Origin of the sequence: Amycolatopsis sp. NPDC049159 (assembly GCF_040648295.1) — a bacterium.
GTDB lineage: Bacteria > Actinomycetota > Actinomycetes > Mycobacteriales > Pseudonocardiaceae > Amycolatopsis > Amycolatopsis pretoriensis_A.
Map to the genome: position 1 here is coordinate 1 of NZ_JBEZDL010000031.1, position 57671 is coordinate 57671.

7 protein-coding genes (1 of these 7 running past the window's edge) are annotated in these 57671 nt (G+C 74.9%); 3 read left to right on the forward strand and 4 right to left on the reverse strand.

Annotated elements, in window-relative coordinates:
* Positions 1-3061: type I polyketide synthase (locus tag AB0B33_RS41115; protein ID WP_360782184.1), on the reverse strand; the 3061-nt coding region annotated here is incomplete at its 3' end.
* A 213-nt stretch (positions 3062-3274) separates the two neighbouring features.
* Between AB0B33_RS41115 and AB0B33_RS41120 the strand changes: the two genes are divergently transcribed.
* Genes AB0B33_RS41120 through AB0B33_RS41130 form a run of 3 tightly spaced genes read left to right on the forward strand, consistent with a single transcriptional unit; the run spans position 3275 to position 6397 of the window.
* Positions 3275-4672 (forward strand): glycosyltransferase, encoded by a 1398-nt coding sequence (locus AB0B33_RS41120; protein ID WP_360782186.1) that lies wholly within the window; start codon positions 3275-3277, stop codon positions 4670-4672.
* Positions 4669-5640: an ATP-binding cassette domain-containing protein gene (locus AB0B33_RS41125; protein WP_360782188.1), complete on the forward strand. Its 972-nt coding sequence runs from the start codon at positions 4669-4671 to the stop codon at positions 5638-5640. Before AB0B33_RS41120 ends, AB0B33_RS41125 begins: the two co-directional genes overlap by 4 nt.
* Positions 5630-6397 (forward strand): ABC transporter permease, encoded by a 768-nt coding sequence (locus AB0B33_RS41130; RefSeq protein WP_247024808.1) that lies wholly within the window; start codon positions 5630-5632, stop codon positions 6395-6397. Before AB0B33_RS41125 ends, AB0B33_RS41130 begins: the two co-directional genes overlap by 11 nt.
* Before the next feature lie 373 nt (positions 6398-6770).
* Here AB0B33_RS41130 and AB0B33_RS41135 read toward each other — a convergent pair whose 3' ends face one another.
* The 3 genes in view from AB0B33_RS41135 to AB0B33_RS41145 are tightly spaced (at most 26 nt apart) and all read right to left on the reverse strand, a layout consistent with a single transcriptional unit that may run on beyond the window.
* Positions 6771-16238, reverse strand: a complete 9468-nt coding sequence (locus tag AB0B33_RS41135) for an SDR family NAD(P)-dependent oxidoreductase (RefSeq protein ID WP_360782190.1) — start codon at positions 16236-16238, stop codon at positions 6771-6773.
* Positions 16239-16245: 7 nt separating this feature from the next.
* On the reverse strand, positions 16246-41394 hold the full coding sequence (locus AB0B33_RS41140; protein ID WP_360782192.1) for a type I polyketide synthase: 25149 nt from the start codon (positions 41392-41394) through the stop codon (positions 16246-16248).
* Between the two features lie 26 nt (positions 41395-41420).
* Positions 41421-57671, reverse strand: partial view of a type I polyketide synthase gene (locus AB0B33_RS41145; protein WP_360782194.1) — the 3' portion only. The gene runs 10416 nt beyond the window's last position; 16251 of the gene's 26667 nt are visible here — the last part of the coding sequence; its start codon lies off the right edge, out of view; the stop codon is at positions 41421-41423.

The following is a 57671-nucleotide window of genomic DNA, read 5'->3' on the forward strand; positions in this document are numbered from 1 at the left end:
GGGTTACCCACCCGCCCACCCCCCCCCCCCCGCCTGTGGGGTGGCGCGCCCCCCCCCCCCGGCCCCCCGAACTTTCACGTGAAAGTGCGGCCCCCTGGTGCGCACTTTCACGTGAAAGTGCGGCGTTCGCGGAGTGCACGTCGACCGGGCGGCGGCCGTCGGTGTCCGGGGGGCCGACGCGGACCTGCAGCGCGACGACGTCCTTCGGGGCCAGGGCGAGCGGTGCGGTGAGGGTGAACTCGGCGAGCTCCGGGCAGCCGAGGTTGCGGGCCGCGCGCAGGGCGAGTTCGAGGAATCCCGTGCCGGGGAACGAGGTCCGGCCGGCGAGCCACGGCTGGGTGGCCGGGGACACGGTGCCGGTGAGCACGGTCTCGGTGCTCGCGGCGACGTCGAGGGCGGCGCCGAGCAGCGGGTGCCGCACCGGGGTGAGGCCGAGGCCGGCCGCGTCGCCGGTGCGCGGGGTGAGCGTGGGCCAGTAGCGCTCGCGCTGGAAGGCGTAGGTGGGCAGGTCGACCGGACGGGCACCGGGGTGCACGGCCGCCCAGTCGACGGTGCCACCAGCGACGTGCAGTGCGGCGAGCCCGGCGATCAGGGCGGCGGCCTCGTCCTGGTCCTTGCGCGCGAGGGGGATCGCGCCCGTGATCAGTCCGGAAAGGACGGCCGACGGGCCCAGCTCGGCGAACCGCGTCACGCCGGACTCGGTGAGCCGGGTGACCGCGTCGCCGAAGCGGACGGTGTCGCGGACCTGCCGGACCCAGTACTCCGGATCGGTGACGTCCCCGCCCGCGATCACCGGGATCCGCGGCGCGGCGAAGGAAAGTTTCGCGACCACCGCGCGGAAGTCGTCGAGCATCGGGTCCATCAGGCGCGAGTGGAACGCGTGGGACACCTTGAGCCGCCGGGCGCCGGGGAATCGCGCCGCGACGGCGGTGACGGCGTCTTCGGGGCCGGAAAGCACCACCGACTCCGGGCCGTTCACGGCGGCGATGTCGACGTCGCCGGCGTCGATGTCCGTTTCGGACGCCCGGACCGAGATCATCGCGCCGCCTTCGGGCAGCGCGCCCATCAGCTTCGCGCGGGCGGAGACGAGGGTGCAGGCGTCGTCGAGCGAGAGCACCCCGGCGACGTGCGCGGCCGCGATCTCCCCAACCGAGTGCCCGGCCAGGAACGCCGGGTGCGCACCCCACGATTCCAGCAGCCGGAACAGGGCGACTTCGTAGGCGAACAACGCGGGCTGGGCGTGCTCGGTCCGATCGAGACGGTCGTCGGTGACCACGCCCAGGCGCCCGGCGATGTCCGCGAACGCCTCGGCGAAGACCGGGTACACCTCGGCGAGCCGCGTGCCCATCCCGATCCGCTGCGCGCCTTGGCCGGAGAAGAGGAACGCGGTCTCGCCGCGCGACGCGGTCCCGGTGGTCACGTTCGCGGCGGCGCCCTGCTCGAGCCAGGAACGCAGCCCGTCGCGCAGGGCCGCGGTGTCCGGCCCGGTGACCGCGAGGCGGTGTTCGAAGGCCGTGCGGGTGACCGCTGTCGACCAGGCGACGTCGGCCGCGCCGGCGTCGTCGGTGGTGGCGGCCAGCAGTGCTTCGGCCTGGGCGCGCAGCGCGGGTTCCGAACGGGCGGAGACGAACCACGGCACCGGCCCGGCGGCGCGCGGCCCGCGTCCGGCAGGCTCGGGTTCGGGGGCCTGCTCGATGATCGTGTGCGCGTTGGTGCCGCTGACCCCGAACGACGACACGGCGGCGCGACGCGGGCGGCCGGTCTCCGGCCAGGCTGCCGCTTCGGTCACCGGCCGGACGGCGCCGGCTTGCCAGTCCACTTCGGACGAAAGCCGGTCGGCGTGCAGGGTGCGCGGTACCTCGCCGTGCTGGATGGCCAGGACGGCCTTGATGATCCCGGCGACGCCGGCCGCGGCCTGCGTGTGCCCGAAGTTCGACTTGACCGAGCCGATCAGCAGGTCGTGCTCGCGGTCGCGGCCGTAGGTGGCCAGCAGGGCCTGCGCTTCGATCGGGTCGCCCAGCCGGGTGCCGGTGCCGTGCGCCTCGACGACGTCGATGTCCTCGGCGGACAGACCGGACGCGGCGAGCGCGGCGTGGATCACCCGCTGCTGCGAGGGTCCGTGGGGGACGGTCAGGCCGCTGCTGGCGCCGTCGGAGTTCACCGCCGTACCGCGGAGGAGGGCGAGGACGGGGTGGCCGTGGCGGCGGGCGTCGGAAAGCCTTTCCAGGACGAGGATCCCGGCGCCTTCGGCCCAGCCGACACCGTCCGCGCCGTCAGCGAACGCCTTGCAGCGCCCGTCCGGCGCGAGGCCGCCCTGCTTGCTGAACTCGGCGAACGCCTCGGGGGTCGCCATGACCGTGACACCGCCGGCGAGCGCGAGGGAGCACTCGCCGGAGCGCAGGGCCTGCGTGGCCCAGTGCGCGGCGACCAAAGAGGACGAACACGCGGTGTCGACGGTGGCCGACGGGCCCTCGAAGCCGAAGGAGTAGGCGATGCGGCCGGAGAGCACGGCCGCGGTGGTGCCGGTGCCGGCGTGGCCTTCGACGGTCTCGCCGGACGCGGCGAGGAGCTTGCCGTAGCTCTGGCCGTTGGTGCCGACGAACACGCCGGTGCGGCTGCCGCGCAGGCTCGCGGGCACGATCCGGGCGCGTTCGAGGGCTTCCCAGCTCACTTCGAGCAGGAGCCGCTGCTGCGGGTCCATCGCGAGGGCCTCGCGCGGCGAGACGCGGAAGAAGCCGGCGTCGAACCGGTCCGCGCCGTCGACGAAGCCGCCGCGCCACGCGTCGACGTCCCCGAGGCTGATCGTGCTGCGGTCCACGCCGGCCAGCAGCGCGGACCACCCGCGGTCGGCGGGCAGCGGCCCGATCGCGTCGGTGCCGCCGTCGAGCAGGTCCCACAGCTGGTCCGGCGTCGCGACCCCGCCGGGGAACCGGCACCCGATCCCGACGACGGCCACCGGCTCCACGGCGGCGGCTTCCATCTCCCGCACGCGCTGACGCGACCGGTGCAGGTCGGCGGTGACGCGCTTGAGGTAGTCACGCAGCTGGCTCTCGCTGGCCATCCTCGCCTCTCGGTGTCGTCCGGCCGGGACTCGCGGCACCGCGGGTCCGGTTTCCGCATCGGCCGAGTCAACCGCGTCCGGCGCCCGCAAACCCTTAGTCTTCGCACCCGCCCGCCGGCCCCCGGAACTCCCGCGGAATGTAGGTGATTCACGGAAAAGCCGTTGTTACGGTCGCGGCGGCCGTGTGCTCCCGCCGAGGAAAGGTGCTTCTCCATGAGCCGAGAACGGCGTCCGATCCTGTTCGTCAGCTCACCCGACAGCGGGCTGGTCAACTCCCTGCTCGTGCTGGCGGCGGAACTGTCCCGGCGCGGGGTCCCCGACGTCTACTTCGCCACCTTCGACAACCGCCGCGCCGAGGTCGAGGCCATCGGGGCCGACGGCTCCGGCAGCCGGATCGCATTCCGGTCGCTCGGGGCGCCGATCCCGGAGCTGTCCTCCGGGGAGTGGGACGACGAGACCTACCACGCGGTCACCCAGAAGTCCCGCTGGAAGGCGCACAAAGCGCTGATGCGCCACACTTTCGACACCCGCTTCCGCGACCAGGCCTACCGCGCGCTCACCGAGATCGTGCGCGAGGTCGAGCCGGCCGCGATGGTGATCGACTCGCTGCTGCACGCCGGGTTCGAGCTGGCCGTGACGCAGCAGATCCCGCACGTCGTGAGCGTGCCCTTCTCGGTGAGCAACCATCTGACGAAGCTGCCGCCGGGCTTCCCCGTCCCGCACTCCGGGCTGCCGCTGGAAATGACCGCCGGGCAGCGCCTGGCGAACGCGTGGTTCGGGTTCCGCCGCAAGGCGCTGTACTTCACCGATTCCCTGCTGCGCAAGCGGGTCGTCGAGTACGTCAAGTCCAACAAGGAGCTCGGCGTCTCGCGGCTCGCCGCCAAGTACACGTCCCGGATCGACGAAGCCGCGCTCGTGCTGGTCTACTCGCTCGCCGAACTCGAGTACCCGGTCGACATCCCGGCGCACTTCCGGATGCTCGGCGCGATCGTGCCGCCGCTGCCGGAACTGCCGGACGAGCAGGACGTCAAGGGCTGGCTCGACCGGCACGAATCGGTCGTCTACATCGGCTTCGGCACCGTCGTGCGGATGAGCGAGGCCGAGATCAAGGGCCTGGTCGAGGTCGCGCGGCGCCTGGAGGGCAAGCACGCCGTGCTCTGGCGGCTGCCGGCCCAGTCGTGGCACCTGCTGCCGCCGTCCGACGAACTGCCGTCGAACCTGCGGGCCGAGAAGTGGCTGCCCTCGCAGCTCGACGTCCTCGCCCACCCGCACGTGCGCGCGCACTTCACCCACGGCGGCGGCAACGGCTACATCGAGAGCCTCTACTTCGGCAAGCCGCTGCTGCTGCGCCCGCTGTTCGTCGACGGCTACGACCAGGCCGTCCGCGCGCGGGACACCGGCGTCGGCCTCGTCGTCGAGTCCTCGCACGGCATCGACGTCGACGACGTCGCCGCGAAGCTGACCGAGGTCCTGGAGAACCCGTCCTTCACCCGGCGGGCGCGGGAAATGGGACGGCTGCAGCACGAGCCGGGCCGCGGGCGCGAGGGTGCCGTCGACGCGGTGCTCGCGCTGGCCGCCGGGACGCCGGCCGCGACCGAGCCGGCCCGGTGATCGAGGCCGCGGGCCTGGCCCGCACCTTCACCGCCGACGGCCGGGAGGTCGCCGCGGTCCGCGGGGTCGACCTGCGGGTCGAGGCCGGTGAGATCGTCGCCTTCCTCGGCCCGAACGGCGCCGGCAAGACCACGACCATGCGCATGCTCACGACATTGCTGCGCCCGACCGCCGGGACCGCCCGGATCGCCGGCGCCGACCTGCTCACCGAGCAGAAGCGCGTGCGGCGGCACATCGGGTACGTCGCCCAGGGCGGCGGCACGGTCGACGAGCGCAAGGTCCGCGAAGAGCTCATGCTGCAGGCCCGGCTCTACGGGCTCAACAAGACCGACGCCGCCGAGCGCGTCCGCGAGGTCTCGGGGCAGCTCGGCCTGACCGGCCTGGAAGACCGGCTGACGTCGGCGATGTCGGGCGGCCAGCGGCGGCGGCTCGACCTGGCGCTGGGCATGGTGCACCTGCCGGTGGTGCTGTTCCTCGACGAGCCGACCACCGGCCTCGACCCGCAGAGCCGCGCCCACCTGTGGAGCCACATCCGGCGGCTGCGCGACGAGCAGGGCGTGACGGTGTTCCTCTCGACGCACTACCTCGACGAGGCCGACGCGCTGGCCGACCGGATCCAGGTGATCGACGACGGCGTGATCGTCGCCGAGGACACCCCGGAGGCGCTCAAGTCCCGCCTGCTCGGCGACGGCGTCGAGGTGACGGTGCCGCCGGAACGCGCGGACCACGCGGAACTGCTGCTCGGCGGCCTGCCCGGGATCCGCGGCCTGCGCCGCGAGGACGCGACCCTGCGGTTCCAGGTCGCGCAGAGCGAAGAGGTGCTCTCGCCGCTGGTGCGGGCCCTCGACCAGCACGACATCCCGCTGGTGGCGCTGCGCGTCCAGCGCCCGACGCTCGACGACGTGTTCTTCGCCCTGACCGGCCGGGGCCTGCGCGAGCCCGTCAAGGAGGCGACCGATGCTGCGTGAAGCGATCCTGGTGTACCGCAGCGAAATCGCGGTGCTGCTGCGCAACAAGCCGTACCTGGTGATGGGCATGATCCAGCCGGTGCTGTACCTGGTGCTGTGCGGGCCGCTGCTGGCGGTGCTGGTCAGCAAGACACCGGGCGTCGCGGCCCAGACGTCCTGGGTGGACCTGACCCCGGCGCTGATCATCCAGATCGCGGCGACCAACGGCGTCTACTGCGGCTTCGTCCTGCTGTCGGGCATCAAGGCGGGCGCGGTCGACCGGCTGCGCGTGACCCCGGTGAGCCGCACGGCGCTGAGCCTCGGCCAGGCCCTGCCGTCGGTGACGCTGTCGCTGCTGCAGGGTGTGATCATCCTGCTGCTGGCGAGCCTGGTGTTCGGCGTGGCGGTGAGCGCGGTGGGCGTGGTGCTGGTGCTGGTGATCACGGCGCTGACGGCGTTGACGATCGCGTGCTGCGCGAACGCGATCGTGCTGAAGCTGCGCAACGAGGACACGTTCTCGTCGATCGTCAACATCGTGATCCTGCCGCTGACGCTGCTGTCGGGCATCCTGCTGCCGATCACCCCGGACCGCGCCCCGATGTGGCTGTACGTGCTGTCGCGGTTCAACCCGCTGGCGTACGTGGTGGACATCAGCCGGGCGAGCTTCCGGGAGACACTGCCGGTGGTGCCGACCCTGGTGGGCGCGGTGGTGATCATCGGGCTGACCGCGCTGGCGGTGCGGTGGAACTCGCGCACCTTCCAGGCCGTGGCTGCCTGATCCGGCTCTGCCGACCGGGCCGGGGATTGCTTCCCCGGCCCGGTTTTTTCGTGCCCGGCCGGGGTTCAGTGCACGCCACCGAGCGAGGTCGCGGATGACACCTCTGGCACGACCGACCGCCGGCGGACGTCATGAAGCGGTGGCGATCATCGGACTGACCGCGCTGACGGTGCGGTGGAACTCGCGCACCTTCCAGGCCGTGGCTGCCTGATCCGGCTCTGCCGACCGGGCCGGGGGATCCCATCCCCCGGCCCGGTTTTTCGTGCCCGGCCGGGGTTCAGCGCGCGCCACCGGTGGACGTCATGAAAGGGTCGTTCACGTCGTCTGGTGACGTGAACGACCCTTTCATGGCTTTACAGGGCCGGCAGCGCCCTCAGTCCGCGCCCAGCTCCGAGTCGATCAGGCGGAACAGCTCCCCGTCACTCGCCGAGTCCAGGGACTCCAGGAACTCGGTGTCCCCGCCGAGCCGGTCCAGCAGCGAACGCAAGCGGGTCGTCACGAAACCCACCGTCTCCGGGGTCAGCGACGGGTCCCCCACCAGCGCCTCGAAGCTGCTCAGCGACGACAGCACCTGCGCGGACGCGTCCACCGGCTCCGGGCTCAGCAGCGACAGCAGGTGCGTGCTCAGCACCCGCGGGTTCGGGTGGTCGAACAGGACCGTCGCCGGCAGCGTCAGGCCCGTCGCGTAACCGAGGCGGTTGCGCAGCTCCACCACCGTCAGGGAATCGAAGCCGATCTCCGTGAAGCCCGTGTCCGGGTCGATCGCCGCCGGGGAGCCGTGGCCCAGGACGCTCGCCGCCAGCTCGCGGACCAGGGTCAGCAGCTCGCGGGACTGCGCGTCCGGGGCCAGCTCGCCGAGCCGGGGCACGAACGAACGGACGCCGTCGGCGTCGATGCGGGCCGTGCGGCGGGTCTTCGGGACCAGGTCGCCCAGGACCGGCGGGACGATGTGGCCGCGCAGCACCGCCAGGTCGAGGCCCACCGGGACCACCATCGCGGCCGGGGAAGCGACCGCCGTGTCGAACAGCGCCAGTCCCTCCTCCGGGGTGAAGCGGCGCATGCCGGACTTCGCCAGGCGCTGGGCATCGACGTCGGCGAGCGTGCCCGCCATGCCGTCCGCCTGCGCCCACGGGCCCCACGCCAGCGACACCGCCGGCAGGCCCTCCGCCCGCCTCGACGCCGCCAAGGCGTCCAGGAACGAGTTCGCCGCCGCGTAGTTGCCCTGGCCGACGCCGCCGAGCAGGCCGCTCGCCGACGAGTACAGGACGAACGCCCTCAGGTCGAGGCCGCGGGTCAGCTCGTGCAGGTGCCAGGCGCCGTCCACCTTGGGGCGCAGCACCTTCTTCAGCCGCGCTCGCGTCAGCGACCCCACGACGCCGTCGTCGAGGACGCCCGCCGCGTGCACCACCGCGGTCAGCGGGTGGCCTTCGGGGACGCCGGAGAGCAGGTCGGCGACGTCTTCGCGGTCGGCGGTGTCGCACGCCGCGACGCGGACGTCCGCGCCCAGGCCCTTCAGCTCGTTCACCAGGTCCGCGGCGCCCGCGGAGCCGAGGCCCCGCCGGCCGGCCAGCAGCAGGTGCCGGACGCCGTGGTGGGTCACCAGGTGCCGGGCCAGCAGCCGGCCCAGCCCGCCCGTGCCGCCGGTGACGAGCACCGTGCCGTCCGGGTCGCCGAAGCCGGGCTCCGGCCGGTCCGCCGCCGGGGCCCGGACCAGCCGGGCGCGGTGCGGGACGCCGTCGCGCACCGAGACCTGAGGTTCGCCGGAAGCCAGTGCCGCGTCGGCCGCGTCCCCGTCGACCAGCACGAACCGGCCCGGGTTCTCCGACTGCGCCGCCCGGACCAGGCCCTGCACGGCCGCGGCCGCCGGACCGCCACCGGTGCGGAACACCACCTGGACGTCGTCGGCGGCGAGGAAGAACTGCAGCTGGTCCAGCACCTGCGCGGTCGCGCGGTGGGTCGCGGCGACCGGGTCGCCGCTCGTGTCCACTCCGACGACGGCCACGCCGTCGTCCTTCGCCGCGGCCACCAGCCCGGCCAGGTCGGTCGCGTCCTCGCCCAGCACGACGAGCCGCCGTCCCGACGGCGAAACCTCCGGCAGCGGCGTCCACTCGAGGTGGAACAGCGAGTCGTGCCCCTGCGCCGTCGCGACGGCGGCTTCCCCGAACGACACGGCTGCCGCGGACGCGATCGGCGCCCCGGCCGGGTCGGTCAGGGTGAGCGCGATCGTGTCGCCGTCCCGGCGGAGGTGGACGCGCGCGGCCGCCGCGCCGCCGGCGTGGAGCGCGAACCGCGTCCAGCCGGTCGCCGGGCGGAGCGGGACGTCCAGCAGGGTCACCGCCTGCAGGGCCGCGTCGAGCAGCGCCGGGTGCAGGCCGAACGCGGCCGCGTCGTCCTGGCGGGAGGCCGGCAGCGCCACCTCCGCGAAGACGTCGTCACCCGAGCGCCACGCCGACCGCAGGCCCCGGAAGGCCGCGCCGACCTCGGCGAAGTCCTCGTAGAAGCCGTCGAGTTCGATCTCCACGCCCGCGGGCGGCCACGCCGGGTCGACCGCGGGTTCGGGCGCGCCGGGGGCGAGCCGGCCGGCCGCGGTCCGCGTCCAGGGGTGCTCCCCCGCGCCTTCGGGCCGGGTCCAGACGGTCACCTCGCGCGTCCCCGCGGTCCCTTCCGGGCCGACGACGACCTGCGCGTGCACGCCGCCGACCGGCGGCAGCGTCAGCGGGACCTCGACGGTCAGCTCCTCGACGAGGTCGCAGCCGACCTCGTCGCCCGCGCGCACGGCCAGTTCGACGAACCCGGCCTCGGGGAACACGATCACGCCGTCCACGGTGTGGTCGGCCAGCCACGGCTGCAGCTGCGGCGAGAGCGCTCCGGTGAACAGGAACCCGCCCGACTCCGGCAGCGCCACACCGGCGCCGAGCAGCGGGTGCTCGGCGGAGTGCAGGCCGGACAGGCGCAGGTCGCCGTTCGCGCCGTGGAAGCCCTCGGGCCAGTAGCGGTCCGGGGCGAACGGGTACGTCGGCAGCGCGACGGGGCGCCCGCCGCCGAAGAACTTCGCCCAGTCGACGCGCACCCGCGCGTGGTGCAGGCGGGTGAGCGCGGTGACCAGCGTCCGGGGCTCGGCACGCACGGCCGCGACGGTCTCCCCGCCGGTGAGGCTTTCGGCCGCCATCGCGGCGGCGACGCCGTCCGGGCCGACGTCGAGGAACGTCGTGACGCCCGCGCCGGCCAAGGTCGTCACGGCGTCGGCGAACCGCACAGCCTCCCGCGCCTGCCGCACCCAGTACTCCGGCGAGGTGAAGTCGGCGTCGCCGGTGACGGTCGAGACGATCGGGATCGACGGCGCCGCGAGTTCGAGCCCGGCCACCACCCGGCCGAACTCGGCCAGCGCGGGTTCGATGAGCGGCGAGTGGAAGGCGTGCGAGACGGCGAGCCGGCGGGTCTTGGCGAAGTGCTCCCCCACCGCGAGCACGGCGGCTTCGGTGCCGGACACGACGATCGAGCGCGGGCCGTTGACGGCGGCGATCACGACGTCGTCGCCGAGCAGCGGGACGACCTCTTCCTCGCTCGCCAGCACGGAAAGCATCGCGCCACCCGGCGGGAGCGCCTGCATGAGCCGGCCGCGCGCGGCGACCAGCCGGCACGCGCCGGCGAGGCTGAAGACCCCGGCGACGTGCGCGGCCGCGATCTCGCCGACCGAGTGCCCGGCCAGCTGGTCCGGGGTGATCCCCCACGATTCCAGGAGCCGGAACAGCGCGACTTCGAACGCGAAGATCGCCGCCTGCGCGTACTGCGTCTGGTTGAGCAGCTCGGCGTCGTCGCCGTGCACGACCTCGCGCAGCGGGCGGTCGAGTTCGACGTCGAGGTGCGCGAGGACGGCGTCGAGCGCGTCGGCGAACACCGGGTAGGTGGCCGCCAGCTCGCGGCCCATGCCGAGGCGCTGGCTGCCCTGCCCGGCGAACAGGATCGCGAGCTTGCCCTCCGGCGCGGCCAGGGTCGGGCCCTCGAGCGCGCGCAGCCCGGCGAGCAGCTCGTCCCGGTCGGTGGCGACGACCGCGGCCCGGTGGTCGAAGTGCGTGCGGGTCGTGGCCAGCGCGGCGGCGAGGTCGGTCAGCTCCGGTTCCGTGGCGAGGAAATCGGCGATCCGCGCGGCCTGGGCGGCGAGCCGCTCGGGGGTGCGGGCGGAGAGGAGCACCGGCACCGGGCCGGTCACCGCGGCCGGGAGCACCTCGGTGTCACCGGCCTGTTCGAGGATCACGTGCGCGTTGGTGCCGCTGACCCCGAACGACGACACGGCACCGCGGCGGGCGCGGCCGGTCTCGGGCCAGGCGCGTTGCTCGGTCAGCAGCGAGATCGACCCTGCCGTCCAGTCCACTTGGGACGTCGGCTCGTCGAGGTGCAGCGTCTTCGGCAGCACGCCGCGGCGGATCGCCTCGATCATCTTGATCACACCCGCGACGCCCGCGGCGGACTGGGCGTGCCCGAGGTTCGACTTGATCGAGCCCAGCAGCAGGGGCTCGTCGCGGTCGCGGCCGTAGGTGGCGAGGAGTGCCTGGGCTTCGATGGGGTCGCCGAGGGACGTCCCCGTGCCGTGCGCCTCGACCGCGTCGACGTCCGATGTGGACAGTCCGGCGCCGGCGAGTGCCTGGCGGATCACGCGTTGCTGCGAGGGGCCGTTGGGGGCGGTGAGGCCGTTGGACGCGCCGTCGGAGTTGACGGCGGTGCCGCGCAGCACTGCTAGGGGGGTGTGGCCGTTGCGGCGGGCGTCGGACAGGCGCTCCAGCAGGAGCAGGCCGGTGCCCTCGGCCCAGCCGGTGCCGCCCGCGGACTCGGCGAACGACCGGCAGCGCCCGTCGGCGGCGAGGCCGCCCTGGTAGCTGAACTCGACGAACGCGCTCGGCGTCGCCATCACCGTCACGCCGCCCGCGATGGCTAGCGAGCATTCGCCCGACGCCAGCGCCCGCGCGGCCATGTGCAGCGCGACCAGCGACGACGAGCACGCGGTGTCGACGGTGACCGAGGGGCCTTCCAGCCCGAACAGGTAGGAGATCCGGCCGGACAGGACGCTGGTGGCGGCGCCGGTGAGCAGGTGCCCGGCGAGTTCCGGCGGCGGCGAATAGCCGTTGCCGGACCCGCCGACGTAGACGCCGGTGGTGCTGCCGCGCAGGCCTTCGGGGTCGACGCCGGCGCGTTCGAACAGCTCCCACGCCACTTCCAGGAGCTGGCGCTGCTGAGGGTCCATCGCGAGGGCCTCGCGCGGGGAGATGCCGAAGAACCCGGCGTCGAAGTTCGCGACGCCGTCGACGAAACCGCCCTCGTGGACGTAGGACGCGCCGCCCTGCAGGCCCAGCAGGTCCCAGCCGCGGTCGCCGGGGAACTCCGTGATCGCGTCGGTGCCGTCGGCGACCAGGCGCCACAGGTCCTCGGGCGAGCGGACGCCGCCCGGGTAGCGGCAGCTCATGCCGACCACGACGATCGGGTCGCCGTCGACCACGCCGGCCGCGACCGGGGCCGCGGCCTGGTCGTCGTCGCCGAGCAGTTCGGCGGCCAGGAGCCGGGCGACGGCGTCCGGGCGCGGGTGGTCGAAGACCAGGGTGGACGGCAGGGTGAGGCCGGTGGCCGCGTTGATCCGGTTGCGCAGTTCGACCGAGGTGAGCGAGTCGAAACCCAGTTCCTTGAACGGGCGGCGGGGCTCGACCGCGGCCGCGCCGGCGTAGCCGAGCAGGCCGGCGACCTGCTCGCGCACGAGGTCCAGCAGCAGCGTCTCGCGCTCCCTCGGGTCGATCTCGCGCAAGCGGGCCGGCAGACCCGACGCCGCCGTGACGTCACCCGGACCGGCGTCGGCGAGCGCGCGGACTTCGGGCAGCTCGTCGAGCAGTGTCCCGTCGCGTCGCGAAGTGAGCGCCGGGACGAACCGGTCCCACCGGACGTCGGCGAGCACGACGGCGGTGTCGTCGTGGGCGACGGCCTGGCCGAGCGCGAGCAGCGCTTGCTCGACCGGCAGCGGCGGAAGACCGCGGGCGCGCAGGAACCCGGCCGTCTCCTCGTCTTCGGCGACGCCGGTGTCCGCCCAGGCGCTCCACGCGACGGCGGTCGCCACCTGGCCGCGGTCGCGGCGGTGCCGGGCGAGGGCTTCGAGGCCGGTGTCGACGGCGGCGCGGTCACGCTGGCCTTCGGCGCCCCACACCGCGCTCACCGACGTGAACAGCACGAAAGCTTCGAGGTCGGTGCCTGCGAGGGCTTCGTCGAGCTGGACGGCGGTGGTCCACGCGCCGGGGTCGCCGGTCATCCCGGCGGTGTGCAGGACGGCGGTGAGCTGCCGGTCCGCGGGCACCGCGGTCACGACGCGGGCACCGCAGCCGGTGACCCACTCGGCCACCCGCGCGCCGAAGCCTTCCTCGGCGCCGGTGACCAGCACCGTGCCGTGCGGGCGCCACGGTTCGGCGGCGCCCCCGGCCGCGGCGTGCACGAGCCGGCGGCCGAAGAGCCCGGACGCGCGCACGGCGACCTGGTCTTCCACGCCGCCGAGGGCGGCGGCGAACCGGGCCACGGCCCGCTCGTCGAGGGTTTCGGGCAGGTCGATCAGGCCGCCCCAGGCCCGCGGGTACTCCAGCGCGAGCACCCGCCCGGCACCCCACAGCGCGGCGCGGGCGGGGTCGGCGGGCGGGTCCGAGCGGCCTACGGACACCGCGCCGCGGGTGACCGCCCACAGCGGGACCACCGGGTCGGCTTCGGCGAGGAATTCGACGAGTGCGGCGGTCTTCGCGAACGTCGTCCCGTCGAGTTCCAGGAAGGAAACGACCCCCGCGTACTCTCCGAGTCCCGCACGCAGGACCTCGACCGGGTCGGCGTCCGGTGCCACCACGAGCCGGTCGGCGTCGAAGGGCAGGTCGAAGTCTTCGGGCACCAGCGCGAGCCAACGTCCGGTCGCGGCTGTCCTGGCGGACAACGGCTTCCACGTGACGCGGTAGCGCCAGCCGTCCACAGCGGACTGTTCACCGCGGCGGCGGCGCCACGAAGACAGCGCGGGCAGCACGCGGGTGAGCGCGTCCTCTTCGACGTCGAGGGTGCTGCTGAGCGACGCGAAGTCGGCGTCGTCGACCGCGGTCCAGAACTCGGCCTCCGCCGGGTCCGCGGTGGCCACCGGAGCGGGTTCGGGCCAGTAGTTCTCGTGCTGGAAGGCGTACGTCGGCAGCGGGACGACCTTCGCGCCCTCGGCCAGGAAGCTCGCCCAGTCCGGGCTGACGCCGCGGACGTGCGCCTTCGCCACCGAGGTCAGGAACCGGTCGAGGCCGCCGTCGGTGCGGCGCAGCGTGCCGGTGACGACCGCGCGGGCGCCCGCGTCCTCGGCGATCTCCTGCAGCGGGACGTTGAGCACCGGGTGCGAGCTGATTTCCAGAAAAGCCTGGTACTGCAGGGAAAGCAGCTCGCGGATGGCCTCCTCGAACCGGACGCGCTGCCGCAGGTTGCGGTACCAGTAACCGGCGTCCAGCCGGGTCGTGTCGAGCCACTCACCGTCCACTGTGGAGAAGAACGGGATCTCCGACGGCCGCGGCTTCAGCCCGGCCAGCGCGGTCGCCAGCTCGCCGGAGATCAGCTCGACGTGCGCGGAGTGCGAGGCGTAGTCGACGTCGATGCGACGGGCCCGCAAGCCGGCTTCGGCCAGCTCGGCGAGGAACTCCTCCCCCGCCGCCGGGTCACCGGCGACGACGACGGACGACGGGCTGTTGGCCACGGCGACCGACAGCTTGCCCTCGAACCGGGCGAGGCGGGCTTCGACGTCGGCGGCGGGGACCGACACCGACAGCATCATCCCGGCGCCGGCGAGCCGGCGGGCGATGGCCTGGCTGCGCAGGGCGACGACCCGCGCGGCGTCGGCGAGGTCGAGCGCGCCGGACACGCAGGCCGCGGCGATCTCGCCCTGGGAGTGGCCGACGACGGCGTCCGGGGTGATCCCGTGGGCCTGCCACAGCGCGGCGAGGGCGACCATCACGGCGAACGACGCGGGCTGCACGACGTCGACGCGGTCCAGCGGGGCCGTCCCGCGCAGGACATCGGTCAGCGACCAGTCGAGGTACGGGGACAACGCGGCTTCGCATTCGGCGATGCGGGCGGCGAACACCGGCGACTCGTCGAGCAGCCGGGCGCCCATGCCCGCCCACTGCGCGCCCTGGCCGGGGAAGACGAACACGACCCGGCCGTCGACGTCGGCGACGCCGGTGGTCACCGCCGGGCCGGGCGTGCCCGCGGCCAGCGCGGCGAGGTCGTCGCGCGGGTCCTCGGCGACGATGACGGCCCGGTGTTCGAGGGCGGCCCGCGACTTCGCCAAGGACCACGCCAGGTCCGCGGAAGTGATCTCCTCGGCGTCGAGGTGCTCACGCAGGCGGGCGGCCTGCGCGGCGAGCGCGGCTTCGGTGCGCCCGGCCACGACGAACGCGCGGACACCGGGTCGCGCCTCGGTTTCGTTCTGCTCGACCGGTTCCGGCTGTTCGAGGATCACGTGGGCGTTGGTGCCGCTGATCCCGAACGAAGACACCGCGGCCCGGCGGACGCGCTCGACTGCGGGCCAGGGCGTGTGCTCGGTGACGACCTCGACCGCGCCCGCCGTCCAGTCCACGTGGGACGACGGCTCGTCGAGGTGCACCGACTTGGGCACGACGCCGTGGCGCATGGCCTGGACCATCTTGATCACGCCCGCGACCCCCGCGGCCGCCTGGGTGTGCCCGATGTTGGACTTGACCGACCCCAGCAGCAGCGGCGTCGTGCGGCCCTTGCCGTAGGTCGCCAGGAGGCTCTGCGCCTCGATCGGGTCGCCGAGGGGCGTGCCGGTGCCGTGGCCCTCGACGACGTCCACATCGGACACCGTGAGCCCGGAACCCGTGAGCGCCTGCCGGATCACCCGCTGCTGCGATGGCCCGTTGGGGGCGGTGAGGCCGTTGGACGCGCCGTCCTGGTTGACCGCCGAACCCCGCAGCACGGCGAGGACTTCGTGGCCGTTGCGGCGCGCGTCCGACAGCCGCTCCAGCAGGACGAGGCCGACGCCTTCGGCCCAGCCGACGCCGTCGGCGGACTCCGCGTAGGACTTGCACCGCCCGTCGCGGGCGAGGCCGCCCTGCGCCGAGAAGTCCACAAAGGACCCCGGGGTGGCCATGATCGTGACACCGCCGGCGATCGCCAGCTCGCAGTCGCCGGCCCGCAGCGCCTGCGCGGCCCAGTGCATCGCCACCAGCGACGACGAGCACGCCGTGTCGACGGTGACCGCCGGGCCTTCCAGCCCGAGGGTGTAGGAGACGCGGCCGGAAAGCACGCTGCCCGCGGTGCCGACGCCGAGGAAGCCCAGCGCCTCTTCGGGGAACTGCGCGCCTTGGCCGTAGTCGTGGTACATCACGCCGGCGAACACGCCCGTCTTGCTGCCGCGCAGCGAAAGCGGGTCGAGCCCGGCGCGTTCGATCACCTCCCAGGAGACCTCGAGGAGGTGGCGCTGCTGCGGGTCCATGGCCAGCGCCTCGCGCGGGGAGATGCCGAAGAGGCCAGGATCGAAGCGGCCCGCGTGGTCGAGAAAACCGCCTTCACGAACGTACGAACGTCCTCTTTCATCGCCGAACAGACCTCCCAGGTCCCAGCCCCGGTCTTCGGGGAACGCTCCGATGCCGTCACCGCCGTCGAGCACGAGGTCCCACAGCCCCTCGGGCGAGGTGACCCCGCCCGGGTAGCGGCAGGCCATCGACACGATCGCCACGGGTTCCGGTTCCGCCGTTTCGAGCTCCTCGACGCGTTTGCGCGTCTTGGCGAGGTCGGCGGTGACCCACTTCAGGTACTCGACGAGCTTCTTGTCCTCGGTCATGGCGGCCTCAGCCCTCCCGCTCGAGTCCGGACCCGTCGCCGAGCCGGCCCAGTTCGTGGTCGATGAAGGCGAACACCTCGTCCGTGCTGGCCGCGTCGAGCCGCTCGGAGACGTCTTCGCCGGCGGGCTCCGCGTCGGCGATCTTCGCCAGGAGCCGGCGCAGCCGGGCCGCGACGTCCGCCTCGGCGAACTCGCCCGCCGTGCCCGCGGCGACCAGCTCTTCGAGCCGGTCGAGCTCCGCCGGCAGCGAAGCCGCGGCGGCCGGGGCCGGGGCCAGCTCGGCCCGCAGGTGCGCGGCGAGCCCGGCCGGGGTCGGGTAGTCGAAGACGACGGTCGCCGACAGGGTCAGCCCGGTCGCGGCGGTGAGCCGGTTGCGGAATTCGACCGCGGTCAGCGAGTCGAAGCCCAGTTCGCGGAATTCCAGCCCGGCCCCGACCTGCTCGGCCGGGTGGCCGAGCACCGCCGAAACCTGGGTCCGCACCAGGGAAAGCAGCGTCCGTTCCTGCTCGCTCTCCCGCATCGAGGCCAGCTGCCCGCGCAGGTCGGCCGCGGCGGCCCGGTCCGGACCGGCGGCCGCGCTGCGGCGGCCGGGCCGGCCCACCGGGCGCAGCAGCCACGGCAGCTCGCCGCGCGTGCGCAGGGTCGGGAGGTCGACGCGCACCGGGACGACGTGCGCGAGGTCGCCGGCCACCGCGCGGTCGAACAGCTCGGTGCCCTGCTCGGCGCCCAGGGGCGGCATCCCGCCGCGGACCATCCGCTCGCGGTCGGCGTCGGTCAGGTCGCCGGTCATGCCGGTGTCCCAGGCACCCCACGCGAGCGACAGCCCGGCCAGCCCGCGGCCGCGGCGATGCGCGGCGAGGGCGTCGAGGAACGCGTTCGCGGCCGCGTAGTTGGCCTGCCCCGGCGTGCCGATGGTGCCGGCCACCGAGGAGAACACCACGAACCCGGCGACGTCCCCGGCGAGTTCGTGCAGGTGCCAGGCCGCGTCGAGCTTCGGCGCGAACACCTTCGCCAGCCGTTCCGGGGACTGCGACGCGAGCACGCCGTCGTCGACGACGCCCGCGGTGTGCACGACGGCGGTCAGGTCGGGCACCCCGGCGAGCACCGCGGCGAGCGCGTCCCGGTCGCCGACGTCGCAGGCCACCACCCGCACGTCGGCACCGGCCAGCTCCGCGACCAGTTCACCGGCCCCGTCGGCCGCCGGCCCCCTCCTGCTGAGCAGCAGCAACTTCCGCGCCCCCCGAGCCACGAGGTGCCGGGCGAAGACCCGCCCCAGCCCACCGGTCCCCCCGGTGATCAGGACGGTCCCCTCCGGGTCCCAGCCCGCACTTTCACGTGAAAGTGCGGGGCCCAGGTCGGCACTTTCACGTGAAAGTGCGGCTCGGGTGAGGCGGGCGACGCTCAGGGTGCCGTCGCGCAGGAGGAGCTGCGGTTCGCCGGTGGCCAGTGCCGCGCGGATCGTGTCGCCGTCGGGCTCGTCGGCGTCCAGCAGGACGAACCGGCCGGGTTCCTCGGACTGCGCCGAGCGCACCAGGCCCCAGACCGCGGCCGCGGCGACGTCGTCCCCGGCGACCGCGCCGCGGGTGACGAACACCAGCCGCGGTGCCGGGCTTTGCAGGTATTCCAGGACTTCCGCGGTGAGCGCGTGGGCCGAAGCCGCCGCGTCGGGCCCGCCGGTGACCGGGATGGCGAGGACGTCGGCGCCGGCCGCCAGCGCGGTCGCGAAGTCCGGGTGGGCCTCGACGCCGAGCGCGGTGGCGAGGTCGGTCCCGACGGCCGCCCAGGTTTCGGTGCCCGGCTCGGGAAGCGGGACCGGCGTCCAGCGCAGCTCGAACAACGCGTCGGCCTCGGCGGGGGCCTCGGCCGCGCGGAGGGTGACGCCGGTCGCGGTCAGGACCGGCTTCCCGGCGTCGTCGGCCAGCGCCAGGGACACGGAGTCACCGCCCGCGGGGGTGATCCGGGCGCGGGCGCGGGTCGCGCCGGACGCGTGCAGGGTGACGCCGGTCCAGGCGAACGGCAGCCCGGCCGGGGCGCCCTCGCCGAAGCCGATGGCCTGCAGGGCCGCGTCGAGCAACGCCGGGTGCAGCCCGAACCGGCCGGCATCCAGGCTTTCGGGCAGGGCCAGTTCGGCGTAGACCTCGGCACCGGAGCGCCAGACGCGGTGCAGGCCCCGGAACGCGGGCCCGTAGGCGAACCCAGCTTCGGCCGCCTGGGCGTAGAAGTCCGTGAGGTCGGCCTCGACGGCCCCGGCCGGCGGCCACGTGCCGGGCACCGCCTCGGCGGGCACGGCGCGCGGGACCAGCGTGCCGGTCGCGTGCCGGGTCCAGTCTTCGTCGGCCCGCGAGGAGATCGTCAGCTCGCGGCGGCCGCCTTCGCCGGGCTCGCCCACGGCCAGCTGCAGCACGACGGCGCCGTCCGGGTCGAGCACGAGGGGCACGGCCAGGGTCAGGTCTTCGACCGCCGCGCAGCCGACCTCGTCGGCCGCGCGGACCGCGAGTTCGAGGAAAGCCGCGCCGGGGAACAGGATCGTGCCGCCGACGACGTGGTCGCGCAGCCACGGCTGGGTCGCCGCGGACAGCCGTCCCGAGAAGACCACGCCCGGCGAGTCGGCCAGTGCGAGGGTCGCGCCGAGCAGCGGGTGCCCGGCCGGGGTGAGGCCGAGGCCGGTGGCGTCGCCGCCGGCGGCCGGCAGCGGCCAGAACCACTCGTGCTGGAAGGCGTACGTCGGCAGCGCCACCCGCCGGGCCTTCGGGAAGCGGGCGGCCCAGTCGACGGCGACCCCGGCGACGTGCAGCCGCGCGAGGGCCTCGGCGACCGCGGCGGCTTCGTCGCGGTCCTTGCGCTGCACCGGGATCACGTGCGCGGCCGGCTCGTCGACGACGGCGGTGAGCGTGGCGTCCGGGCCCAGCTCGGCGAACACCGTGACGCCGGCCTCGGTGAGCCGCTCGATCGCGTCGCCGAAGCGGACGGTGTCGCGGATCTGGCTGACCCAGTACGCCGGAGAAGTCACGTCGCCCGCCGACACGACCGGCACCCGAGGCTCGGCGAAGTCCAGTTTCGCGACGACGTCGCCGAACTCGGCGAGCATCGGTTCCATCAGCACGGAGTGGAAGGCGTGCGAGACGCGCAGGCGCCGGTGCTTGGCGAACTTCGCCGCGACCGCGACGACGGCGTCCTCGTGTCCGGAAAGGACGACCGAGCCGCGGCTGTTCACGGCGGCGACGTCGACGCCTTCGCCGACGAACGGGAGAACGTCCTCTTCGGACGCCCGCACCGCGACCATCACCCCGCCGGTCGGCAGCGCGCCCATCAGCCGGGCCCGTGCCGAAACGAGCGCGCACGCGTCCGGCAGGGACAGCACGCCGGCCACGTGGGCGGCGGCGATCTCGCCGACCGAGTGCCCGGTGACGAAGTCGGGGTGCACGCCCCAGGACTCCAGGAGCCGGAACAGCGCGACCTCGAAGGCGAACAGCGCGGGCTGCGCGAACTCCGTGCGGTCGATGCGGGTCTCGTCGTCGAGGGCGGCCCGCACGTCCGGGTCGAGCAGCGCCAGCACCTCGTCGAACGCGGCCGCGAACACCGGGTGTGCGACGTACAGGCCGCGTCCCATGTGGATTCGCTGCGAACCCTGGCCGGAGAAGAGGAACGCGACCGGCGGGGCGACGAGCGCCTCGCCCTGCACGGCGGCGTCCCCGGCGGCGATGGCCCGCAGCCCGGCGACGACCTCGGTGAGTTCGCTGCCGACGACCGCGGCGCGGTGCGTGAACGCCGCCCGGGTCACCGCGGCCGAGAACGCCAGGTCGCTCATCGGGTTGTCGGTCGCTTCCCAGTGTTCGGCCAGGCGGGCGGCCTGGGCACGCAGAGCTTCGGGCGTGCGGCCGGAGACCACGACCGGCACCGGACCGGCGTCCGCCGTGGTCGCCCGGGGTGCGGGCTGCTCGGCCGGCTGCTCGAGGATGACGTGGGCGTTGGTGCCGCTGATCCCGAACGACGACACCGCCGAGCGGCGGACGCGGTCCACCTCGGGCCACGCCGTGGTGTCGGGGACCAGGTCGACCGCGCCCTCGGACCAGTCCACATGGGACGACGGTTCGGCCGAGTAGCGCGACTTCGGGACGACGCCGTGCCGCATGGCCTGGACCATCTTGATCACGCCCGCGACGCCGGCGGCGGCCTGGGTGTGGCCGATGTTGGCCTTCACCGAACCCAGCAGCAGCGGCGTTTCGCGGTCCCGGCCGTAGGTGGCCAGCAGGCTCTGCGCCTCGATCGGGTCGCCGAGCGGGGTGCCGGTGCCGTGGCCTTCGACTACGTCCACATCGGACGTCGTGAGCCCGGAGACCGTCAGCGCCTGGCGGATCACGCGTTGCTGCGAAGGGCCGTTGGGGGCGGTGAGGCCGTTGGACGCGCCGTCCTGGTTGACCGCCGAACCGCGCACCACCGCGAGGACTTCGTGGCCGTTGCGGCGGGCATCCGACAGCCGCTCCAGCAGGACCACGCCGACGCCTTCGGCCCAGCCGACACCGTCGGCGGAGTCGGAGAACGACTTGCACCGGCCGTCCTGCGCCAGGCCGCCCTGAGCCGAGAAATCGACAAAGGCACCCGGCGTCGCCATCACCGTGACACCGCCGGCGATCGCGAGTTCGCAGTCCCCGGCCCGCAGGGCCTGGGCCGCCCAGTGCATCGCGACCAGCGACGACGAACACGCCGTGTCGATGGTGACCGCCGGGCCTTCGAGACCGAGCGCGTAGGCGACGCGCCCGGACATGACGCTGCCCGCGGTGCCGATGCCGAGGAAGCCGAGGGCCTCCTCCGGGAACTGCACGCCCTGGCCGTAGTCGTGGTACATCACGCCGGCGAACACGCCGGTTTTGCTGCCGCGCAGGGAAAGCGGGTCGACGCCGGCGCGTTCGATGACCTCCCACGACGTTTCCAGCAGCAGCCGCTGCTGCGGGTCCATCGCGAGGGCCTCGCGCGGCGAGATGCCGAACAGGCCGGGGTCGAACATCCCGGCCTCGCCGAGGAAACCGCCTTCGCGGACGTACGAGCGGCCGCGGTCGGCGCCGAAGAGCCCGGCGAGGTCCCAGCCGCGGTCGGCCGGGAAGGGCCCGACGCCGTCGCCGCCGTCGAGGACCAGCTGCCACAGCTGCTCGGGCGAGGTGACCCCGCCCGGGTAGCGGCAGGCCATCGACACGATGGCGATCGGGTCGTCGGCGACCAGCGCCTTGACCGTGGTGCGGGCGACCGGGACGTCCTCGCCGGCCAGTTCGCCGCGCAGGAAGCCGGCCAGCACGACCGGGGTCGGGTGGTCGAACACCAGGGTCGCCGGCAGCCGCAGGCCGGTCGCGGTGGCGAGCTGGTTGCGGAACTCGACGGCGGTGAGCGAGTCGAAGCCGAGGCCGCGGAACTCGCGCTCGACGTCGACGCTCGCGGCGTCGAACCCGAGCACGGCGGCGACCTGGGTGCGGATGACCTCCAGCAGGGCCTTGCGCTGTTCGCTCTCGCGGAGGCCGGACAGCCGCTCGCGCAGGGCGTTCGCGGCCGGAGTCGCCCGGCCCGCACCGCGACGGCTGCGGCGGCCGACCGGGCGCAGCAGCCACGGCGGTTCGGCCAGGCCGCGCAGCCGCGGCAGGTCGATCAGCACCGGCACGAGCGCGGGTTCGGTGAGCGCGACGGCCCGGTCGAAGAGCGCGCAGCCCTGCTCGACCGGCAGCGGCGGCATGCCCGCGCGGACCATCCGCTCGCGGTCGGCGTCGGTGAGGGTGCCGACCATGCCGGTCTCCCACGCGCCCCACGCCAGCGACGTCGCGGCGAGCCCGCGGGCGTGCCGGTGCGCGGCGAGCGCGTCGAGGAAGGCGTTGGCGGCGGCGTAGTTCGCCTGCCCCGGCGAGCCGATCGTGCCGGCGACCGAGGAGAACAGGACGAACGCGTCGACGTCGCCGGCCAGCTCGTGCAGGTTCCAGGCGGCGTCGGCCTTCGGGCGCAGCACGGTCTCGAGGCGGCCGGGATCGAGGGAGCCGAGGACGCCGTCGTCGAGGACCCCGGCGGCGTGCAGGATCGCGGTCAGCGGGCGGTCGGCCGGGATGCTTTCCAGCAGGTTCTCCGCGGCGGCGCGGTCGGCGAGGTCGCAGGCGGCGATGGTGACTTCGGTGCCGTGCGCGGCGAGTTCGGCGACCAGTTCGACGACCCCGTCGGCTTCCCCGCCACGACGGCTGGCGAGCAGGACGTGCTTGACGCCGTACTCGGCGGCCAGGTGCCGGGCGAAGACGCGGCCGAGCCCACCGGTGCCCCCGGTGATCAGGACGGTCCCTTCCGGGTCCCAGCCCGCACTTTCACGTGAAAGTGCGGGGCCCAGGTCGGCACTTTCACGTGAAAGTGCGGCTCGGGTCAGGCGGGCGGCCCGGGCGGTGCCGTCGCGCAGCAGCAGTTGCGGTTCGCCGGTCGCGATCGCGGCGGGCAGTCCGGCCAGGGAGGCGTCGTCGACGTCGGCGAGCACGAACCGGCCCGGGTTCTCGGTCTGCGCGGAGCGGACCAGGCCCCAGACGGCGGACGCGGCGAGGTCTTCCCCGGCGACGGCGCCCTCGGTGACGAAGACGATCCGGGTGCTCTCGTTCGGGGTCTGCAGGATGGCGAGGACGTCGGCGGTGACCCGGCGGACGTCGGCGAGCACGTCGGTGCCGCCGTGCACTCCGACCAGCAGTACGTCCGGCTCCGCGGCCAGCGCCGTGGCGACGTCCGGGTACTCCGTGCCCAGCTCCGCGAGCCGGCCGCCCAGTACCGCGTAGCTTCCCTCGGGTTCGGCACCGGGCAACGGCAGCCAGTCGACGCGGAACAGCGACTCGGGCCCGGACTCGACCGGCGTCGCCGCGCGCAGGGTCAGCGCGTCCACCGACAGCACCGGCGCACCGGTCTCGTCCGCGAGGTCGAGGGTGACCGAGTCGTCGCCGGCCCGCGCGATCCGCGCCCGGACCCGGCGCGCGCCCGTGGCGTGCAGTTCCGCGCCCGCCCACGAGAACGGGAGCCCGCCCGGCACTGAATCAGCGAAAGAGATCGCGTGCAGCACCGAGTCGAGCAGGGCCGGGTGCAGGCCGTAGTCCTCGTGGTCGTCGCCCGGCAGCTCGGCTTCGGCGAAGACTTCGCCGTCACGCAGCCACACCCGGCGCAGGCCGCGGAACTGGGGCCCGTAGGCGAACCCGGCCTCGGCGAAGTTCTCGTAGAACCCGTCCAAGTCCACTTCGGACGCTCCGGCGGGCGGCCACTCCCCCGCGTCGAAGCCGGCCGGGAGCGTGCCCGGGGCCAGGACGCCGGTGCCGTGGCGGATCCACTCGGCGTCGGCGCGCGAGGACACGCTGACCTCGCGGCGGCCGTCCGCGTCCGGGGTGCCGGCCACGACCTGCACGAGCGTCGCGGCGGACAGCACCAGCGGCGCCGCCACCGTGAAGTCCTCCACGCGGCCGCAGCCGACGTGGTCGCCGGCGCGCACCACCAGTTCGAGGAACCCGGCGCCGGGGAACAGGACCTGGCCGCCGATGACGTGCTCGTCGACCCACGACGGCGAGAGCCGGCCGGAGAAGACGACCTCGCCGGAGCCGGCCAGCTCGGTGACCGCGCCGAGCAGCGGGTGCCCGGCCGCGGTGATGCCGAGCTGCCCCGGGCCCGGGATGAGCCGCGGCCAGTAGCGCTGCCGCTGGAACGCGTACGTCGGGAGCGGGACGCGCCGGGCGCCGGTGCCGTCGAAGAGCGCGGTCCAGTCCACCGGCACGCCGTTGACGTGCAACGCGGCCAGCGTGGTGACGGCGGTCGTCTCCTCGTCGCGCCCGGCACGCAGCACCGGGGCGAGGACTTCGCCGTCGACGAGCGCGGTGAGCACGGCGTCCGGGCCCAGTTCGGCGAACGCCGTGACACCGGCCTCGAGCAGGCGCGCGGTCGTGTCGGCGAAGCGGACGGTGTCGCGGACCTGCCGCACCCAGTACTCCGGCGAGGTGAAGTCGCCGATGACCGGGATTTCCGGTGCGGCGAAAGCCAACCCGGCGACGACCGCGCGGAAGTCGTCGAGCATCGGGTCCATCGCCGCCGAGTGGAAGGCGTGCGACACAGCGAGCCGCTTGGTCTGCTCGAAGCCCGCCGCCGCGGCCAGCACGGCGTCTTCGGCGCCGGAGAGCACGACCGACGACGGCCCGTTCACCGCGGCGAGCGAGACGCCGCCGGTCAGCAGCGGCCGGACCTCGTCCTCGGTGGCGCGGACGGCGACCATCGCGCCGCCGGACGGGAGCGCCTGCATGAGCCGGGCGCGGGCCGCGACGAGCGTGCACGCGTCGGCCAGCGACAGCACCCCGGCGGCGTGGGCCGCGGCGATCTCGCCGACCGAGTGCCCGGCGAGGAACGCGGGCCGCACGCCCCACGAGCGCACCAGCCGGAACAGCGCGACTTCGAGCGCGAAGAGCGCGGGCTGGGCCCAGCCGGTCTCGTCGAGCAGCGCGGGGTCGTCGCCGAAGACCACTTCGCGCAGCGGACGCGGCAAGGCGGTGTCGAGGTGCGCGCAGACCGCGTCGAAGGCGTCGGCGAAGACGCCGAACCGTTCGTAGAGCCCGCGGCCCATGCCGAGCCGCTGCGCACCCTGGCCGGTGAACAGGAACGCGACCGTCCGCTCCCGCGCGATCCCGCGGGCGACCGGCGTGCCGTCGACCAGCACGGCCCGGTGTTCGAACGCCGAGCGCGTGGTGGCGAGCGAGAACCCGGCGTCGAGCGGGTCGAGGTCGCGGGGCAGGGCGGCGAGCTGCGCGTCGAGGGCGGCTTCGGACCGGCCGGCGACCGGCCACGGCACCACGCCCGGCGTGACCTCCCGCCGCGGTTCGACGGGAGCGGCGGCCGGGGCCTGCTCGATGATCACGTGCGCGTTGGTGCCGGACAGGCCGAACGACGAGACGCCGGCCCGGCGCGGGTGCCCGTTCTCACGCCACTCGACGGGCTCGGTGAGCAGCTCGACCCCGCCCGAAGTCCAGTCGACGTGGGTGGAGGGCTCGGTGACGTGCAGGGACGCCGGGATCCGTTCCCGTTGCAGGGCCAGGATCATCTTGATGACGCCGGCGACGCCCGCCGCGGCCTGGGTGTGGCCGAGGTTGGACTTCACCGACCCCAGCAGCAGCGGCCGTTCACGTTCTTGACCGTACGCGGCCAGCAGCGCCTGCGCCTCGATCGGGTCGCCGAGGGTCGTGCCGGTGCCGTGGCCCTCGACGACGTCCACATCGGACGGACGCAGTCCCGCACTGGCCAGGGCCTGCCGGATCACGCGCTGCTGCGAGGGGCCGTTGGGCGCGGTGAGGCCGTTGGACGCGCCGTCGGAGTTGATCGCCGAACCGGCGACCACCGCGAGGACGTCGTGGCCGTGCCGGCGTGCGTCGGACAGCCGCTCGACGACGAGCACGCCCACGCCTTCGGACCAGCTCGTGCCGTCGGCCGAGTCGGAGTACGCCTTGCACAGCCCGTCCGGCGCGAGGCCGTTCTGGCGGCTGAAGCCGACGAAGCTGACCGGGGTGGCCATGACCGTGACGCCGCCGGCGAGCGCGAGGTCGCACTCCCCCGCGCGCAGGGCCTGCGCCGCGAGGTGCAGCGCGACCAGCGAAGACGAGCACGCCGTGTCGATGGTCATCGCCGGGCCTTCGAGCCCGAGCACGTAGGACAGGCGGCCGGACACGACGCTGGCCGCGACGCCGGTGCCCGCGTGAGCCTCGACGTCGGTGGCGGAGCGGACGATCACGCCGGCGTAGTCCTGGCCGTTGGTGCCGACGAAGACGCCGGTGCGGCTGCCGCGCAGGCCGGTCGGGTCGATGCCGGTGCGCTCCACGGCCTCCCACGACGTCTCCAGCAGCACGCGCTGCTGCGGGTCCATCGCCAGTGCTTCGCGCGGGGAGATGCCGAAGAACTCGGGGTCGAAGTCGGCGGCGTCGGGCAGGAACCCGCCGCGGTCGACGTAGCTGCTGCCGCGCCCCTCGCCCGCCAGCGCGGACATGTCCCAGCCGCGGTCGGCGGGGAACCCGGTGATCGCGTCGCGGCCTTCCGACAGCAGCGTCCACAGGTCCTCGGGGGTGCGGACGCCGCCGGGGAAGCGGCAGCTCATGCCGACCACGACGATCGGGTCGTCGGTGGCGTTCGCCGGGCCCGCCACGGCGGTCGCCGGGACGTCGCCGCCGAGCACTTCGACGAGGAGGAATTCGGCCAGGGCAGCGGGGTTCGGGTGGTCGAACACCAGGGTCGCGGGCAGGCTCAGCCCGGTCACGGCGTCGAGCCGGTTGCGCAGCTCGATCGCGGTGAGCGAGTCGAACCCGAGGTCCGAAAACGCCCGGGTGGCGCCGATTTCCGCGGTTCCGCCGTGCCCGAGCACGGTGGCGACGTGCTCGCGGACCAGGTCCAGCAGCACGCTCGCACGTTCGGCCGCGGGGGCCGCGAGCAGGCGCGTGGCCAGTGCTCCCCCGGTGGCCGGTTCGGTGGCCAGGTCGGCGAGGACCCGGCGGACGACCGGCAGGTCGGCCAGCAGCGGGCTGCGGCGGATGCTCAGCAGCGACCGCAGGACGTCGGCGTTCTGGATGTCGGCGACGACGAGCTGCGCGGCCGGGCCGCCCGCGTCGGCGAGCACGGTGACGGCGAGGTCGGGGTCCAGGCCACCGCCGAGTCCGGCGGCCATGCCGTCACCGGCCCAGGCGCCCCACGCGATCGAGGTCGCGGCCTGCCCGCGGGCGCGCCGGGCTTCGGCGAGCGCGTCGAGCACGGCGTTGGCCGCGGCGTAGTTGGCCTGGCCGGGGTTGCCGACGGCGCCGGCGACGGAGGAGAACAGGATGAACGCGTCGAGGTCGCCGGTCAGCTCGTCGAGCAGCAGCGCGGAGTCGACCTTCGCGCTGAACACGGCGTCGAAGCGGTCCGGGGTGAGACCGCCGAGGACGCAGTCGTCGAGGACCCCGGCGGCGTGCACGACGGCGTCGGGCCGGTGAGCTTCGAGGAGTTCGGTGAGCTGCGCGCGGTCCGCGACGTCGCAGCGGACGACGACGACCCGCTCGTCGGGACCGGGTTCGCCGCCGGAGCGGCTGGCCAGCACGACCCGCTCGGCGCCCTGGCCGAGCAGCCACTTCGTGACGTGGCGGCCGAGCGCGCCGGTGCCGCCGGTGACGAGGACGGTGCCGCGCGGCTGCCACGGCGTGGCCGCGGCGGTCGCCGGGACGAGGCGGCGGCCGTAGACACCCGAGGCGCGGACGGCGATCTGGTCGTCGTCGCCGTCGAGGGCCCCGGCGAATCTGGCGAGGAGCCGGGCGTCGAGGTCGGCCGGGAGGTCGGCGAGACCACCCCAGCGGCGCGGGTACTCCAGCGCGGCGACGCGGCCGAGACCCCAGATGGCCGCCTGGGCGGGCGCGGTGACCGGATCGGCCGGGCCGGTGGACACCGCGCCGCGGGTGACGCACCACAGCGCCGTGTCGGCACCGAGGTCGTCCAGGGCCTGGATGAGCGCGGTGGTCTCGGCGAGCCCGAGCAGCGAGACGACCGTCGGGGCGACGTGCGGGCGCAGGAGGCCGGCCAGCTCTTCCCGGTCCACAGTGGACACGGTCAGCGAAGTACCCAGGGCGGCCGCGACCTCGCGGACCCACGGGTCGTCCGTGGGCGGGACGAGGACCAGCCGGTCACCCGCCGTCGCGGTCGAAGCGGGCAAGGGGCGCCATTCGACGCGGTAGCGCCAGCCGTCCACAACGGACTGGCGCTGCCGTCGCGCGCGCAGGGCCGACAGGGCGGGGACGACCGACTCCAGCGCCGGGGCGTCGACCTGGAGGTCCGCCGCCAGCGACGCGAGGTCGCCGTTCTCCACCACCGACCAGAAGGAGTCGTCCGCCGCGGCGCGCGCGGCGGGTTCCGGCCAGTAGCGGCGGTGCTGGAAGGCGTAGGTGGGCAGGTCCGTGGCCCGGGCGCCGGTGCCGGCGAACCAGGCGGCCCAGTCGATCCGGGTGCCGATCCGGTACAGCGTGGCCACCGCGGCGGCCACGGCGGCGCGGTCGCCGCGGTCGCGGCGCAGCACCGGGACGACCGCCGCACCCGCGACGTCGACCAGCGCGGTGAGCACGGCGTCCGGCCCGACCTCGACGAACGCCGTCACGCCACGCTCGGTGAGCCCGGCGACGGCGTCGGCGAACCGGACGGTGCCGCGGACGTGCCCGACCCAGTACTCCGGGTCGGTGACGTCCCCGGCGGAGACGACCGGGATCTCCGGCTCGGCGAACGTCAGCCCGGCGACGACCGCGCGGAAGTCGTCGAGCATCGGGTCCATCAGGTGTGAGTGGAACGCGTGGCTGACGGCGAGCCGCTTGGTCTTCTCGAACCGCGCCGCCACTTCCAGCACCGCGTCTTCGGCGCCGGAAAGCACGACCGAACGCGGCCCGTTCACCGCGGCAAGGTCGACCTCGCCGGTCAGCAGGGGGCGGACGTCCGCTTCGGAGGCTTCGACGGCGACCATCGCGCCCCCGGGCGCAAGCGTTTGCATCAGGCGGCCGCGGGCGGACACCAACGTGCACGCGTCTTCCAGGGACAGCACCCCGGCGACGTGCGCGGCCGCGATCTCGCCGACGGAGTGCCCGGCGACGAAGTCCGGCCGCACGTCCCACGACGCCAGCAGCCGCACCAGGGCGACCTCGATCGCGAACAGCGCGGGCTGCGCGTGCCCGGTCTGGGCCAGTGCGTCGGCGTCCGTGCCCCAGATGACGTCCCGGAGTCCGGGGTCGAAGAAGGCGAGCACCTCGTCTAGGGCGGCGGAGAAGACCGGGTAGGCCTCGGCCAGTTCGCGGCCCATGCCGAGCCGCTGCGCGCCCTGCCCGGTGAAGAGGAACGCCGGCACCGGCGGGCGGCCGGTCTCGGTGGCGCCGGTCAGTGCCCGCAGCTCGCGGACCGCGGCTTCCGGTTCGGTGGCGACGATCGCGGCCCGGTGCGCGAAGCTCGCGCGGGTCGTGGCCGCGGCGAAGGCGACGTCGAGCAGTTCACCGGACGTCTCGAGCCGCTCGGCGAGGCGGGCGGCCTGGTCCCGCAGCGCGTCGGCGGTCCGGCCGGAGACGACGAGCGGCACCGGGATCGCGGCCGGCTCCTCGCGCGGGGTTTCCGGGCGCGCTTCGGGCGCTTCGAGGATGACGTGGGCGTTGGTCCCGCTGATCCCGAACGACGAAACCCCCGCGCGGCGGGCCCGGCCCACCGACGGCCAGGGAACGGCCTCGGCGACGACCTCGACCGCACCGGCTTCCCAGTCCACATGGGACGACGGCTCGCCGACGTGCAGCGACTTCGGCACGACCCCGTGCCGCATCGCCTCGATCACCTTGATCATCCCGGCGACGCCGGCGGCGGCCTGCGTGTGCCCGATGTTGGACTTGATCGACCCGAGCAGCAACGGCGTGCCGCGGTCCTGCCCGTAGGTCGCCAGCAGCGCCTGGGCTTCGATCGGGTCGCCCAGGGTGGTGCCGGTGCCGTGCGCTTCGACGACGTCGACGTCCGAAGTGGACAGACCGGCGCTGGCGAGTGCGGCGCGGATGACGCGCTGCTGCGACGGCCCGTTGGGCGCGGTGAGCCCGTTCGAGGCGCCGTCCTGGTTGACCGCGGAACCCCGCACCACGGCGAGGATCCGGTGCCCGTGGCGCAGTGCGTCGGACTGCCGCTCGACGACCAGCAGGCCCGCGCCTTCGGACCAGCCGGTGCCGTCGGCGTCGTCGGAGAACGCCTTGCAGCGGCCGTCGGGGGCGAGGCCGCTCTGGCCGCTGAACCCGATGAACCCGCCCGGCGTCGCCATCACGGTCACGCCGCCGGCGAGGGCGAGATCGCACTCCCCCGACCGCAGCGACTGCGCGGCCAGGTGCAGCGCCACCAGCGACGACGAGCACGCGGTGTCGATGGTCATGGCCGGGCCCTCCAGGCCCAGCACGTACGACAGCCGGCCGGAGGCGACGCTCGCGGCCAGGCCGGTGCCGGTCTGCCCGCGCAGGTCGGCGTCGGTGGTCATGAGCAGGTCGGAGTAGGTCTGGCCGTTCGTGCCGACGAACACGCCGGTGCGCGAACCCCGCAGGCGCGACGCGTCCAGCCCGGCGCGTTCGAACGCCTCCCACGACACCTCGAGGAGCAACCGCTGCTGCGGGTCCATCGCGACGGCCTCACGCGGCGAGATCCCGAAGAACGCGGCGTCGAATTCGGCGGCGTCGTAGAGGAATCCGCCCGCCTGGGTGTCGCTGGCGGCCAGCGCCGCGGCGTCCCAGCCGCGGTCGGCCGGGAAGCCCGAGACGGCGTCCCCGCCCGAGGCGACCAGGTCCCACAGCCCGTCGGGACCGGTGACGCCACCCGGGAAGCGGCACGCCATGCCGACGACCACGACCGGGTCGTCGGACACCGGCCCGGTGACCACGACGGCGGTGCCGGTGCCGGCCGAGCCGACCAGCTCGCCGCGCAGGAACTCCGCGACCGCGCCCGGGGTCGGGTAGTCGAACACCAGCGTCGAGGGCAGCCGCAGGCCGGTCACCGCGGCGAGCCGGTTGCGGAACTCCACCGCGGTCAGCGAGTCGAAGCCCAGCTCGCGGAACTCCCGCGTGGTCTCGACGTCGTCGGCCGCGTGCCCGAGCACGGTCGCGACCTCGGCAGCGACGTGCCCGGTGAGCACCCGCAGCTGCTCGGCCGGGCGCATCCCGGCGAGCTGTTCGCGCAGCGACCCGCGCACGTGCTCGGCGTCGCCACCCGCGCGGCGGCGGCCCGGCCGGGCGACCGGGCGCAGCAGCCACGGCAGCTCACCCTGGGCGCGCATCGCCGTGAGGTCGACGCGCATCGGCACGACCACGGCGCTCGGCGAGCGGGTCGCCCGGTCGAACAGCCGGATGCCCTGCTCGACGGTCAGCGGCGGCACGCCACCACGGGCCATCCGCTCGCGGTCGGCGTCGGTGAGCGTGCCGACCATGCCGGTTTCCCAGCCACCCCAGGCCAAGGAGAGCGCGGCGCGGCCTTCGACGTGGCGGCGCTGGGCGAAGGCGTCGAGAAAGGCGTTGGCGGCGGCGTAGTTGCCCTGCCCGGCCGAGCCGACCGTGCCGGCGACCGAGGAGAAGATGATGAACGCGGCCAGGTCGAGCTCGCGCGTCAGCTCGTCGAGGTGGAAGACGGCGTCGGCCTTGGGCCGCAGCACGGTGTCCAGGCGCGCCGGGTCGAGCGAGGCGACGACGCCGTCGTCGAGGACGCCCGCGGTGTGCACGACACCCCGCAGCGGGTGCGCGGCCGGGATCCGGGCGAGCACGGCGGCGAGCTGGTCGCGGTCGGCGACGTCGCAGGCCGCGATGGTGACGTCGACACCCAGCTCTTCGCGCAGCTCGGCCGCGCCGGGAGCGTCGGGCCCGCGGCGGCTGGTGAGCAGGAGGTGCCGGACGCCGTAGGTGCGCACGAGGTGGCGGGCCAGCTCGCGGCCCAGCCCGCCGGTGCCGCCGGTGATGAGCACGGTGCCGTCGGGTTCCCAGCGCGGCGGCAGGGTCAGCACGATCTTGCCGACGTGCTTCGCGCGGCTCATGTGCCGGAACGCGGCCGGGGCCTGGCGCAGGTCCCAGCTCCGGATCGGCAGCGGGGTGAGGACGCCGTCTTCGAACAGCCGCAGCAGCTCGACGAGCAGTTCGGCGGTGCGGTCGGGCCCGGCCTCGCCGAGGTCGAACGCGCGGTAGCGGACCCGCGGCAGCGCGGCGGCGTCGCGGATGTCGGTCTTGCCCATCTCGAGGAACCGGCCGCCGTCGGCGAGCAGGTCCAGGGAGGCGTCGGCGAACTCGCCGGTCAGCGCGTTGAGCACGACGTCAACGCCCGAGCCGCCCGCGCCGCCGATCACGCGGCGGAAGTCGGCGCCGAACTCCAGCGAGCGCGAGGAGGCGATGTGGTCGTCGGCGACGCCGAGTTCGCGCAGGACGTGCTGCTTGCCCGCGCTCGCCGTGGCGAAGACCTCGGCGCCGAGGTGGTGGGCGAGCTGGATGGCGGCCATGCCGACGCCGCCGGCGCCCGCGTGGATCAGGATCTTCTGGCCGGGCTTGAGGTCCGCGAGGTCGACCAGCGCGTAGTAGGCGGTCAGGAACACCAGCGGGACGGACGCGGCGGTGCGCGCGGACCACCCGGCGGGCACCGGCGCGAGGTAGCGGACGTCGGAGACGCTGTGGGTGCCGAACGAACCGGGCAGCATGCCGAAGACGCGCTCGCCGACGCGGGCCGGGTCGACGCCCGGGCCGGCCGCCTCGATCACGCCGGCGCCTTCCGCGCCGAGGTCGCCGAGCTTGCCCGGGTACATGCCGAGCACGGACAGGACGTCGCGGAAGTTGAGCCCGGCCGCTTCGAGGCGGACCCGGACGTGACCCGCGGGCGGGTCGTCGAGCACGGCCGGGCACGCTTCGGCGCCCAGGTCGTCGATGCCCGCGGGACCGGCGGTGAGCCGCCACGCCGGTACCGCGGGGGGCAGGAGGTCGCCGTTGCCGACGAGGCGGCCGAGCCGGGCGACGCGGACGCTTTCGCCGCGGACGGCGAACTGGGGTTCCCCGGAGACGACGAACCCGGTGCCGGGCAGGGACGCGCCGGCTTCGAGGTCGACGAGGACGAACCGGTCGGGCTGCTCGGACTGCGCCGACCGCACCAGCCCCCAGACGGCCGCGGCGGCGGGATCGGCGATCCGGTCCCCGGGCTCGACGGCGACGGCTTCCCGGGTCACGAAGACGACCCGGCGGGCCCGCTCGTCGGCGTTCTGCAGCACGCCCAGCGCGTGGGCGGTCACTTCCCGGACGGCGGTGAGCAGGTCGTCGTGCCCGGCGCCGATCGGGACCAGGAGGACGTCCGGTTCCAGGGCCAGTGCCGTTTCGAGGTCCGCGCAGGGGCGGGCCACCGCCGCCAGCTGCGGGTCGTCGCCGAGCAGGGCCCAGGTGCCCGCCGGTGCGTCCTTGGCCAGGGCGGCCGGGACCCACGTGGTCTGGAAGAGGGAGTCGTCGTCCGCGTCGCGCTGGGCCGCTTCGCGCAGCTGGAGCGACTGGACGGTCAAGACCGGCTCGCCGGCCTCGTCGGTGACCGCGATCGCCACCGACTCGCGGTCCACCGGCGTGAAGCGGGCACGGATCCGCGTCGCGCCCGAGGCGTGCAGCGACACCCCGGACCACGCGAACGGCAGGCCGCCCGCGATCGTGTCGAGCCGGTGGAGGGCGTGCAGGGCCGCGTCGGACAGGGCCGGGTGCAGGCCGTAGTCGCCGTCGGCTTCGCCGGGCAGCTCGGCCTCGGCGAGCAGCGTGTCGCCGTCCAGCCAGGCCCGGGTCAGGCCGCGGAAAGCGGGTCCGTAGGCCAGGCCGGTCGCGGCCAGTTCCGGGTACACGGTGGACACGTCGAGCTCAGTCGCCCCGGCGGGCGGCCACTCCCCCGGCGGCGCCGCCGGGTGTTCCCCGACCGCGACGAACCCGGCCGCGTGCTGCACCCACTCGGCGTGCGGGCCGGTGCCGCGGGCGGAGATGGTCAGCTCGCGGCGCCCGGCGTCGTCCGGGCCGCCGGCGGCGATCTGCAGCAGCACCGGCTCGTCCGGGCGCAGCCACAGCGGCGCGGCGATGGACAGGCTTTCCACGGCCGAGCAGCCGACCTGGTCCGCCGCGCGGACGGCGAGGTCGAGGAACCCGGTGCCGGGGAACAGCACGTGCCCGCCGACGACGTGGTCGGCCAGCCACGGCTGGGCGTCCCGCGAAAGCAGCCCGGACAGCACGACACCGCCGGAGTCGGCGAGGTCGACGGCGAAGTCCAGCAGCGGGTGCCCGGCCGGGGTCAGCCCGAGGCGCTCGACGGCGCCGCGGCCCGGCACCACCCGCGGCCAGTAGTGCTGCCGCTGGAAGGCGTACGTGGGCAGGGTGATCCGCCGGGCGCCGGTGAACCACGGCGTCCAGTCGACGTCGGCGCCGGCAACGTGCAGCCGGGCCAGTCCATTGAGGACGGTCTCGGCTTCGGGGCGGTCCTTGCGCAGCAACGGGGTCACGAGTGCGCCGGGCTCGTCGACCAGTGCCGAGAGGACCCCGTCCGGGCCGATCTCGACGAACGCCGTGACGTCCAGGTTCGCGAGGACGTCGGCGAAGCGGACGGTGTCGCGGACGTGGCGGACCCAGTACTCCGGGTCGGTGACGTCGCCGGTGGTGGCGAGCGGGGTCCGCGGCGGCGTGAACGCCAGCCCGGCGACGACCGCGCGGAAGTCGTCGAGCATCGGGTCCATCAGGTGCGAGTGGAACGCGTGGCTCACCTTGAGCCGCTTGGTCTTCTCGAACGTCGACGCCACCGCCAGCACCGCGTCCTCGGCGCCGGAGAGCACGACCGCGCGCGGGCCGTTCACCGCGGCGATGTCGACGCCGCCGGTGAGCCGGGCGCGAACGTCCTCTTCGGACGCTTCGACGGCGACCATCGCGCCGCCGCGCGGCAGGGCCTGCATCAGGCGGCCGCGGGCGGTCACCAGCGCGCAGGCGTCCTCGAGGGACAGCACGCCGGCGATGTGCGCGGCGGCGATCTCGCCGACCGAGTGCCCGGCGACCCGGGCGGGCCGGACGCCGTGCGCCTCGGCCATCCGGGCCAGGGCGACTTCGAGGGCGAACAGCGCCGGCTGCGCCCAGCCGGTTTCGGCGAGCAGGCTCTCGTCGTCGCCCCACAGGACGTCCCGCAGGCCGGGGTCGAGGTGGGCGAGGACGGCGTCGAGCGCGGCGGCGAACGGCTTCGAGGTGCGGTACAGCTCGCGGCCCATGCCGAGCCGCTGCGAGCCCTGGCCGGTGAACAGGAAGCCCACCGAGAGCGCTTCCGCGGTTCCCCGCGCGATCTCGCGGACGCCGTCCGGCGTGGCCGAAAGCACCGCGCGGTGCGGGAAGCTCGCGCGGGTGGTGGCCAGGGAGTACCCGGCGTCGAGCGGGTCGGGCCCGGCCTCGGTGAGCCGGGCGATCTGGGCGGTGAGGGCGTCCTCGGTCTTGGCCGACACGACCCACGGCACGACCGGAACCTCCGGTCGCGGTGCGGGGACGGGCCGCGGCTCGGGTGCTTCGAGGATGACGTGGGCGTTGGTGCCGCTGATCCCGAACGACGAAACACCCGCTCGGCGGGCCCGATCCACCGCGGGCCACTCGACGGCTTCGGAGACGACCTCGACCGCGCCGGCTTCCCAGTCCACATGGGACGACGGCTCGCCGACGTGCAGCGACTTCGGCACGACCCCGTGCCGCATCGCCTCGATCACCTTGATGACCCCGGCGACACCCGCGGCCGCCTGCGTGTGCCCGATGTTCGACTTCACCGACCCCAGCAGCAACGGCGTCTCACGGTCCTGCCCGTACGTCGCCAGCAGCGCCTGCGCCTCGATCGGATCGCCCAGCGTCGTCCCGGTACCGTGCGCCTCGACCACGTCGACGTCCGAAGTGGACAGATCGGCGTCGGCCAGCGCGGCGCGGATGACCCGCTGCTGCGACGGGCCGTTCGGCGCGGTCAGGCCGTTCGACGCACCGTCCTGGTTGACCGCGGAACCCCGCAGCACGGCGAGGATCTCGTGCCCGGCGCGGAGCGCCTCGGACTGCCGCGCCAGCACCAGCACGCCGACACCTTCGGACCAGCCGGTGCCGTCGGCGTCGTCGGAGAACGCCTTGCAGTGGCCGTCCGGCGCGAGGCCGTTCTGGCCGCTGAAGCCGACGAACCCGCCCGGCGTCGCCATCACCGTGACACCGCCGGCCAGCGCCAGGTCGCACTCCCCCGCCCGCAGCGACTGCGCGGCCAGGTGCATCGCGACCAGCGACGACGAACAGGCGGTGTCGATGGTCATCGCCGGGCCTTCCAGGCCCAGCACGTAGGACAGCCGGCCGGACACGACGCTGCCGGCGATCCCGGTGCCGGTCTGGCCGCGCAGCTCGACGTCGGCGGTGAGGAACAGGTCGGAGTAGGTCTGGCCGTTGGTGCCGACGAACACGCCGGTGCGCGAGCCGCGCAGGCCGGTCGCGTCCAGCCCGGCGCGTTCCAGTGCCTCCCAGGACACTTCGAGCAGCTGGCGCTGCTGCGGGTCCATGGCGACGGCTTCGCGCGGGGAGATGCCGAAGAACCCGGCGTCGAATTCGGCGGCGTCGTAGAGGAACCCGCCCGCGCGGGTGTCGGAGGCGGCGAGCGCGGCCGCGTCCCAGCCGCGGTCGGTGGGGAAGCTCGACACCCCGCTGCGGCCGCCGGCGACCAGGTCCCACAGGTCTTCGGGGCTCTCGACCCCGCCGGGGAAGCGGCAGGCGACCCCGACCACGACGATCGGGTCGTCGTCCCGCCGTCCGGTGGTCACCGCGGCGGGGGTGGCCGCGTCGCCGAACAGCTCGGCCAGCACCAGCCGGGCGACCGCGACCGGCGTCGGGTGGTCGAACACCAGCGTCGAGGGCAGCCGCAGCCCGGTCACCGCCGCCAGCCGGTTGCGCAGCTCGACGGCGGTCAGCGAGTCGAAACCCAGGTCGGAGAACGACTTCCCGGCCCCGACCGCGGCGGGATCGGAGTGGCCGAGGATGGTCGCGGCACGGCCGCGGACGAGGTCGGTGACCTTCGCGAGCCGCTCCTCGTCGCTCAGGGCGCGCAGCTGCCCGGCGAGGTCGGCGGCGGCACCGGACGTCGTGGCGGCCGAGCGGCGGATGCCCCCGGCCAAGCCGCGCAGGATCGGCGGCAGCTCGTCGAGCAGGCGCAGGGCGGCGAGGTCGACGGCGACCGGCACCACCAGGGCCCGCGGCAGCGCGAGGGCGGCGTCGAACAGCGCGAGGCCGTGGTCGAGTTCGAGCGGCGGCATGCCCGAGCGGGCCATCCGCGCGCGGTCGGCTTCGGCGAGCGAGCCGGCCATGCCGACCGTCCACGAGCCCCAGGCCAGCGAGTGGGCGGGCAGGCCGGCGGCGTGGCGGTGCTCGGCGAGGGCGTCGAGGAAGCTGTTGGCGGCGGCGTAGCTGCCCTGCCCGGCGCCGCCCATGATCCCGGCGACGGAGGAGAACAGCACGAACGCGTCGAGGTCGTGGGTCAGCTCGTGCAGGTGCCACGCGGCGGCGGCCTTGGCGGCCAGCACCGGAGCGAGCCGCTCCGGGGTGAGCGCGGTGACGACGCCGTCGTCGAGCACGCCGGCCGCGTGCACGACCGCGGTCAGCGGGTGTTCGGCCGGAACCGTGGCGAGCGCGGCGGCCAGGTCTTCGCGGTCGGCGACGTCGCAGGCGCGGATCTCGACGTCGACGCCGAGTTCGTCGCGCAGCTCACGGGCGCCGGGCGCGTCCGGGCCGCGGCGGCTGAGCAGCAGCAGGTGCCGGACACCGTGCTCACGCACGAGGTGCCGCGCGAGTTCGGCCCCCAGTCCCCCGGTGCCGCCGGTGATCAGGACCGTCCCGTCCGGATCCCAGGCCGCACTTTCACGTGAAAGTGCGGCCCCCAGGTGGGCACTTTCACGTGAAAGTGCGGCGTCCACGCGGGCGAGGCGGGGGGCGCGGGCGGTGTCGCCGCGCAGCTGCAGCTGGGGTTCGTCGAGGGCGAGGGCACGGGCGATGGTCGCGTCGGTGGTCTCGGCGTCGACGTCGAGGAGGACGAAGCGGCCCGGGTTTTCGGCCTGGGCGGTGCGGATCAGGCCCCAGACGGCCGCGGCGGCGAGGTCGCCGGCCTCGGTCACGAAGACCAGCCGCGACGCCGCGGACTGCTCGTCCGCCAGCCAGTCCTGCACCAGTTCGAGGGCGCGGGTGGTCAGCGTGGTGAGGTCGTCCAGGGGACTGCCGTCGCCGGCCAGCCGGACGAGGGTGACGTCGGTGGCGCCTTCCGGGGGCAGCACGACCGGCACCCAGCGCGGTTCGAACAGCGAGTCCACCTCGGACTCCGCGGCCACGGCTTCCGCGCGCACCGAGCCGACCGACGCCACCGGCTGCCCGGCGGTGTCGGTGAGGGCCAGCGACGGGCCGTCTCCCACCCGGACGCGGACGCGGGCCGCGCCCGCGGCGTGCAGCGAAACCCGCGTCCACCGGGTGGGGTACCCGGTGATCCCCGCGACCCGCAGCGCCTCCTCGAGGAGCCGGGGGTGCAGCCCGAACCGGGCCGTCTCCGCTTCGTCCTCCCCGAAAGCGACCTCGGTGGAGGAGTCGTCGGCGAATTGTTCGTGGTGTGCGCCGGTGGCGAGGACGCCCTCGGCGCGGCGGATCCAGCGCCCCTCGGTCCGGGTGTGGACCTCGAGCCGGCGGCGACCGGTCCCGTCCGGCTCGCCGACCGAAAGCTGCAGGTCGGCGGCCTCGTCGGCGGCGAGGACCAGCGGGGCGCCGAGGGTGAGTTCTTCGACCAGGTCGCAGCCGAGGTCGAGCCCGGCGCGCAGGGCGAGTTCGACGAACCCGGTGCCCGGGAACACGCCGTCGGTGAGCCACGGGTGGGTGCGGGCCGAGATGCGGCCGGTCAGCAGCAGGCCGTCGGACCCGGCCGGGGCCAGGGACGCGCCGAGCAGCGGGTGGGTCACCGGGTCGAGCCCGAGCCCGGCGGCGTCGGCGGCGACGTCCACAGTGGACGGCCAGAAGCGTTCGCTCTGGAACGGGTACGTCGGCAGGGAAACCGTGCGCGCGCCGGTGCCGGCGAAGAACGCCGGCCAGTCGACCCGCACGCCGGCGGTGTGCAGCCCGGCCAGCGCCGCGGTCAGCACCGCGGCTTCGTCGGAGTCCCGGCGCCCCAGCGGAATCGCGGTGCCGTCCCCGATCAGCGGGGTGAGCGCGGCGTCCGGGCCCAGCTCGGCGAGTACCGAAGCACCGGACCCGGCGAGCCGCGCCACGGCGTCGGCGAACCGGACCGGTTCCCGCACGTGGCTCACCCAGTACTCGGGCGACGTCACGTCCCCGGAAGCGATGAACGGCAGCACCGGCTCGGCGAACGACAACCCGCCCACGACCGCGCGGAAGTCGTCGAGCATCGGGTCCATGAGCGGCGAGTGGAACGCGTGCGACACCGAAAGCCGGCGCGGGCGCTCGAAGTGCGCGGCGGCGGCGAGCACGGCGTCCTCGGCGCCGGACAGCACGACCGACCGCGGCCCGTTGATCGCGGCGACGGCGACGTCGCCGCCCAGGTACGGCCGGACGTCCTCCTCGCTCGCGCGGACGGCGACCATCGCGCCCCCGGCGGGCAGCGCCTGCATCAACCGGGCCCGGGCACCGACCAGTACGCAGGCGTCGTCGAGGGACAGCACACCGGACACGTGCGCGGCGGCGATCTCGCCGACCGAATGCCCGGCGACGAAGTCGGGCCGGATCCCCCAGGACTCCAGGAGCCGGAACAGCGCGACCTCGATCGCGAACAACGCGGGCTGCGCGTACCCGGTCTGGTCCAGGGCGGCGGCGTCGTTGCCCTGCAGCACTTCGCGGACGGCCGGGTCGAGCCGGTCGAGCGAAGCGGCGAGTGCGTCGGCGAAGACGGGGAACCGCGCGGCCAGCCCCCGGCCCATCCCCGGCCACTGCGCGCCCTGGCCGGTGAAGACGTACGCGAGCGCGGGCGGCCGCTCGACCGAACCCGTGACCACGCCGGGCGCGTCCCCGTCCGCCAGCCAGGCGGCCAGCGCCGCACGAGGGTCCGGGTCGAGGACGCTCAGCCGCTCTTCGAAGGCCGACCGGGTGGTGGCGAGGGAGTAAGCGACGTCCAGCGGATCGCCGGTGACGTCGACGATCTGGGCGACCTGGGCCCGCAAGGCCGCCGGGGTGCGCCCGGACAGCAGCCACGGCGCCGGAACGTCCGCCCGCTCGGTCTCGACGGCCGCCGCGACGGGCGCCTGCTCGATGAGGACGTGGGCGTTGGTGCCGCTGACCCCGAACGACGAGACCCCGGCCCGGCGCGCACGATCGACCGCGGGCCACGGCTCGTTCGCGGTGGCGAGCCGCACCGCACCGGAGCTCCAGTCCACATGGGACGACGGTGTCTCCGCGTGCAACGTCCGCGGCACGACCCCGTGCCGGATCGCCTCGACCACCTTGATGATCCCGGCGACCCCCGCCGCCGCCTGGGTGTGCCCGATGTTGGACTTGACCGACCCCAGCAGCAGCGGCGTCCCGCGGTCCTGCCCGTAGGTCGCCAGCAGCGCCTGGGCTTCGATCGGGTCGCCGAGCTTCGTGCCGGTGCCGTGCGCCTCGACGACGTCGACGTCCGAAGTGGACAGTCCGGACGCGGCCAGCGCGGCCCGGATCACGCGTTGCTGCGAAGGTCCGTTGGGGGCGGTGAAACCGTTGGACGCGCCGTCGGAGTTGACCGCCGTGCCGCGGACCACGGCGAGCACCTCGTGCCCGTTGCGCTGCGCGTCCGACAGCTTCTCCAGCACCAGCACGCCGACGCCTTCGGACCAGCCGGTGCCGTCGGCGTCGTCGGAGAAGGCCTTGCAGCGGCCGTCGGCCGAAAGCCCGCCCTGGCGGCTGAACTCCAGCAGCGACCCGGGCGTCGACATCACGTTCACGCCCGCGGCCAGCGCGAGGGTGCACTCCCCCGCCCGCAGCGCCTGCGCGGCCAGGTGCACCGCGACCAGCGACGACGAGCACGCCGTGTCGACCGTGACGACCGGGCCTTCCAGGCCGAGCGTGTAGGCCACCCGGCCGGACAGCGCGCTCGCCGCGATGCCGGTGCCGACCGAACCGTCGGCGTCGGCCAGCGAACGGACCATCAGGTACGCGTAGTCCTGCCCGTTGGTCCCGGCGAAGACGCCGGTCCGGCTGCCTCGCAGCCGCCTCGGGTCGAGGCCGGCCCGCTCGATCGCCTCCCAGGACACCTCCAGCAGCAGCCGCTGCTGGGGGTCCAGGGACACCGCCTCGCGGGGTGAGATCCCGAAGAACCCGGCGTCGAAGTCCGTGACGCCGTCGAGGAACCCGCCCGCCTGGCTGACGCCCATGCCCCGCTCGTCCACTCGAGCGCCGGTGACCGCCTCGACGTCCCAGCCGCGGTCGGCCGGGAACGGCCCGATCGCGTCACCGCCGGCTTCGAGGAGCCGCCACAGCGCTTCGGGGCCGCGGACGCCGCCGGGGAACCGGCAGCCCATGGCCACGATGGCGATCGGCTCCGTGGCGGCGGCGCGCAGCTCCTGGTTCTGCCGCTTGAGCCGCTCGGACTCCTTCATCGCGGCACGGAGTGCTTCGACGACCCGGTCGCTCGGGGTGGACATGTGTCAGCTCCGTAGGTTCATCGGGGTCAGGTGGCCTCGCCGTCGAGCGCCGCGCGGACCAGGTCGTCGACCGACATGCCGTCGAAGTCGGCGGCCCCGTCCCCGGCCGGGTCGGGCCCGGCCAGGCGGCGCAAGGTGTCCAGCACGCCGCTTTCGCGCAGGCGCGCCGGGGAAACGGCCGCGAGCAGGGCCCGCAGCTCGGTGTCCAGGTCATCGGGGACCCGCTCGTCACCGACGAGCTGCCGCACCAGGTCGGCGGCGAGCACGGCGGGCGACGGCTGGTCGAACACGAGCGTCGCGGGCAGGTCGAGCCCGGTCGCCGCGGCCAGCTGGTTGCGCAGCTCGATCGCGCTGAGGGAGTCGAAGCCGAGCCCGGAGAACGGCCGCTCCGGGTCGACCGCGTGCGGCCCGGCGAACCCGAGCACCGCGGCGACCTGGGTGCGGACGACGTCGAGCGCGGCCTTCTCGCGGTCCGGCACCGGCAGCTTGCCCAGCCGCTCCCGCAGCGCCGCACCCGCATCGGCCGGAGCCGGCGCTTCCGCGGTCAGGCGGTGGTACTCCGGCAGGTCGGTCAGCAACGGCGCCGGCCGGGCCGCGGTGAACGCGCGCAGGAAGGTGGCGTGGTCGATGTCGGCGACCACCGGTGCCGCGTCGGTCGCGAGCACGACCTGCGCGAACGCGGTGAGCGCCAGCTCCGGCGCGACCGGCCGGGTGCCGGTGCGCTGGGCCCGGGCCGCCGCGTCGGCGGTCTCGGCCATGCCCGCCCGCCAAGCGCCCCAGGCGATCGAGGTGCCGGGCAGCCCGTCCGCGCGCCGCTGTTCGGCGACGGCGTCGAGCACGGCGTTCGCCGCGGCGTAGTTGGCTTGGCCGGCGTTGCCGACCGAGCTGGACGCCGAGGAGAACAGCGCGAAGACGTCGAGGTCCAGCTCGCGGGTGACGCGGTCGAGCACGAGCGCGGATTCGGCCTTCGCCGCGAACACGGCGTCGAACCGGTCCGGGCCGTAGCCCTCGAGCACGCCGTCGTCGAGGACGCCGGCCGCGTGGATCACCGCGGTGACGTCGGCGGTGAGCAGCTCCCGCACGGCGTCCGGGTCGGTCAGGTCGCAGGCGACGACCGACGCCCGCGGGCCCAGGTCGGCCCGCAGCGCGACGGCGTCCGGGGTGTCCGGGCCGCGGCGGCCGGTGAGCACGACCCGCGCGGCGCCTTCTGCCAGCGCCCAGCGGGCGACGTGCTTGCCGAGCGCGCCGGTGCCGCCGGTGACGACGACGGTCCCGCGCGGCTGCCACGCCCGCGCCGACGGACCGGCCGGGGCGCGCACGAGCCGCCGGGCGAACCCGCCGGCCGCCCGCACCGCGACCTGGTCTTCGGTGCCGGCGAGCACCGCGCCCAGCCGGGCGAAAGCGTGGTCGTCGAGGTCGGCGGGCAGGTCGACGAGACCGCCCCAGCGCTGCGGCTGCTCCAGCGCCGCGACCCGGCCCAGGCCCCAGAGCGCGGCCTGCGCGATCGAGGTGACCCGGTCCGACGGCACGGCGGTGACCGCGCCGCGGGTCAGGCACCACAGCCGGGCCGTGCTGCCGGTGCCGGCCAGTGCCTGCAGCAGCGCGGTGGTGGCCGCGGCGCCCGCGGCCGGCGTGGATTCGTCCAGGCCGAGCAGGGAAACGACGCCGGTGCCGGCACCGGCGAGCGCCTCGGTCAGTGTCTCGCGATCGGTGCCGGTGACGTCCACCCGCTCGGCGCCGAGCGCCTTGACCACGCCGGCGACCCAAGGGTCTTCGGCGAAGCCGGCGGGCACGACGACCAGCCACGTCCCGTCCGGCACCGCACCCGCAGCGCCGCCGAGCGGCTTCCAGGCGACGCGGTACCGCAGCTCGTCCACAGTGGACTGCTGCGCCCGGCGGTGCTGCAGGTCGAGCAGGGCGGGCAGCACGGCGTCGAGCGCGGCGCGGTCGACGTCGATCTCCTTGGCGAGCACGTCGGCGTCCAGGCCGGTCAGGAAGTCCGGCGTGGCGGTCGCGGCGACCGGGGTGTCCGGCCAGAAGCGCTCGTGGTGGAACCGGTAGGTGGGCAGGTCGACCGGGCGCGCCCCGGCGAACAGCCCGGCCCACTCGACCGGGGTACCGCCGACGTCGAGCCGGGCCAGCGCGGAGAGCAGCGTCGGCTCGTCCTCGCGGCCGGCGCGCAGGGCGGCGGTCACGGTGGCGGACTCGCCGGTGAGCGTCCGGGTGAGCGCGGCGAGGGTGCGGTCCGGGCCCAGTTCCAGGTACTTCGTGACGCCGAGCGAGTCGAGCGCGGCGACCGCACCGGCGAACAGCACCGGACGGCGGACGTGCTCGGCCCAGTACGCCGGGCTCCCGAGCTCGCCGGTGACCGGGGACGCGGTGACGGTGGACACGACCGGCAGCACCGGCGGGGCGAACTGCACCCCCGCGGCGATCCGCTCGAATTCGTCCCTCATCGCGTTCATATGCGACGAGTGAAACGCGTGGCTGACCCTTAAATGTCTAGTCTTTCGGCCGCGGGCCGCGACGAGCTCCGCGACCTCGGCGACCGCGTCGGTGTCTCCGGAGACGACCACGGCTTCGGGTCCGTTGACCGCGGCGATCGACAGCGGCCGCCCGCTGATCAGCTCTTCCGCCTCGGCTTCGGTGACCTGCAGCGCGGCCATCGCCCCGCCCGGCAGCTCCTGCATGAGCCGGCCGCGGGCGGCGACCAGCGTGCAGGCGTCGGCCAGCGACAGCACCCCGGCCGCGTGGGCGGCGGCGAACTCGCCGATCGAGTGCCCGGCCAGGTGGTCGGGCCGCACGCCCCACGACTCGACGAGCCGGTAGAGCGCGACCTCGACGGCGAACACCGCCGGCTGCGACCACCGGGTCTGCGCCAGCACGCCGGCGTCGTCGCCGAAGACGACGTCCCGCAGCGAGCCGGGCAGGTCGAGGTCCAGGTGCGCGCAGGCCTCGTCGAACGCGGCGGCGAACACCGGGAACCGTTCGTACAGGTCACGGCCCATGCCCGGGTACTGCGACCCCTGCCCGGAGAACAGGAACGCGAGCTTCCCGGCCGCCGGCTTGCCGGTGTGCACCAGCGGTGACGACGTCCCCGCGGTGAGCGCGCCGAGCCCGGTCAGCAGTTCCTCCCGGTCCCCGGCCACGACGACCGCCCGCGACTCGAACCAGGCGCGGGTCGTCGCCGCGGAGAAGGCCACGTCGGGCAGCGCGAGTTCGGGGTGCGTGACCAGGTGGTCCCGCAGGGCGCGGGCCTGGGCCCGCAGCCCGTCGTCGCTGCGCGCGGACAGCCGGACCGGCACGGTCGCCGGGGCGGCGGCCGGGCGCGGTTCCACCGCCGGGGCCTGTTCCAGCACCAGGTGGGCGTTGGTGCCGCTGGCGCCGAACGCGGAGATCCCGGCCCGGCGGGGGTGCCCGGTCTCGGGCCACGGCCGGCTCTCGGTGAGCAGCGCGACGCGGCCCGCCGACCAGTCGACGTGCTCGGACGGCTTGTCCACGTGCAGGGTCTTCGGCAGCAGCCCGTGGCGCATGGCCAGCACCATCTTGATCACCGCCGCCGCACCGGCCGCGGCCTGCGTGTGGCCGAGGTTCGACTTGACCGAGCCGAGCAGCAGCGGCTGTTCGCGGTCACGGCCGTAAGTGGCCAGCAAGGCTTGCGCTTCGATGGGATCGCCGAGCTTCGTGCCGGTGCCGTGCGCCTCGACGGCGTCCACTTCGGACGGTGCCAGCCCCGAGACGGCGAGGGCGCGCTTGATCACGCGCTGCTGGGCCGGGCCGCTGGGCGCGGTGAGCCCGTTGGACGCGCCGTCGGAGTTGACCGCCGAACCCCGCACCACGGCGAGGACCGGGTGCCCGTGGCGGCGCGCGTCGGACTCACGTTCCAGCACGATCATGCCGACGCCTTCGGACCAGCCGGTGCCGTCGGCGGCGTCGGCGAAGGCCTTGCAGCGCCCGTCCGGCGACAGCGCACCCATCTCGCCGAACTCGACGAACCCGGTCGGGCTCGACATCACCATCACGCCGCCGGCGACGGCCAGGGAGCACTCCCCCGTCCGCAGTGCCTGCGCGGCCAGGTGCAGCGCGACCAGCGAGGACGAGCACGCGGTGTCGACGCTGACCGACGGGCCTTCCAGCCCCAGGGCGTAGGAGACGCGGCCGGAGAGCAGGCTGGCCGCCTGCGCGGTGGCCTGGTGGCCCGGCGTGTCGGTGGGCGGGGTGTAGTCGCCAGAGCCGCCGCCGATGTAGACGCCGGTGTCGCCGCCGCGCAGCCCGGTGGCGTCGATGCCGGCGCGTTCGAAGGCCTCCCACGCCACTTCGAGGACGAGCCGCTGCTGCGGGTCCATCACGATCGCCTCGCGCGGCGCGATCCCGAAGAAGCCGGGGTCGAACTCGGCGGCGTCGTGCAGGAAGCCGCCTTCCTTGGCGGCGCTGCTGCCCGGGCCGTCGCCGGTGAGCGTGGCCAGGTCCCAGCCGCGGTCGGCCGGGAAGCCGCCGACGACGTCCCGTTCGTCGACGACCGCCCGCCAGAGGTCTTCGGGCGAGCCGATGCCGCCGGGGTAGCGGCAGCTCATGCCGACGATGACGACCGGGTCGTCCCCGAGTGCCGCCGGAGCGGCTTCGGTGGCGACTTCTTGTTCGTCGCCGAACAGCTCGGTCAGCAGGAACGCGGTCAGCTCGCGCGGGGTCGGGTGGTCGAACACCAGCGTGGCCGGCAGCCGCAGCCCGGTCTCGCTGCTCAGGACCGTGCGCAGGTCCATCGCGGTGAGCGAATCGAAGCCCAGTGCGGAGAACGCGCGGTCGGCCTCGATCCGGTCGGTGCCGGGGTGGCGCAGCACGGTCGCGGCCGCGGTCCGGACGAGGTCCAGGACGACGTCGGACCGTTCGCCCGGAGCCAGGTCGCGCAGGCCGGAACCGGTCGACGGCGCCGGGGTGAACAGCGGCGACAGCAGCGGGCTCGGGCGCGCCGCCGTGAACGCCGGGCCGAAGCGGTCCCACCGGACGTCGGCGACGACCGTGGTGAGGTCGGCGGACCGTACGGCGGTGCGCAGCGCGGCCGTGGCCGCGGCCGGGTCGAGCACGGGCAGCCCGCTGTCGCGCAGGTGGGCCTCGTCCTCGCCGGTGCCCGCCCACGCCGCGAAGGCGACGACGGACGCGGGTTCGCCGCGGTCACGGCGTTGCCGCGCGAAGGCTTCCAGTTCGGCCGCTTCGGCGGCCTCGTCGCCGCGGCCGCGCACGCCCCAGACCCCGGCGATCGAGGTGAGCAGGACGAACGCGTCCAGGGGCCACCCGGCGTACCGCTTGGCCTCTTCGAGGCTTCCGCTGTGGATGACCGCGTCCGGCGGGGACGCCAGCGCGGCCGGGTCGCGGACGACGTCGACCCCGGTCAGGTGGTCGGCGAGGAGTGCGGCGGGTCCGTCGCCGGTGACGAGCACGGTGCCGCGCGGCTCCCAGCGTTCCCCGCCCGCGGTGGCGCGGGTCAGGCGGCGGCCGTAGACCCCGGCCGCGCGGACGGCGACCTGGTCTTCCGCCCCGCCGAGCACCGCGAGCAGCCGGGCCGCGGCGCGGGTGTCCAGTTCGGCCGGGACGTCGACGAGCCCGCCCCAGCGCTGCGGGTCGTGCAGGGCCGCGACGCGGCCGAAGCCCCACAGCGCGGCCGGGCCGTCGACGCGTTCGGCCGGGGTGACCGCGACCGCGCCGCGCGTCAGGCACCAGACCGGGACGTCGACTTCGGCGAGCAGTTCCCTGGTTCCCGCAACGGTTTCCCGCAGCGACACGACGAGGTCGGCGCCGGCCGGGTCGCGGCCGGCCCCGAGGGCTTCGGTGACCCGAGCGGCCCACTCGGCGTCGTCGCCGGGGACGACCGCGATGTTCGCGGCCTTCGGCTCGCCGACGCCGACCGGCTGCCAGGTGATCCGGTAGCGCAGTTCGTCGGCCGCGGCCGCTTCGGCCTGCTTGCGCCGCCACGCGGCGAGCGCGGGCAGGACCGCGTCGAGCGTGGCCGGTTCGATGGCGAGCTGGTCGGCGAGCCCGGCGGTGTCCGCGCGGTCGACCGAGGCCCAGAAGCCGTCGTCGGCCGGCCCGCTCGTGACCACCTCGGGCCAGTACCGCTCGTGGTCGAAGGGGTAGGTCGGCAGTTCGGTGCGGCGGGCGCCGGTGCCGGCGAACCACGCGGCCCAGTCCGGGTCGACGCCCGCGGTGAACAGCGTGCCCAGCGCGGCCGCGGCACTGTCCTCTTCGGACCTGCCCCGGCGCGCCAACGGGACGACCACGCGGTCGCCGGCCGGTTCGACCAGCGGTGCCAACGCGGCGTCGGGCCCGACCTCGACGAACAGCGACACCTCGGCCAGCCGGTCGAGGGCGTCGCCGAAGCGGACGGTCTCGCGCACGTGCCGCACCCAGTACTCGGGGTCGGTGACGTCGCCGTCGCTGACGAGCGGGATGACCGGGGCCGCGAACCGCAGCCCGGTCACGACGGTGCGGAACTCCGGCAGCATCGGGTCCATCAGCGGCGAGTGGAAGGCGTGGCTCACGGTCAGCCGCCGTCCGCCGCCGAAGGTTTCGGCCACCGCGAGCACGGCGTCCTCGTCGCCGGAGAGCACGACGGACTCCGGGCCGTTGACCGCCGCGATGGCGACGCCGTCGGTGAGCCGCGTGCGGACGTCGGCTTCCGAGGCGCGGAGAGCGACCATCGCGCCGCCTTCCGGCAGCTCCTGCATCAGCCGGGCCCGGGCGGCGACGAGCGTGCACGCGTCTTGCAGCGAGAACACCCCGGCCACGTGCGCCGCGGCGACCTCGCCGATCGAATGCCCGGCGACGAAGTCCGGACGCACCCCCCACGACGCCAGGAGCCGGAACGCGGCGACCTCGAACGCGAACAACGCGGGCTGCGCCCGGCCGGTCCGGTCCAGTTCGGCCGCGTCCTCGCCCCAGGCGACGTCGCCCAGCGGCATCCCGAGGTGCGCGCAGACCTCGTCCCACGCGTCGGCGAACACCGGATACCGCGCGTACAGCTCGCGGCCCATGCCCAGGCGCTGGGCGCCCTGCCCGGAGAACAGGAACGCGGTGACCCGCTCGCGGGCCACTCCCCGGCTCACGACCTCGCCGCCGACCAGCACGGCGCGGTGGTCGAGCGCGGCCCGGCCGGTGGCCAGGGTGTACCCGGTGTCGAGCGCGTCGCCGGCCACAGTGGACAGCAGCGCGTCCAGCGCCGTCTCGGAACGCGCCGACACCGGCCACGGCACGACCGCGGGTGCGGTGCCGGGCGCGGCGTCCCGCACGGGCGGGGCTTCCAGGATGACGTGCGCGTTCGTGCCGCTGACCCCGAACGACGACACGGCCGCCCGGCGCGGACGGGCCGTCTCGGGCCACGCGGTCGCCTCGGTGACCAGATCGAGCGCACCTGCCGTCCAGTCCACATGGGACGTCGGCGCCCCGACGTGCAGCGTCTTCGGCACCACGGCCCGGTTGAGGGAGAGCACCATCTTGATCACGCCCGCGGCACCCGCGGCGGCCTGCGTGTGCCCGAGGTTGGACTTGACCGACCCCAGCAGCACCGGCGTCTCGCGGTCCTGCCCGTAGGTGGCCAGCAGTGCCTGCGCCTCGATCGGGTCACCGAGCGTCGTCCCGGTGCCGTGCGCCTCGACGACGTCGACGTCCGAAGTGGACAGACCGGCGTCGGCCAGCGCCGCCCGGATCACGCGTTGCTGCGACGGGCCGTTCGGCGCGGTGAGGCCGTTGGAAGCGCCGTCCTGGTTGATCGCGGACCCCTTCACCACGGCGAGGATCTCGTGGCCGTGCCGGAGTGCGTCGGACTGCCGCTCGACGACGAGCACGCCCGCGCCTTCCGACCAGGCCGTGCCGTCGGCGTCGTCGGAGAACGCCTTGCAGTGCCCGTCGGCGGCGAGGCCGCCCTGGGCGTCGAACTCGGTGAACGAGAACGGGCTGGTCATCACGGTGACGCCGCCGACCAGGGCCAGCGAGCATTCGCCGTCGGTCAGTGCGCGGGCGGCCCAGTGCAGGGCGACCAGCGAAGACGAGCACGCGGTGTCGACCGTGACGGCCGGGCCTTCCAGGCCGAGGGTGTAGGACAACCGTCCGGAAAGGACACTCGCCGTGGTGCCGGTGGCCATGTGCCCGGCGACGTCGGCGTCGGAGTTGAGCAGCAGCCCGGTGTAGTCCTGGCCGTTGGTGCCGACGAAGACGCCGGTGTCGGTGCCGCGCAGGCTCGCCGGGTCGATGCCGGCGTGCTCCAGCGACTCCCACGACGTCTCCAGCAGGAGCCGCTGCTGCGGGTCCATCGCCAGTGCCTCGCGTGGGGAGATGCCGAAGAAGCCGGCGTCGAACCCGGCGGCGTCGGGCAGGAAGCCGCCGTGGCCGTCGCCGAGCTTCGCGAGGTCCCAGCCGCGGTCGGCCGGGAACGGCCCGATCGCGTCGCCGCCGTCCTCGAGGAGCTGCCAGAAGGTGCGCGGGGAGGTGACGCCGCCGGGGAAGCGGCAGCCGATGCCGACGATCACCACCGGGTCGCCGGCGGCGGCGCGGGTGGTGACCGTGGTGCCGGCCGGTGTGTCGGCGCCGAGCAGCTCGCCGAGCAGGAACGCCGTGAGCGCGCGCGGGGACGGGTGGTCGAACACCAGCGACGACGGCAGCGCGAGCCCGGTGGCCGCGCCGATGCCGTTGCGCAGCTCGACCGCGGTGAGCGAGTCGAACCCGAGGTCGGCGAACGCGGCGTCCGGGGCGACCGCGCCGGCGTCGGCGTGGCCCAGCACCATCGCGACCTGCGTGCGCAGCAGGCCCAGCAGGTGCTTCTCCCGGTCGGCGGGCGGCAGCGCGGTGAGGGTGCCGCGCAGGTCGCCGCGCTCCCCCGCTTCCCGGGCTTCGCTGAGCACGGCCTTCGCCCGCGGCAGGTCGGCCAGCAGCGGGAACGGCCGGCCGATCGTGAAGGCCGGGACGAACCGCGCGAAGTCGATGTCCGCGACCAGGATCTCGGTGTCGCCGGCGCCGATCGCGCGCCGCATCGCCGCGACGGCCCGGTCCGGCGGCAGCAGCGCGAGCCCGCCGCGGCCGACGCGGTCCTGCACCCCCGCGTTGCCGCCGAGCATGCCGGCGCCCGCCCACGGGCCCCACGCGATCGACGTCGCCACGCGGCCGGCCTCCCGGCGGCGCGCGGCGAGCGCGTCGAGGTGGGCGTTGGCGGCCGCGTAGTTGCCCTGCCCGGCCGCGCCGAACGTGCCGGCGGTCGAGGAGAACAGCACGAACGCGTCCAGGTCGAGGTCCGCGGTCAGCTCGTCGAGGTGCTCCGCGCCGGCGCACTTCGCCTCGAACACGGCCGCGAACTGCTCCGCGGTGAGGGAGTCGGTGGTGCCGTCGTCGACCACACCGGCGGTGTGCACGACGGCGGTCAGGTCCGGGATCGTGGCGATGACCCGGCCGAGGGCGTCGCGGTCGGCGACGTCGCAGGCTTCGAGGGTGACGCGGGTGTTCAGCTCCTCGGCCAGCTCGGCCGCACCCGGAGCGTCCGGGCCGCGGCGGCTGAGCAGCACGAGGTGGTCGGCGCCCGCATCGGCCAGCTGTCGTGCGACCTCCGCGCCGAGCCCGCCGGTACCGCCGGTGATCAGCACCGTACCCCGCGGGGTGTAGTCCGTTATACGACCTGCGGGTGCGGTGGTGAGGCGGCGGGCGAAGACGCCCGAGGGGCGGATGGCGACCTGGTCTTCGTCGCCGATCCCGCGCAGGACGGCGAAGAGGCGGCCGGCCGCGCGGGCGTCGAGGACCTCGGGGAGGTCGACGAGCCCGCCCCAGCGTTGCGGCTGTTCCAGGCCCAGCACCCGGCCGAGGCCCCAGAGCGCGGCCGCGTGCGGGTCGGGCGCGGGGTCCGCCGCGCCGGTGCTGACGGCGCCGCGGGTGCCCCACCACAGCGGGGCCTTGTCCCCGAGTTCCCGCGCGAAGTGCAGCGATTCGGCGGGGTCGGACAACAGCGAAAGCACGTGGTCGGCTTCGGGCAGCTCGGCGCCCGGCTCGACCCGGGTACCGCCGAGGGCTTCGGCGACCGAGTCCGCCCACGGGTCGTCGTGGGCCACGACCAGCACCCTGCTGGGCGCGGCGGGTTCGGCGCGGACCGGGCTCCAGACCACGCGGTAGCGCCAGTCGTCCACTTCGGACTCTTCGCGCACGCGGTGGCGCCACGCGGTGAGCGCGGGCAGGACGGTGCCGAGCGCGTCGCGGTCGACGTCCAAGGTGGTCGACAGCTCTTCGACGTCGGCCGCTTCCAGCGCGGTCCAGAAACCGGTGTCGGCTTCCGGTGCCGCGGCGGCGGGTTCCGGCCAGTAGCGGGACCGCTGGAAGGCGTACGTGGGCAGGTCGATCCGGCGGGCGCCGGTCCCGGCGAAGAACGCGGCCCAGTCCGGCCGGTACCCGCGGGAGTGCAGGTCGGCGAGCACCGCGGCGACGGTCTCCTCCTCCGGCCGGTCCTTGCGCAGCATCGGCTTCGCGGTGGACAGCGCCGACAGGACCGCGTCGGGCCCGAGTTCGACGTAGGCGGTGACCCCGGCTTCGTCCAGGGTCGTGAGGGCGTCGGCGAACCGGACGGCCTCACGGGCGTGCCGCACCCAGTAGTCCGGGCCGTCGACCGGGTCGGTTCCGTCCACCGCCGAGACGAACGGCAGTTCCGGTGCCGAGAAGGTGAGCCCGGCGATGGCGGCGCGGAACTCGGCCAGCACCGGGTCCATCGACGCGGAGTGGAAGGCGTGCGACACGGTGAGCCGCCGGGTCTTCCCGAACCGTTCCGCGAAGGCGAGCACGGCGTCCTCCGGTCCGGAGACCACAATGGACTCCGGGCCGTTGACCGCGGCGACGTCGACGCCGTCCGGCAGCTGCGCGCGGACGGCCGCCTCGGTCGCCCGGATCGCGACCATCGCGCCACCGGCCGGGAGGGCCTGCATGAGCCGGCCGCGGGCTTCGACCAGCGTGGCCGCGTCGGCCAGGGAAAGCACCCCGGCGACGTGCGCGGCGGCGATCTCGCCGACCGAGTGCCCGGCGACGTGGTCGGGCCGCACGTCCCAGGACTCCAGGAGCCGGGCCAACGCGACCTCGATCGCGAACAGCGCCGGTTGCGCGTACCGGGTTTCGTTCAGCAGCGCGGCTTCCGGCGTGCCCGGCTCGGCGAAGAGCACGCTCCGCTCCAGCTCGAGGTGCGCGAGGACTTCGTCGAGGGCCTCGGCGAACACCGGGAACCGCTCGTACAGCTCCCGCCCGGCGCCGGGCCGCTGGCTGCCCTGGCCGGTGAAGAGGAACGCCGTCGTGGGACGGGTGGCCGACGTGCCCCGCAGGACGTGCGGGGCGGGCTCGTCCTCGGCGATCGCGGTCAGACCGCTTCGGACATCCTCGGCCGTCGCGGCCAGGATCACCGCGCGGTGGCTGAGGTCCGCGCGAGCCGTGGCCAGGGTGAAGGCCAGGTCGGCCGGTTCGCCGGGCCACGCCTTGAGCCTGGCGGCTTGGGCGCGCAGGGCTTCCGGTGTCCGGGCCGAGACCACCACGGGCACGGTCCCGAGCGTCATCGGCTCCGGCGCCGCGGCCGGTTCGGGGGCCTGCTCCAGTACCGTGTGGACGTTCGTGCCGCTCAGGCCGAACGAAGACACCGCGGCTCGCCGGGGTTCCCCCGTGTCCGGCCAGTCGGCGGTTTCGTCGAGCAGCCGGATGGCGCCGCCGGACCAGTCGATGTGCGACGACGGCGTGTCCGCGTGCAGGGTTTTCGGCAGCACGCCGTGGCGCATGGCCATGACGAGCTTGACCACGCCGGCGATGCCCGACGCCATCTGCGTGTGGCCGAGGTTGGACTTGACCGAGCCGAGCAACAGCGGTCGTTCGCGGTCACGGCCGTAGGTGGCCTGCAGCGCCTGGACCTCGATCGGGTCGCCGAGCGGCGTGCCGGTGCCGTGGCCCTCGACCGCGTCGATGTCCGAAGTGGACAACCCGGCGCTCGCGAGGGCCTGGCGGATGACACGTTGCTGGGACGGGCCGTTCGGGGCGGTCATGCCGTTGGACGCGCCGTCGGAGTTCATCGCCGAGCCGCGGACGACCGCGAGGATCTCGTGACCGTTGCGCTGGGCGTCGGAAAGGCGCTCGACGAGGACCAGCCCGACGCCCTCGGCGAGGCTCATGCCGTCGGCGTCGTCGGAGTAGGCCTTGCAGCGGCCGTCGGGCGCCATCGCGCGCTGGCGGCTGAACCCGATCCACGGCGCCGGCGTCGCCATCACCGTGACCCCGCCGGCGAGCGCGAGCGAGCTCTCGCCCGAGCGCAGCGACTGGCACGCCAGGTGCAGCGCGACCAGCGACGACGAGCACGCCGTGTCGAGCGTGACGGCCGGGCCCTCCAGCCCGAACAGGTAGGCGATCCGGCCGGAAAGGACACTCGACACCGCGCCGGTGATCATGTGCCCTTCGGAGCCCTCGGCCGCGTTGAGCACGGTCGAGGCGTAGTCCTGGTAGCTGGCGCCGACGAACACGCCGGTCCGGCTCCCCCGCGCCGCGGCCGGGTCGACGCCCGCGCGTTCGAAGGTCTCCCAGGCGACTTCCAGCAGCAGGCGCTGCTGGGGGTCCATCGACAGGGCCTCGCGCGGGGAGATCCCGAAGAAGCCCGCGTCGAAGTCCGCGACGCCGTCGAGGAACCCGCCGAGCGTCGAGTAGGTCTTGCCACTGCGGTCCGGGTCGGCGTCGAACAGCCCGGCGGCGTCCCAGCCGCGGTCGGGCGGGAACGACGAGATCGCGTCGCCGCCGCCGATGATCAGGTCCCACAACGCTTCCGGCGAGGTGACCCCGCCGGGGAACCGGCAGCTCATGCCGACGATGGCGATCGGCTCGTCCACGGCGGTGGCCGCGACGACGGTCTCGCCGGCCACCGGGCCGTCCAGGGTGGACAGGATGAAGCCGGCCAGGGTGTCCGCGTTCGGGTAGTCGAACACGACCGTGCTGGGCAGGCTGAGCCCGGTCACGACCTCCAGGCGGTTGCGCAGGTCGACCGCGGTGAGCGAGTCGAAGCCCAGCTCGCGGAAGGCGCGATCGGCCTCGACGGCGTCGCCGCCGGAGTGGCCGAGCACGGCGGCCGCTTCGGCGCGCACGAGGTCGACGACGAGCCGCCGCCCGGCGTTGGCGGGGAGCGCCCGGACCCGGCTCGCGAACGCCGAGGCGTCCGCGGTGTCGTCGGCCGCTTCGGCGAGCTTGCGGACGGCCGGCAGCTCGGAGAACAGCGGGCTGGGCCGCACCGACGTGAACACCGGGTGGTAGCGGTCCCAGTCGAGGTCGGCGATGAGCAGCGAGGTTTCGTCGTCGGCCAGCGCGCGCTCGAGCCCGGCGAGCGCCAGGCGGGGTTCCATGAACCGCAGGCCGCTGCGCAGGATCCGGCCGGGGTCGACCCGGCCCAGCTCGCGGTCGTCGGCCCAGATCCCCCAGGCGACGGTGGTCGCGGGCACCCCGCGGGCGCGCCGCTGCTCGGCGAGGGCGACGAGGTGGGCGTTGGCGGCCGAGTAGGCGCCGTGGTCCCCGCTGCCCCACAGGCCGGCGGTCGAGGAGTACATCACGAAGTGCTCGAGTTCGCCGTCGTCGAGGAGTTCGTCGAGGACGCTGTCGAGGTTGGTGGCGCCGGTGACCTTGGCGTCGAGGACCTCGGCGAAGGCGGTCGGGACGGTGCCGGTGAGCGGGGCGAGCGCGATGTGCGCGGCGGTGTGCACGACGGTGGTGATCCGCCGGCCTTCGCCTTTGAGCCGGCCGATCAGCGCGGCGACGGCATCCCGGTCGGTGACGTCGAGCGAGACCACCTCGGCCGACGCCCCCAGCTCGTCCAGGAGGGCTTGGGCGTTGGGCGCGTCCGGCCCGCGACGACCCGTGAGCACGAGGTGCTCGATGCCTTCCGCGGCGAGCCAGCGGGCCAGGTGCGGCCCGAGGGTGCCGGTCCCGCCGGTGATGACGGCGGTCCCGTGGGCGCGCCAGGGCCGCTGGGGCGCACCGCTGACGGGGGCGGGCACGAGCCGGCGGGCGAAGACGCCACCCGACCGGACCGCGAGCTGGTCTTCGTCCCCGGCCCCGGCGAGCACGGCGACGAGCCGCCGGGCGGCCGCCGCGTCGAGGGTTTCGGGCAGGTCGACGAGCCCCGCCCAGTGCGCGGGGTGTTCGAGGGCGGCGGACCAGCCGAGCCCGTGCACCTGGGCTTGCGCCGGGTCCCGGACGGGATCGGCGGGCCCGGTGGAGACGGCACCGCGGGTCAGCGCCCAGACCCGGGGGGCGGGCTCGGCCCCGGCGACGGCCTGGACGAGCGAGAGGGTGCGGAGGAGACCGCGGTCGAGGCCGGGGTGGCCGGTCGGGGTGTGGTCGGCGGCGAGGAGGGAGACGATCCCGGTGACCCCGTCGAGGTCCCCCAGTGCGGCGGCCACGTCGTCGTCCTCGATGGCGGCCACGCGCACGTCGGCGCCGTGCGCGCGCAGAACGTCGGCGACGTCGTCACCACTGCCGAGGACGAGCCAGGTGCCGGTCAGCGTCGTGCCGGCCGGGCGGACCGGGCGCCACGCGATCCGGTAGCGCCAGGAGTCCACCGTGGACTCGTCGTCGCGGCGGGCGTGCCAGGCCGACAACGCGGGCAGCAAATCCGTCAAAGCGTTCTGCTGCCGGTCGTCCAGATCGAGCAGGCTCGTGAGCCCCGCCCGGTCGTCGCGGGCGATGGCCTGCCACAGCTCGTCGTCGGCCGGAGCCACCGTCGCGTCGGTCTCGTCGATGGCCCAGTAGTGCTCGTGCTGGAAGGCGTACGTCGGCAGGTCGATCCGCCGCCCGCCGGTGAGGGTGTCCGCCCAGTCGACCGCCACCCCGCGGGTGTGGGCCTCGGCCAAGGACTTCAAGAAGCGCTCGACCCCGCCGTCGTCGCGGCGCAGCGTGCCCAGCGCCGTGACCGGGACGCCGGCCGTCTCGGCCAGCTCGCCGATCGCCATGCCGAACACCGGGTGCGGGCTCGACTCGACGAACACCGCGTGCCCGTCGGCGACCGCGGCCGACAGCGCCGCGGCGAACTCGACCGTCCCACGCAGGTTCCGGCACCAGTACTCGCCGGTCAGCTCGGCCGGCTCGACCAGCCCGCCGGTGACCGTCGAATAGAACCGGACTCCGGTCTCACGCGGGGACACCGGCGCCAGCAGCTCCGCCAGCTCGGCGGCGATCCCGTCGACCTGCGGCGAGTGCGCGGCGAAGTCGACACCTTCCAGGCGCCACCGCATCAAGCCGGCCTTCGCCAGGCGGACCTCCAGCTCCGCCAAGGCAGCGGGCTCGCCGGACACGGTGACCGAGCGCGGCCCGTTGACCGCGGCGACCGCGATCCGGTCGGCCAGCTCCCCGATCAGCGAACGGACCTCGTCCCGGCTCGCGACGACCGACAGCATCGCGCCGTGCCCGGAAAGCCGCTCGGCGATCAGCTTCGACCGCAGCGCGACCACCCGCGCACCGTCCTCGAGGGACAGTGCACCCGCGACGCACGCGGCCGCGATTTCCCCCTGCGAGTGCCCGATCACGGCGACCGGCTCGACGCCGTGCGCGCGCCACAGCTCGGCGAGCGACACCAGCACCGCCCACAGCACCGGCTGGACGACGTCGACGCCGGTGAGGGCGTCGTCGTGCAGCACGTCCGCGAGTGACCAGCCGACGAAGGGGTCGAGCGCGGCGGCGCACTCGGCCAGCCGTCCGGCGAACACCGGCGACGTGGTCAGGAGTTCGCGCGCCATGCCCGCCCACTGCGAGTCCTGGCCGGGGAAGACGAACACCGGCGCGCCGGACCGCTTGGCCGTGCCCTGCACGAGCGCGGGGTCGGCGGTGTTCCCGGCGAGCGCGGTCAGGCCGCGCCGCAGGTCGGCGATGTCTTCGCCGACGACCACGGCGCGCTGTTCGAACGTCGCGCGGTGGTGCGCGAGCGTCCGGCCGACGTCGACCGGGCGCTCGTCGCCGAGGAAGTCCAGCAGCCGCAGCGCCTGGACCTTCAACGCGGGCGCGCTCTTCGCCGACAGCGGCCAGACGACCGGGCCGGTGTGCTCGGGCTTCGCGGCTTCTTCGAGCGCGGGCGCGGCCTCGATGATCGCGTGGGCGTTGGTGCCGCTGATGCCGAACGACGAAACGCCGGCGCGGCGCGGGTGCCCGGTCTCCGGCCACGCCGTTTCCTCGGCGAGCAGCTCGATCTCGCCGGCGGTCCAGTCGATCTTCGTGGACGGCTTGGCCACGTGCAGGGTGCGCGGCAGCACGCCGTGGCGCAT

Excerpts from the sequence above, each read along its gene's own strand:
- AB0B33_RS41130 (WP_247024808.1), top strand. The coding sequence starts at position 5,630 with ATGCTGCGTGAAGCGATCCTGGTGTACCGCAGCGAAATCGCGGTGCTG.
- AB0B33_RS41140 (WP_360782192.1), bottom strand. The coding sequence starts at position 41,394 with ATGTCCACCCCGAGCGACCGGGTCGTCGAAGCACTCCGTGCCGCGATG.
- AB0B33_RS41135 (WP_360782190.1), bottom strand. The coding sequence starts at position 16,238 with ATGACCGAGGACAAGAAGCTCGTCGAGTACCTGAAGTGGGTCACCGCC.
- AB0B33_RS41120 (WP_360782186.1), top strand. The coding sequence starts at position 3,275 with ATGAGCCGAGAACGGCGTCCGATCCTGTTCGTCAGCTCACCCGACAGC.